Raw genomic sequence first — 54,501 nt, 5'->3', positions numbered from 1 at the left:
GAACAGGCGGAGGTTGCGCTCCAGCAGCCAGCGGTGGACCCCGGCGTCGTTCTCGTCGGGGTGCCGCACGACGAACGCGTTGAGGGAGAGGGAGTGCTTGCCGACGATCAGCGAGCAGGTGGTCGAGAGCTTGCGGGTGCCGGGGAGCGTCACGACGTAGTTGCCGGGCCCCGGGCTCTCCCATGCGAGCCCGGCGTCGTTCAGCGTCGCCTCGATGACCTGGGCCGCTGCGGTTTCGTCCGGTACGTCAGCCATGCCGCGAGCCTACGACAGCGCCGGGCGGGAGGCAGGAGGGGCCTCGGTCCGGGGGGCGGGGGCCTCAGCCGTGGCGGGTACAGGCCCGGCGGCGGTGGTCGGCGATCGCGGCCGTGTACACCTCGGCGGTGGCCGACGCGGCCGTGTCCCAGCCGAACGACTGGGCGTGCGCCGCCGCGGCCGCCCCCATCCGCCCGACCAGCTCCGGCGCGTCCGCGAACCGGCCGAGCGCGCGGGCGTACGCCTCCGGCTCGTGCCCCTGCACCAGGAAGCCGCTGACCCCGTCGCGCACCGCCACCGGCAGCCCGCCCACGGAGGCGGCGACGACCGGGGTGCCGGCCGCCTGGGCCTCTATGGCGACCAGCCCGAAGGACTCGCTGTACGACGGCATGACCAGCACCGACGCGGCCCGGAACCAGTCCGCCAGCCGGTCCTGGCCCACCGGCGGGTGGAACCGTACGACGTCGGCGATACCGAGCCGGGCGGCCAGCTTCTGCAGCCCCTCGGGCTTCGCGAGCCCGCTGCCGCTCGGGCCTCCGACCACCGGCACGACGATGCGGGAGCGCAGGGACGGGTTCCGGTCCAGCAGCACGGCCACCGCGCGCAGCAGCACGTCGGGGGCCTTCAGCGGCTGGATGCGGCCGGCGAAGAGCGGAATGAACGCGTCCTGGGGCAGGCCGAGCCGGGCCCGTGCGGCGGCGCGGGCGGACGGGGCGTCCGCTGGGCGGAGCCGACCGGAGCGCTCGGGGAAGGGACGGAACCGGTCCAGGTTGACGCCGGGGTGGACGACGGCGACGGCTGCGGGGTCCGCGTCGTAGAAGCGGACGAGTTCGTCGGCCTCCTCGGCGGTGTTGGCGATCAGCCGGTCGGAGGCGTTCACGATCTGGGTCTCGCCGATGACCCGGGCGGCCGGTTCGGGGGTGTCGCCCTCGGCCAGGGCGGCGTTCTTGACCTTGGCCATGGTGTGCATGGCGTGGACGAGGGGGACGCCCCAGCGCTGGGCGGCGAGCCAGCCGACCTGGCCGGAGAGCCAGTAGTGGGAGTGGACGAGGTCGTAGTAGCCGGGGCGCTGGCCGGCCCATGCCTGCATCACACCGTGGGTGAAGGCGCAGAGCTGGGCGGGCAGGTCCTCCTTGGCGAGACCTTCGTACGGTCCCGCGTCCACGTGCCGCACCAGGACGCCGGGGGCCAGGTCGACCGCGGGGGCCAGGGAGCCGGTGGTGGCCCGGGTGAATATCTCGACCTCGATGTCGATCGCGGCGAGGCGCTTGGCCAGCTCGACGATGTAGACGTTCATCCCGCCGGCGTCGCCCGTGCCGGGCTGGTGGAGCGGGGAGGTGTGCACGGAGAGCATCGCGACGCGGCGCGGTTTGCGGGAGGTCCCGGAGAATCCTCCGGGGAACCTGAGGCGCGCGGCCGTCCGGGTGGAGCCGAGCCGGGGGACGTACGGGCTCACCTCGTCGGTCCTCCTCGATCGGGGCGGGCTGCGGTGGAGGGCGCGGGTGTCCTCCGAGGGCGGGAACAGAGGAATGCCGCCTTTCATTTCCGTTTTGCCAAATCATTACGTGTCGGGCGGCGCGACGCTCGGCGGGGCCGGAGGGCCGCCGGGGTGTCCCTTCCGCCCCGTCGCCTACGCTCGACCCATGCGCCAGCGCCCCATCGGCACCGCCACCCGCGGGACCACCAACCCGAACCGGCTGCGCCGCATGGACCGCTGGATCGCCGACGTCCACGGGCCCGCCCTGCGCCGCGCCGGCTCTCCTACGGCCGTCGACCTGGGGTACGGGGCGGCCCCCTGGACCGCCGTGGAGCTGCTGGGCCGGCTGCGTACCGTCGAGCCGCGCACCGAGGTGGCGGGGATCGAGATCGACCCGGAGCGGGTCGCCGCCGCGCGGCCGTACGAGCGCGACGGGCTCACCTTCGTCCACGGCGGCTTCGAGATCCCGCTGGACGTCCGGCCGCTGCTGATCCGGGCGGCCAACGTGCTGCGCCAGTACGACGAGGACCAGGTCGCCGACGTCTGGGCCCGGCTGTGCGCCCGCCTCGCCCCGGACGGGCTGCTGGTGGAGGGGACCTGCGACGAGATCGGGCGGCGGCACGTGTGGGTGGCGCTGGGGCCGGAGGGGCCGCGCACGGTCACCTTCGCGACCCGGCTCGGTTCGCTGGAGCGCCCCTCCGACCTGGCGGAACGGCTGCCGAAAGCGCTGATCCACCGCAATGTGCCGGGCGAGCCGGTCCACGCGTTCCTGCGGGACTTCGACCGCGCCTGGGCGGCGGCCTCCCCGTACGCCTCGCTGGGCGCGCGGCAGCGCTGGATCGCGGCGGTGCGCGCGGTAGCGGCCGACTGGCCGGTGGCGGACGGGGCTCGGCGGTGGCGGCAGGGGGAGGTCACGGTGGAGTGGGACGCGCTGCGGCCCGGCGGCCCCTGACCGCCGGGGCCGCCGCCGGCCGTCTTCCGTGGTCCGGCACCGGCCGTCTTCCGTAGTCCGGCGCCGTCTTCCGTGGTCCGGAGGCCGGCCGGAGGCCGGTCGGAGGCCGGTCGAGGGGGGAACCTCTTCGTGCCGGGAACGGCGCGGGGGCCTCGTGCGTCCCTGGGGAGGGGGAAGATCCTTCGGTGCGGAGGGGCGAGGGAGCGGGGCGGACCGGATCGCCGCGCATCGGGGGGAATCGGGACGAAGTGGCCGGGCGGGGGCGGCGGGTGACGCGTCAGAGGGCGTCGGCCTCTGTTGCTTTGGGGGGCGGCATGGCACGATCGCGACGTTGCCGAAAAGTTACTGACGGTAAGCCAGAAAAGCCTTACCCGCCGTCTGTTGCTTTTCTCGCGTTCATCCCGCATTAGCCGCACTCATTCCTTGCATCACCTACATCGCTTATGTCGCTTGCATCGTTTTCGTCGCCTTCGCCCGGAGGCGGACCCGGAGTGACCACCCGGAGGGGGAGTTCGTGAACCGACGCCACTGCGCCACTGCCGCCATCACGCTGGTCTGTGCGCTGGCCCTGCTGACGTCCACCGGTCAGGCGGCCGCCGCCCCGGTGCCGGACCCCGTGCCCCCCGTCTCCGCCGCGCCGGCCCCTCTCCGCACCACCGCGGAGCTGGAGAAGGTCCGCGAGCAGATCGAGACGCTGTACCGGAAGGCGGGCGCGGCGACGGACGCGTACAACCTCGCCGAGGAGCAGACGAAGAAGCAGTCCGGCGAGCTCGTGAAGCTGGCCCAGGCGATCGTCGACGGTCAGACGCAGATCGCCGCGCTCAAGGACCGGGCCGGCGCCCAGGCCCGCGAGCAGTACCGCAACGGCGGTCTGCCGCCCGGCGCCCAGCTGGCCCTCAGCAACGATCCGAAGCTCTTCCTGGACGGGATCAACAAGGTCCGCCAGAGCCAGCAGGCGTCCAAGTCGCTGCTGGCCGAGCTGAAGCAGACGCAGCAGGACCTGGAGACGTACACCCAGGACGCCAGCGCCAACTGGGAGAAGCTGGAGACCGGCCGGGTCAAGCAGGCCAAGGCCAAGAAGAAGATCGACGCCCAGATCAAGGCGGCGAAGGAGCTCGAATCGCGGCTGGAGGAGAAGGAGCGCGAACAGCTCCGCCGGCTAGAGGCGGACGCCGCGGCCCAGGCGCAGAGCGCGTGGCTCTCCTCCGGCGCGCTCAAGGACGTCGGCGGCGAGGCGAGCGCGGCCGGAGCGACGGCGGTGGCCTTCGCTATGGCGCAGATCGGCAAACCGTACGTCTGGGGGGCCGAGGGCCCCGGCTCGTACGACTGCTCCGGGCTGACCTCGCAGGCGTGGCTGGCGGCGAAGCGTCCGATCCCGCGCACCTCGCAGGAGCAGTGGCGGCTGCTGCCGCGCATCGACGTCCAGGACATGCGCCCCGGTGACCTGATCATCTACCACGCCGACGCCAGCCATGTCGGGATGTACGTGGGCGACGGCACGATCGTCCACGCCCCCCGCCCCGGCCGCGACGTCACCCTGGCGGGCGCCGGCTCGATGAAGATCCTCGGCGTGGTCCGCCCGGACAGGTAGGACCGGCGGGCGGGGCGGGTGAGCGGACCGTCCGGACCGGCCGCCGGGAGCGGGGCCTGCTCTTCGCGAGCGGCCCTGCGGGGGGGGTCGCTCCCCCGGAGCGGACCCGGGCGGGCGGGGCGGTCCCTTCCCTGTGAGCGGGGCCACCCGGCCCCTTCCGGACGCGTGATGTTCGTCATGCACGCTTCCCGGCCATCCCGGCGGCCCGACGCGCCGGATCCGTGCCGGGACGCGGCTTATGGCGGCGCATATGCCGGGGGCCGGTCCCTCCGCGCCATTCCGTTCCCCCGCCACGGCCCGCTATCGTCCCCGACTGGCGGATCGTCGATCGGCGAACCGCCGCGCCCCCGGGGGGAGGGAAGGAAACCCGAACCGATGCCCGTACCCGCACCGCAGCAGCGGTCCGTTCCCGCTGCGGAGACCTCGCACGGCGACCTCACCCTGCTGGTGATCGAGGACGACCCGGCGGGCACCACCATCACCGTCCCCGAGCTCTCGGCCGCGGCCGGAACCCGGGTGCGCGTCCGTACCGCCCGCAACCTCACCGAGGCCGCGCGGCTGCTCACCGACGACGTCGACTGCATCCTGCTGGACCTCGCCCTGCCGGTCACCGGCACCGGCACGACCGTCAGCGGCGGTGCGGGGGCCGGCGGCCCCGGCCCGGAGCACGTCTCCGCGCGCGCCGACGAGCTGGCCGCCCTCACCCACGTCCTGCGCCTCGCGCCGCTCCACGCCGTCCTCGCGCTGACCGCGCAGGACGACGCGGAGCTGGCGGCCGAGGCCGTGCGGGTCGGGGCGCAGGACTACCTCTTCCGGGGCGAGCTGGACGCGCGCCTCCTGAGCCGCGCCGTCCGGTACGCCGTGGAGCGCAAGCGCGCCGACACCGCCCAGCACCAGCTCACCGAGTCCCGGCTGCGCGCCCAGGAGAACGCCCGCCTGGAGCGCGGTCTGCTCCCGACCCCGCTGCTGGAAGGCTCCGGTCTGAGCTTCGCCGCCCGCTACCGCCCCGGCCGCAGCCGCGCCCTGCTCGGCGGCGACTTCTACGACGTCGTCCGCACCCCGGACGGCACGGTGCACGCGATGATCGGCGACGTCTGCGGCCACGGCCCGGACGAGGCCGCGCTCGGCGTCGAGCTGCGGATCGCCTGGCGGGCGCTGACCCTGGCCGGGCTGTGCGGGGACGATCTGCTCGCCACACTCCAGCAGGTGCTGGAGCACGAGCGGCAGAGCGAGGAGATCTTCGCGACGCTCTGCACGGTCGACATCGCGGCGGACGGGCGACGGGCCGGGCTCTACCTCGCCGGGCACCCGGCGCCGCTGCTGGCCCGCCACGGACAGCCCGCCCGGCTGCTCCCGTACGAGGACGGCGGCCCGGCCCTGGGGCTGCTGCCGCGCGCCCGGTGGCCGCGCCGCCAGGTCGAGCTGGGCGGCGCCTGGAGCCTGATGCTGTACACCGACGGGCTCATCGAGGGGCGGGTGGGGGACGGCAGCAGCGAGCGGCTGGGCCAGGACGGCATGGCGGCCATGGTCAACAGCCGGCTGGAGCAGGGGCTGACGGGCGAGGAGCTGCTGGAGGCGGCGGTCGCCGAGGTGCGGGAGCTGAACGGCGGCGAGCTGACCGACGACGTGGCGGTCCTGCTGCTGGGCCGCGACCCGGAGCTGGTACGCCGACGGGGCGGCAGCGCACCGCGCTCCCGCCCCGCCTCCGTCGACCGGCCGCTCTCCTCCCCGCCCGCGAGGGCGGGGGCTCAGCGCCCGCCGTTGTAGGGCCCGTACGGGCCGTCGCTGCTGGAGCCGCCCCTGCGGCCCCCGCCGCCGCCCGAGACCGCCTTGAGCGCGGGCCGCACGTCGACCATGAACACGATCGACGCGACCACGCCCGCGAGCTGCAGGAAGAGCATCGGGATGAGCAGGTTCACCGCGACGGCGACGCCCAGGATCACCAGCCAGAAGGACTTCTGCTTCTTGTCGGCGGCCCGGTAGGCGTCCTCGCGCGCGGTCGCCGCGAAGACGAACGCGACCACGGCCAGCACCAGCATCGCCAGATAGAGCAGCTGGAGGAGCGAGCCGAACGCTGAGAGCAACATGGTGTGTACCGCCTAGTGAGTGGAGGAGCGCCCTGCGGCCGAGAGGGCCAAGGTACCGGGACAACGAGCCGGCCACCCGACATGGTGCCCGCCTCGCGTCCCGGTCACGCGTACCGCGCCCCGGACAGAACCCCCAGGGGCCCCGTAGGGGTGAGGGGTCACGCGTCGGCGTGCGGCGTGGTCTTCCGGGCCGCGGGCTTGCGCGGCGCGGGCGCCTTCTTCGCGGGCGCGGCCTTGGCCTCGGCGGCGGGCGCGGCCTTCGTCGCGGCCGGCTTCACCGGGGTGGCGGGCTTCGTCGCGGCGGGCTTCGCCGGGGTGGCGGGCTTCGTCGCGGCGGGCTTCACGGAGCCGCCGGTCGCGGGGGCGGACCCGGCCGCACCCTTGGGGGCGGCCTTGGGGGCGGCCTTCGGCTCGCTCTTCGGGTCGGCCTCGATGACGGCGGCGATCTCGACGATCTCGTCGGCCGTCTCGCCGCGCCAGGTCCGTACGGTCTGCTCGCCGTGCTCGGCGACCTTCTCGTACGCCTCCCGGGCCTTGACCGCGTACTCGGCGGCCACGCCCACACCGCGGAGCGCCAGGTCCTGGGCGGTCTCGCCCAGCTTCTTCAGGTCGGCGGCGTCGAACGAGCCGAACACCTCGGTGACCTTCGCCTGCACGGTGGCCTGGGCCTCCTTGGCCTGCGTGGCGACCTTCTCCTGCACGACCTTGGGGTCGGTGTTGCGCACGGCGTCGATCCGCTCGGGCGCGTCGGCCCGCAGCTGCTCGATCAGCGCCGGGATCTTGAGCGCCTGCTGCACGGCCAGGTCGGCCGTGCCGGCGGCGAAGTAGAGGGGGGTGGGGTCGGTGAGGGTCTTGCGCAGGTCATCGGTGATGGCCATGACTGTGGTCCTCCCGGATCATCGAACCAGCTGCTGTCAGCTGTGAGGGTCGTGGTCTTCCTTGGCGTCCGCGTCGGGCCCGGCCGGTGTGGGGGGCGCGGCGTGCGTCCCGGGCCCGGCTTCCGCCTCGGGACCGGTTTCCGCGTCGGGACCGGGGGCGTAGCCGTTCTCGCGGCGGAAGGAGTCGTAGATCTGCAGCAGAACGCTCTTCTGCCGCTCGTTGATCGACGGATCGGCCAGGATGACCGCCCGCGTCTCCAGCTCCTCCCGCTCCCGTTCGTCGAGGATCCCCGCACGCACGTACAGGGTCTCGGCCGAAATCCGCAGGGCCTTGGCGACCTGCTGGAGCACGTCCGCGCTGGGCTTGCGCAGACCGCGCTCGATCTGGCTGAGATACGGGTTCGACACCCCGGTGGCATCGGCGAGCTGCCGCAACGAGAGCTGCGCCGCACGACGCTGCTCCCGCAGGTACTCCCCGAGATTGCCGACGTTGAGTGATGCCATGACCCGATAGTGCACACCGTTGCTAACAATTGCAAGCAGGCGCTTGCAAAAGTGTCCCACGCCACGGCGCGCCCCGATGAGGCCGAGCACGGCTGTCCGTTCTCCGTAGCTGCGGCGAGCCCCAGCGGTTCTGGCGGTTCCGGCAAACGCCCCGGCGGTGGGGTGGAGCATCCGTCCGACGCATCGACACCCCCTGCCGCCGCGCCCCGCGAAGCCGTGTCCCGCCCGGAAGCGGCGCCGTGGTCCCCCCGTGATGGGATGGGCCGTATGGGCGAACCGACCTTGCGTGACCGCATCGAGCTGTACTACGCCACCGTGCCGTCCGCGTTCGCGGAGGCCGAGGAGTTCGGCCCCCTGCGGCTCTTCGTACGGAAGAAGGAGGGGGCCCCGTACTACGGCGGCCCGAACCACGCGTGTCCCGCCCCGGGAAGCCCCGCGAGCATCACGGCCGCCGATGTCGCCCGGGTGCGCGCCCGTCAGCGCGAGCTCGGCGTACCGGAGTCGTTCGAGTGGCTCGCCGAGGTGACGCCGTCCCTGCGCGCCCTCGTCGAGGCGGCCGGGCTCCCGGTGGCGGAACGCCCGCTGATGGTCCTCGACCCCCACCACGCCCTGCCCCCGCAGCCCCTGCCCGAGGGCGTCGTGATCCGGGTCCTGGAAGCCGGTGATCCGGCCCTGCCCGCCGTACTCGCGCTCCCCCGGCTGGCCTTCGCGGCAGAGGGCACGGCGGTGGGACCGGCGGGCCGGACCGAGTTGGCGGCAGTGGCCGAAAAGCTCGTGGCGGACGGCACCGTGGCGACGATCCGCCCCACGCTCCTCACCGGCCACAAAGTCCTCGCCGCCGCCTTCGCACCGGACGGCACGCCTCTCGCGTCGGGCCACTACCACCCGGCGCAGGGCATCACCGAGATCGGCGGGATCGGCACGCTTCCCGCAGCACGCCGACAGGGCCTCGGCGCCGCGGTCATGGCGGCCCTGGCCACCCACGCCCGCGACCACGGCGTGCACACCGTCTTCCTCGCCTATGCGGAGGCCGCCGTCGCCCGGATCTACGCCCGCCTGGGCTTCCGGCCGGCCGGCACCACCCTGCTGATCGCCGACCAGCCGGCCCGGGGGCAGTAGGCATCCGGACCGCCCCGGGCGGGGGAGTCACGGGCATCGGCGTCACGGGCGGCGCGCGACGAGGACGAACTCCCTGCCCGGCCGGTCGGGCGCGTCGCGTACGTCCTCCACCGCGAACCCCCGCGCGGTCAACTCCCCCTCGACCTCCTCCCGTTCGCGGAAGCGCACGGTGGAGTCCGAGGTCAGCACCTCCCCGTCGGCCGCGAACACGTACGTCCAGCGGAAGGAGACCAGCGGCCCGCTCACCCCCGTCACCTCCACCCAGCTCTCGACCGCGCCGACGCCCGGGATCTCCGTCACACGGAAGGACGCCTCCCGGTTCCACCCCTCCCAGGCCCGCGCGGCCGGGTTCCGGGTCTCGAAGACCAGACGGCCGCCGGGGCGCAGTGCCGCGTACGCCCCCCGCAGGGTGGCGCGCCACGCCCGCGGATCCACGATCTCCTGGGCGACGTTCGCCGTCATGGTCGCCAGGTCGGCACGCATCGGCGGAAGGGCCGTGGCATCACCGCGGATCCAGCGCACCTGCTCGCCGCCCGGTTTGGTCCGGGCCACCTCGATGGCCGCCCGGGCGGGATCGACGCCCACGACGTCGAGCCCGCGTCCGGCCAGCAGGAGGGCGAACACCCCTGTTCCGCAGCCGATGTCGAGCACGTGTCGTGCCCCGAACTCCTCCGCCATCGCGACGTACGCGTCGAGATCGCCGCGATCCGGGTCAAGGGGGTCGTAGATCGCGGCGAGCCGCGGATGGGCGTAGCATGCGTCGGCCATGCCGCCGAACGTAGGGCTGCCGGCCGGGAACGGCCACCCGTTTCCGGCCACTTCCACCCTGTTCCGGAACCTGTCGGGGCAGCCGGGCGAGGGCCGGCGCCCGGGCCGGGAGTGCGCCCTTCCCCCCACGTCCGCAAGGTCGTTGGGGTTGGTCGGAGACGCCCTCACCTCCTCGGGCCCCGGCCCTTGCCCGGATGATCTTTCTGTTGGGAGGGTGAGGCATGCAGAAACCGCCGACCTTCGTCCTCGTCCACGGAGCCTTCGCGAACTCCTTCTCCTTCGCCCCGCTGCAGGCCGAACTCGCCCTGCTGGGGCATCGTTCGGCCGCGGTGGACCTTCCCGGCCACGGGTTCGGAGCCACCTTCCCCGCCGCGTACCAGTCCCCTCAGGATCTCGTCGGCCTCGCCTCGGAACCGGGGGGCATCAAGGGGGTCACGCTCGCCGACAACGTCACCCGCGTGATCGAGGCCCTGGAACGGGCCAAGCGGAACGGGCCCACCGTCCTGGTCGCCCACAGCCGGGGCGGCGTCACGGTCACCGCCGTCGCCAACGCCAGGCCCGACCTGATCGACCGCATCGTGTACGTCTCCGCATGGTGCCCCGTCGAACTGGACGTGGCGGGCTACTACGCCGAACCGGAGATGGCCGGCGTCGACGCGGGGGCCTTCGCCACCGCGCTCCTCGGAAACCCCGGCGAACTGGGGCTACTGCGCGTCAACTTCCGTACCGCCGACGCGACGGCGCTCACCGCGTTCCGGCAGGCGTTCGCCGCCGACCTCACCGACGACGAGTTCCGCGCCTTCCTCAACACCTTCCAGCCCGACGAGAACCTCGACGCCGGTACGCCCGCCGACCGGGCACAGGCCGCGACCTGGGGCACGGTGCCCCGGAGCTATGTGCGCCTGGCCGCCGACGCCAGCCTGCCGCCCGCCGTGCAGGACCGCATGATCCGGGAGGCCGACGCGCTCACGCCCGACAACCCCTTCGACGTCCACACCCTCGACGGCAGCCATCTGCACTGGCTCGTCCACCCGAAGCCCGCCGCCGAACTGCTCGCCGCCCTCGCGGACCCCGCGGAGTCCTGAGCCCGGCGCCTGACGCCCCGGCCCGTCCGGGCCGCCGCCCACGTACGCGGCGGGACGGGCGGGGCCACGGGCCGGTGGGCGAGGGCCGGGAGACGCGGGCCGGGGCGCTCGACCCATCTGTCGCGTCACGGCAGTTCGGGACGGGCCGGCGCCTCCGCGTACGCGTTCCCCGCCCTCGCCGTACGGCGCGTTGGGCCCGCTCTGGGCCCTGCGGCTGGGCCCCCCGTGGGTCTGCGGGCCCCTGACAGACCCGTCTGCCGCGCCTAGCGTCTATGCGAGTAGACCCTCCGTACCCGCGCCGAATCGCCGACTCGCCAAGTCGCCGACTTGCCGATTCGCCGGCCTGCCCCCGCGTCCGACCGCTTCGAGGGAGTCACCATGTGCCGATCCTGTGCGACCACCGCCACGTCGAACGACCTGCCCGCTGACGCGACGGGCCCGTTTCCGGGGCTGTCCCGCCGCGGACTGCTGACCGGTCTCGGCCTCGCCGCGCTCACCGTGAACCTGTCGGCCGGAGCCTCCACGGCGGCGGAAGCGGGGACCCCGGCGGTGGCGGGGACGGCGGCAGCGGCGGCCACCGCCGCGAACGGGGCCTGGGCCTGTCCGGCCCTGGGGCGTTTCCCGGCCGGGGGCCACTACGGCGCGCCCCGCGGCGGCGCGTCCCACGCCGGGCAGGACGTCAGCAACTCCACCGGCACCGCCGTCTACGCGGCCGCCGCCGGTACGGTCGTCCGCCGGTCCTGGGGAGGCGGGCTGCCGGGCCGGACCGGCAACGCCCTGGTGATCGCGCACGGCGGCGGCCAGTACACCTACTACGGGCACCTCAGCGCCTACCGCGTCGGGCTGAACGCCACGGTCAGGGCCGGTCAGCGCATCGCCGACATGGGGGCCACCGGCAACGTCACCGGCCCCCACCTCCACTTCGAGACCCACGCCGGGGGCCTCGGCGCCACGGTCAACCCGGTCTCCTTCCTGGCGGCGCGGGGCGTGGACCTGGCCGGCGGCTGGTCGCGGATCGATCCGGGCGCGAAGGGCGCGACGGTCGTCGTGATCCAGCACCTGATGAACCAGCGCGGTTACGGGCTGGCCGCCGACGGGGCGTACGGTTCCGTCTCCGTCGACGCCGTCAAGCGGTTCCAGCGCTCCAAGGGGCTGGCGGCCGACGGGCAGGTCGGCCCGGCCACCTGGCCCAAGCTCGTGTACACGCTGCGGCAGGGCGGCAACGGCTCACACGTCCGGGCGCTCCAGGCCGCGCTGAACAAGCGCGGGGCCGGGCTGGCGGTCGACGGCGGGTTCGGGTCCGTCACCACGAGCGCCGTACGCGCCTACCAGAGCGTCAACCGCCTGGTGGTCGACGGCGAGGCGGGGCCGGTGACCTGGCGGGCGCTGACCGGCTGACCCGCCGACAGGTGTGGGGCCCACGGTGACGCGTGGCGCCTCGCGGGGCCGCCCGGCCGGGCGGCAGTGGTCGGCCCTGAACGGTCCGGCGGCCGTTTAGGGTCGGCCACGTCCCCCCGCACCACCGCCGCACCACGGCGACGGCCCCGCAGGAGTCCAGCCATGAGTACGCGTACGGACCACGCCCCCGGCGTCGCCCACCGCTCCCCGGCCGCCGCCGCCCCGGACGCCGTCGCCGCGCCCTTCTCCGGCCCCGGCCGCTCCGGCTCCGGAACCGCTCCCGGACCCACCACCTGCGCCTTCGACGCCGTGCTCTGCGATCTCGACAACGTCGTCCGCTTCTACGACACCGCCCCGCTGGCCGCCCTGGAGCGGGCCGCCGGACTGCCGGTGGGCACCACGGAGGAGGTCGCGTACGCGCCCGAGACCGATCTCCCCCTGCTCCTGGGCCGGATCACCCCGGACACCTGGGTGGAGTCCATCGCCGCCGCGCTCGCGGACCGGGTGGGCGAGGGCCGGGCGCGCGACCTGGCCCGGGCCCTCGCGGACGCGCCGTCCCGGGCCGACGAGGAGGTGGTCGCGCTGCTGCGCCGCGCCAGGACCCATGTGCCGCTGGTGCTCGTCACCAACGCGACCCTGCGACTGGACGACGACCTCGCCCTGTTGGGCCTGGACGGGCTGGCCGACGCGGTCGTGAGCAGCGCCGTGGAGCAGGTGGCCAAGCCCGACCCGGCCATCTACCGCATCGCGGCCGACCGGGCGGGCGTTCCGCTGGACCGCTGCCTGTTCGTGGACGACCGGCAGGAGAACGTCGACGCGGCGGAGGCCCTCGGCATGACCGGCGTCCTCTACCGCGAACCGGCCGACCTCCGAAGGGCGTTGGGCCCGTGCGCGCAGCCGGCCGCCCCGGACGCCGGACGCGTGGGCTGACCCCGTGGTCCGGGAGGAGCAGCCGGAGGTGCGGGGGCCGGCCGGGGACGAGCCGGAGGTGTGGGCGGGCGGGTCGGCCAACGCCGGGGCCGTCCTCCGGCGCGGCGAGACCGTCGAACGCCCCGCCCCGCCGCACGCCCCCCTCCTCCACGCCCACCTGCGGGGCCTCCGCGACCAGGGGTTCGCGGACCTGCCCGTACCGTCCGGCCTCTCCGCCTCCGGGCGTCGCGAGCGGCTCTCGTACGTCCCCGGTGAGGTCGCCGTCGCCCCGCACCCGCCCTGGGTGTGGACGGACGGGGCCCTGCACTCCGTGGGAGCGCTGCTCCGCCGGATGCACGACGCGGCGGCGGCCGTTCCGGTGGAGCGGACGGCGGGCCGGCCCACCGGTCTGGCCGACCCGGCGGGGGCCGCGGCTCCCGGCGCCCTGGTCTGCCACAACGACGTGTGCCTGGAGAACGTGGTGTTCCGGGGCGGTCGCGCCGCCGCCCTCATCGACTTCGACCTGGCCGCGCCCGGCCGTCCGGTGTGGGACGTGGCCATGACCGCCCGCTACTGGGTGCCGATGCGGGGGCGCGCCGGTCTCGACCGGGCCCACCGCCTGCGCGTGCCGGCCACCGGCTACGGGCTCGGGCGGGCCGACCGGGCCGCCCTGCCCGAGGTGATCGAGCAGGCCACCGCGGTGTGCCGGGCGTTCGTCGAGCAGCGGGTGGCGCGGGGGGACGCGGCGTACACGGCGGCGTACGAGGAGAACGGGCGGGCGGTGTGGGACCGGCACCAGACGTGGCCGGCCGCCCACCGCCGTACGCCGGCCGCCGCCCTGCTCGCCGACTGAACTGCGGCTCACCCGTGGTGCGGTGCCGGCTCCAGCCCCGTCCGCAGCTGGACGAACGCCTCGTCCGCCGCCCGTACCGCACCCGCGTGGAGCTGGTCCGCGCTCTCCCCCGCGTCGATCCGCCGCCAGTTCTCCAGGGCCAGGATGCGCAGGACGGCGACGATCTGCCCGGCCGCGAGCCGTTCGGGCAGTCCGCCGCCGAGGGCCCCGGCGAGGGCGGCCTCGGAGCGCCCCTGGTAGGCGTGCATCCGGGCGACCAGGGCGGGCGTTCCGTACAGCAGGCGGAGGAAGGCCAGCACGTCGGGGGCGTCGCAGAGGCCGGTGACCGGGTCGCGGCGGTCCAGGCCGTCGAGGAAGTGGCGGTGCAGGGCGTCCAGCGGGCTCTCACCGGCGGGCCGTGCGGCGACCACCCGGGCGGACTCGCCCTCGTGGTCGGCGAACCGGTGCAGGACCAGGTCCTCCTTGGCGGGGAAGTACCGGAACAGCGTCGGCTTGGAGATGTCCGCCGCCGCGGCCACCTCCGCCACGGACACCTTGTCGAAGCCGCGCTCCAGGAACAGCGTGATGGCGGCGTCGGAAACCGCCTGGTACGTCAGCTGCTTCTTGCGCTCCCGCAGGCCGACCGGCCCGGGCGAGCGCCCCCGGGCGCCGCCGGAACCCCGCCCGCCGGGGATCTGCCCCCCGGGGGCCTGGCCGCCGGGGGCCTGCCCGCCCGGGGCCCGCCGGTCGGAGCCCGGCCCGCTCCCGCCCCCGGTTCCGGTTCCGTCCGTGCTCCCGGCGTTCTCTCCGTCCATGACCATGAAGCGTACGCCCTTGGCCTCACACGGACTTGGCTCCGCCGCCCTGGTCCCCGGGGCCGCCCGGGCCGCCGGCCGCCCTCCGGATCAGGGCCTCCACCCCGTCCAGCAGCACCCCCATGCCGAAGGTGAACTCGTACTCCGGATCGTCCGGCCCGCTCATCACCCCGGTCTCCAGCTGCCGGGTGATCCCGGGGTGCCGTTCGGGATCGACGAGTCGCTTGAGGGTGCGTTCGTGGGAGGCCGCCAGCTCGTCGGGGGTCACCCCGCGCGTGACCACGGCCGTCGCCAGGTCGCTCGTCATCAGCGCCTCGCTGCGGACGAAGTTGGAGACCAGCAGGACCACCGAGGTCTTGTCGCCCTCGGCGAGGCCGCTGCCCTCCAGCGCCTGGAGCCCCTGCTCCCACCACGCGATCGAGTTCGGGGTGGCGGGCGGCCCGCCGATCGGGATGCGGAGCGCCCAGAGGTGGGCGTAGTAGCGGCTGCGCTGGGCGGCCGCCCACTCGGTGAGCGCCGCCCGCCAGCCCGCGCCGTTCTCCAGGGCGGCCAACGGCTCCGGCGCGCCGACCGCCGCTTCCTGCATCAGGACGTACAGCTCGTCCTTGGCGGAGACGTACCGGTACAGCGACATCGTGGAGACGCCGAGCTCCTGGGCGACCTTGCCCATGGACACGGCCGCGAGCCCGTCCGCCGCCGCGATGCCCACCGCCGCCGCCACGATCCGCTCCAGGCTCAAACCCGGTTTCGGACCCTTCGCCGGACGGTTCCGCAGCCCCCAGGCAGCCTCCAGGCTGGCCGGGAGGTCCCCGCCGGAGCCGTTCTTGTCCGTCACCGCACCGTCACCGCATCCCCTTCGCCCGGCGCCCCGGCCCATGCCCACGTCTTGCCCGCGCCCCCGTGCGCCTTGACCCCATCCTAGAGATGCGTAATGCTTACGCAGTAACGCGTATGCCATACGCAGAATGGGGTTCGAACATGACCGAGCCGATCCGGCCGGGCGGGCCCGCACCCGCCCCGACCGCCACCCCCACGGCGTCCACCACCGCCACCACCGCGACGTCCACCACTGCCACCACCGCCACCGCCATCGAGGCGTACGGCCTCACCAAGTCCTACGGAAAGCCCGCCGTCCGCGTGCTCGACGGCCTCGACCTCCGGGTCGAACGCGGCACCGTCTTCTCCCTCCTCGGGCCGAACGGGGCCGGCAAGACCACCACCGTGCGCATCCTCGCCACGCTGACCGAGGCCGACTCCGGCACCGCACGCGTGGCCGGCCGCGACGTCGTCGCCGAACGGAGCGCGGTACGCCGGTCGATCAGCCTCACCGGCCAGTTCGCCGCCGTCGACGAGACCCAGACCGGCGAGGAGAACCTGCGGATGATGGCCCGGCTCACCGGGCAGTCGCGCTCCGGGGCAAGGAGCCGGGCAGCGCACCTGCTGGAGCGCTTCGACCTCACCGCGGCCGCCCGCCGCCCCGTCCGGACCTACTCCGGAGGGATGCGCCGACGCCTCGACCTGGCCGCCGGGCTGGTCGGTTCGCCGGAGCCCGAGGTGTTCTTCCTGGACGAGCCGACCACCGGCCTCGACCCGCGCAGCCGCCAGGAGCTCTGGGAGGTCGTCCGCGAGCTGGCCGCACGCGGCGCGACCGTCTTCCTCACCACCCAGTACCTGGAGGAGGCCGACCGCCTCGCCGACCGGATCGCCCTGCTGAACCAGGGCCGGATCGCCGCCGAGGGCACCGCCGCCGACCTCAAGTCCCGCGTCGGCGGCCACCGTCTCGACCTCGTCCTCACCAGCCGCGACGCCTACCTGCGGCTCGCGACGCTGGCCGTCCACCACTCCCCCGAGACGCTGACGCTCGGCCTGCCCACCGACGGCACGGCGGCCCAGGTCCGCGCCCTGCTCGACGGGCTCGACCCCGACGGACGGGACATCGCCCGCTTCAGCCTGCACTCCGCCACCCTCGACGACGTCTTCCTGGCCCTGACCTCGGCCACCCCCATGAGCCCGGCCACGAGCCCGGCCACGAGCCCTGCCCTGAGCCCGGCCACGAGCCCTGCCCTGAGCCCGGCCACCAGCCCCACGGCGCACCCCGCCACCGGGGACGCGACCACACATCCGGAGGCATCCACCCGTGTCTGACACCGCAGTCCAGCCCCGGAACGCCCCACCCCGCCCCGCCGGAACGGCCGCCGCGCCCCGCCGGCGCACGGCCGGCCCCCTCACCCACACCGCCGTCATGACCGCCCGCGCCCTGCGCATCAGCAGCCGCAACGTCGACGCGCTGATCACGTCCCTGGCCCTGCCGATCATGCTGATGCTGATCTTCGTCTACTTCTTCGGCGGCGCGATCGACACCGGGACGGAGTACGACACGTACGTCATGTACGTCGTCCCGGGCGTCCTGCTCCTCTCCGCCGGGTTCGGCGCGGCGACCACCGCCACCGCCGTCAGCGAGGACATGAAGGGCGGCGTCATCGACCGCTTCCGGTCCCTGGACGTGGGCGGTACGCCGGTGCTCGCCGGGCATGTGGCGGCCAGCACGGTCCGCAACCTCTGCGCCACCGCCCTGGTCTTCGCCGTCGCACTGCTGATCGGCTTCCGCCCCGCCGCCTCCTGGAGCGGCTGGCTCCTCGTGGCCCTCGTGCTGATCGCCTACATCGTGGCCCTGTCCTGGCTCTCGGCGGCGATCGGCCTGCTGGCCCGGACCCCGGAGGCGGCGAGCGGCTTCACGTTCTTCATGTCGTTCCTGCCCTACCCGAGCAGCGCGTTCGTCCGCACCGAGTCGATGCCGGACTGGCTGCGCGGCTTCGCCGACCACCAGCCGATCACCCCGGCCATCGAGTCCCTGCGCGGACTGCTGCTCGGCGAGGAGACGGGCGGCACCCCGTGGATCGCGCTCGCCTGGGCGGCGGGGATGCTCACCGCGGCGGTCGCGGCGTCCGGGGCCCTGTTCCGCATCCGGACGCGCTGACCCCGGCGGGCGGACCAGGGCGGACCGCCCCGAAAGGCCGGGGCCGGGCAGGCAGGCTCAGAACACGTCCGGGCACCACGGCCGCCGCCCCGTACGGAACACGGCGTCCGCCGTCGTCGCCGCACCCGCCCGCAGCTCCTCCGCCCGGCCGAGGTCCACCAGCCGCCGCACGGACTCGTCGCCCAGGTACAGCGTGGCCAACTCCGCCACGCCCAGGGTGAGATCGGCGCTCCGGGTGGTGGGGACGCAGCGGGCGCCGCCGTCCGAGGCGTCCAGCAGGAAGCGGCCCCCCGCCGGCCCCGACTCGTCCCGGACGTCCAGGACGAGCGACGCCTCGACGGCGTAGGTCCGGGCCTCCAGGGCGCGCGGCACGTCCAGCATCCGCAGCCACAGCCAGTCCGCGTGGGTGACCGGGCGGGCGGCGCGGGGGTCGGGGAGCAGCTGCGGGAGCAGGTCGTCGGGGGCGCGGTATCCGGAGCGGACCGTGCTGACCCAGTCGACCGAGCAGAGGTAGAGCCACAGGGCCCGCTCCGCCGCCGGGTTCAGCGCGATCATGTCCCGTACGGAGGCGGTGTTCAGCGGCTGCTTGGCGTCGCCCCACTCGGCGTCCACGCCGTAGACCATCAGGCCGTCGACCTCGCCGTCGGCGGAGCGGTGCACCACGTAGAACGGCTCCTCCCACTTCTCGTGCGGCGCGCGGGGCGCGACGCCCGTGCACTGCCGCCACCAGCGCTCGCCGCGGGTGACGACGCCGGGCTGCCGGGCCGCCAGCGCCGCATGCACCCCGGGGCCGTACGTGCGGATGTCCGCGCCGTCCACCATCTCGATCCGCCCCCCGTCCGCCGGCTGCCCGGAGCGGCGCGGGTCGAGCCCGGCCCGGTGCACGGAGACCTCCCACTCGGCGGTCCAGGAGGCGGGGCCGAAGCCGTACCGTCCGTAGATCGGGTACTCGGCGGCGATCAGCGAGGCGACCACCTCGCCGCGCTCCTTGGCCGCCGCCAGGTCCGCGGCCATCATCCGGTTGAGCAGGCCGCGCCGGCGGTGCGTGGGCGACACGGTCACCCCGGTGATCCCGTCGGCCGCCACGGTGGCCCCGCCGACCACGGTCAGCCGCTGGGCGAACGAGCGGAACGTCGCCACGCACCGCCCGGCGTCGAAGACGCCCTGCGTGCGGGAGAGGTCGACATCGGTGAGACGGTCCGCGACGAGCTCCTCGCCCGGCCTCTCCAGGGGTGTCAGGAAGCCGGTCCGCACCGCCCTCAACCAGTCGGGGAACTCGGACGGAGCGACGGTGCGGGCAGCAAGGCTCATTCCTCCACGCTAGGCAGGCGCCGCTCAGAATGTCGCGCGAATTTCCCCGACCTCGGCGGCTCCGCCGAGCAGCGGCGCGCGCCCGATCCGGGCGACCACCGGGGCGTCGACGCCCAGCAGCTCCAGGGCGCGGGCGAGCACCGGGCCGAGCGCGCGGGCCGACCCGTCGTCGATCTTGAAGGCGAGGGCCCGGCCGTCCGCCAGGGCCACCGCCTGGACCGCCTCGGCGCCCATCTTGGACAGGGCCCCCGGCACCTCCCGCATCAGCCAGGTGTCCGGCCGCCGGGTGCCCGCGACGTACTCCGGGTGGGCACGCATCGCGTCCGCGACCCGGCGCTCGGCGCTCCCCGGCTCGGCCAGGACGAAGGACCGGAAGGCGCGGGCCAGACCGGTCAGCCCGATCGCCATCAGCGGGGCCCCGCAGCCGTCCGTGCCGAGCGCGGCGACGGGCTCTCCGGCCGCCTGCGCGACGACCTCGCCGACGAGCCGCTGGAGCGGGTGGCCGGGGTCGAGGTAGGTGGCGGTGTCCCAGCCGTTGCGGAGGCAGGCGGCGAGCATGGCGGCGTGCTTGCCGGAGCAGTTCATCGTGATCCGCTCGCGTACGTTCCCGCGCGCGAGGTAGCTCTCCGCCTCCACCGGGTCCAGCGGCAGGTCCGGCGGGGTCTGCAGGTCGGCGGTGCTCAGCCCGTGCTCGGCGAGCATCGTGCGCGCGAGGTCGAGGTGGAAGGGCTCCCCGGAATGGCTCGCCGCGGCCAGCGCCAGCCGCCGGCCCGACAGGTCGAGACCGGCCCGCAGGATCGCGGCGGCCTGCATCGGCTTGTTGGAGGAGCGGGGGAAGACCGGCGCGGCCGGATCGCCGATCGCCCGCTCCACACTGCCGTCGGCGGCGAGCAGGACCAGCGAACCCCGGTGGCGCCCCTCCGTGAAGCCGGAGCGCACGACCTCCGCCAGGACGGGCGGGGCCGGGTGCGGAGTGGTCGGTGCGGCGGTCGGGGCGTCGGTGGACGTCATGGGGGCCTTCCGGGGACGGGGGTGCCGGACCCGCGCCCGGAAGGGTCGCTTCAGGCGAGCAGGTCGTCTACTTGTGCTTCCCCGTCACGGTACCTGCGGGCGATCTCCGCACCGCAATCGTCGGCGGTGCGCTGGAGTTCGTGACGGCGGCGGGACACCTGCTGCTCGTAGCGGACGAGGCGGCCCATCGCCGTGCGCAGCTCCTCGTCCGTCCGGGCGTCCAGGTCGGACAGCTCGACCTCGGCCAGGGTCTCGGCGGCGAGCCGCCGGAACTCGTCGCCGCGCGGCGTCCTCAGGGTGACGTGCCGGGCGGAGGTGCGGTGCCGGGACGGGGCGTCGGTCAGGATCTCCGAGAGCCGCCTCACCACCGCCGCGTCCCCCACCGGGGCCTGCGGGCCCCGGCGGCGGGCCAGTTCGGCGCGCAGGATGTCGATCCGGCCCTGCACCAGGCGGCGTACGTAGCTGAGATCGGCCTCGTCGCGCTGGGCGTCCCGGCGCAGCGTCCGCAGCTCCGGCAGCCGCAGTCCGCCGAAGCCCGCGTCCCCGCCGGCCTGCTCGGGCACGGTGGCGGTTGCGGGCTTCGCGGGCGGCAGTACGGGAACCTGTCCCGGCACACCGCGCTGTACGGGCGACCGCAGGGTGCTGGCGCTGGTACGGGCCCCCGGTACGGCACCGGGAGATTGTCCGGCTCCATAGGTACTCATGCTGTTCCGTCCCCTCGACCGGTGCGTCGGCACACCGACATCGTGCATCGTGCCACCCATCACCGTGCCCCTACTGACGTCTTGTACCCGTTCAGCCCAAGATAGGTTGGTCTGTATGCGCGCAGTGGTACAGAGAGTGGACGGGGCGAGCGTCTCCGTGGGCGGCACGGCGGACGACCCGTCGGGGCCCGTCATCGTGGGGGAGATCGTCGGCGAGGGCCTGTGCGCACTGGTCGGGGTGGCCCATGACGACACCCCGGAGAAGGCGGCGCAGCTGGCCCGCAAGCTCTGGTCGCTGCGCATTCTGGAGGGCGAGAAGTCCTGTTCGGATGTGAACGCCCCCCTTCTGGTGATTTCTCAGTTCACTCTCTACGGGGACGCCCGCAAGGGCCGCCGTCCCACCTGGAACGCGGCGGCGCCGGGCGAGGTCGCCGAGCCGCTGGTGGACGAGGTGGTGGCGCGGCTGCGGGCGCTGGGGGCGCGGGTGGAGACGGGCCGGTTCGGAGCGGACATGCGGGTCTCGCTCACGAACCACGGCCCGTTCACGGTGATCGTCGAGGTGTAGGGCGCGGTCGGCCCGCCTACGGCTCGACGACCGTCTCCTGGGCGGCGGCGGTCTCCCCGGCGAGCAGTTCCGCGTCCACGGGGACGTTCCGCTTGACCAGGGCCAGGGCGATCGGGCCCAGCTCGTGGTGGCGGGCCGAGGTGGTGATGAAGCCGAGCTGGCGGCCCTCCTCACCGTCCGCGGCCAGCCGCACCGGGGTGCCGTGGCCGGGCAGGTGCACCTCGCTGCCGTCCAGGTGCAGGAAGACGAGCCGGCGCGGCGGCTTCCCCAGGTTGTGGACGCGGGCGACGGTCTCCTGGCCCCGGTAGCAGCCCTTCTGGAGGTGGACGGCGGTGCCGATCCAGCCCAGCTCGTGCGGGATGGTGCGGTGGTCGGTCTCGAAGCCGACGCGCGGCCGGTGCCCTTCGACGCGCAGCGCCTCGTACGCCAGGATTCCGGCGGCGGGCCCGTGGGCGGCGGCGAACTCCTCCAGGCCGGCGCGGGGCAGGAACAGGTCCCGGCCCTCCGGGGTCTCCCGGACGGTCGCCCCGTCCGGGGCCTCCGCGATGGACCCGGCCGGAAGGTGCACGAGGGCGATGTCAGCGGTGCGGTCGGCGACCTCGACCCGGTAGAAGAACTTCATCGACTCCAGGTAGGCGATCAGCGCCTCCTGGCTGTCCGGTTCGACGTGCATCCACACCGTCGTACCGTCGTCCACCAGGTACATCGCGTGCTCGATGTGCCCGTTGGCGGAGAGGATCAGGGACTCGGTGGCCCGGTGCGGGGGGAGGTCGCTGACGTGCTGGGTGAGCAGCAGGTGCAGCCAGCTCAGCCGGTCCTCGCCGGTGACGGTGACGACGCCCCGGTGGGAGAGGTCGACGAAGCCGTTGCCGTCGGCGAGGGCGCGTTGCTCGCGGAACAGGTCGCCGTAGTGCGCGGCGACACCTTCGTCGCGGCCTTCGGCGGGGACGGCGCCGGGCAGGGACAGCAAGGGGCTCTTCATGCGCCCAGCCTACGACTTGGCGGGGGCGTCCTCCGCGGCCGTGTGCGGGCCCGGCCCCGCGGCCGTGCCGGGAGCCGTCCGCGGAGCCGCCCGGGCCGCCGTGCACTGCGCGCACCGGCCGAAGATCGCGAAGTGCTTCATGTCGGTGTCGAAGCCGAAGTCGGCGCGCAGCTTCTCCGTGAAGTCGGCGACGACGGAGAGGTCCGCCTCGATGACCTCCTGGCAGTCCCGGCAGACCAGGTGGATGTGGTGGTGCCGGTCGGCCAGGTGGTAGGTGGGCGCGCCGTGGCCGAGGTGGGCGTGGCTGACCAGCCCGAGCTCCTCCAGCAGCTCCAGGGTCCGGTACACCGTGGAGATGTTCACGCCGGAGGCGGTCCTGCGCACCTCGCAGAGGATGTCGTCCGGGGTCGCGTGCTCCAGGGCGTCGACCGCCTCCAGGACGAGCTGCCGCTGGGGCGTCAGCCGGTAGCCGCGCCGGCGGAGGTCGGTCTTCCAGTCGGTGGTCACCACACGCCCAGTCTAGGGCGTGCGGTCGGACACCGGGCGGGCCCGCGGGCCGGGACTACTTGAAGAAGGCGATGCCGTCGTCGGGCATGTCCTCGAGGTTCCGCGCCATCTCGGCGACCTCCTCGGGGGTGACGACCTTCTTCAGGTGCGCGGACATGTACGGGCGCAGCTCGACCTCGGGGGTGGCCTTCTCGCCGACCCACATGAGGTCGCTGTTGACGTACCCGTAGAGCCGCTTGCCACCGCTGTACGGGCCGGAGGCCGCCGTGCGGGCCACCGCGTCGGTGACCAGGTCGATCTGCGGCTTCTGGTCGGCCAGCTCGCCGTACCAGATCTCGATGACGCCCTGGTCGCGGGCCATGACGACCTCGACCTTGCGGTCCTTGTCGACGCGCCAGTAACCGGTTTCGGTCTCCAGCGGTCGGACCTGGTTGCCCTCGTCGTCCAGGACCCAGGTGTGGGAGACGTACTCCAGGAAGTCCCGGCCGTCGTGGCTGAAGGTGACTTCCTGGCCGAAGTTGCACTTCTCGGCGCCGGGGAAGTCGGACACGCCCGCGCCCGCCCAGTTGCCGAGGAGGAAGGCCAGCGGGACGAGGTCCGGGTGGAGGTCTGACGGAATCTCGATCATGAGCGGCTCAGGCGATCTGTGAGGGTACGAGGGGGCGGGGAACCGGGGCGGCGAAGGTCAGCGCTGGCCCTGGTACAGCTTCTTCACGGTGATGACGGCGAAGGCGGTGACGCCCACGCAGACCAGGACCAGCAGGGCGGTGAAGAATGCCTCAAGCACAGGGGGCTCCTCGTGACGAGCGGGTGGCGGCGGTGACAGGGCCGGACCCCAGCCTAATGGGTGGGGGCCCCGCCTTCTCGTTCAGGTGGCGGCTCGGGCCGGGGCCGCGGGCCGCCCGGCGGCGGGGTTCCCCCGGGGGGGATCCGCCGGGCGGATTCCCCCCGTCCGCGCGGCCCGGCGCCCCGGGGCCGAGGAGAGGCCGCCCCCCGGCCGATTACAGTTCGGCGTATGGCGAAGAAGCTTGTGATCAAGGTGACTGCCGGGCCCGAGGCCGCCGAACGCTGCTCGCAGGCCTTCACCGTGGCGGCGGTGGGCGTCGCCAGCGGGGTCGAGGTCTCGCTCTGGCTGACCGGGGAGTCGTCGTGGTTCGCGCTGCCGGGCCGGGCCGCCGAGTTCGAGCTCCCGCACGCCGCACCCCTGCCCGACCTGCTGGACTCGCTCCTGGCGGGCGGCCGGGTCACCCTGTGCACCCAGTGCGCGGCGCGGCGCGACATCACGGAGAAGGACGTGCTGGAGGGCGTACGCATCGCGGGGGCGCAGGTCTTCGTGCAGGAGGCGATGGCGGACGACGCCCAGGCGCTCGTCTACTGATCCGCCCCCGGGCCGCCGGGCCGGCTCCGGGCCGGCTCCCGCGCCCGTGGCTCAGCGGCGCTTCTTGCCGTCCAGCTCGTCCCACCACGCGTCGGACGTCGGATCGCCGGAGGGGTCGTCCCACCAACGGTCCTCCGGGCCGCGCCGGTTGGCGAGCACCGCGGCGACCGGGGGGATGACCATGGCCACCACGCACATGCCGACGGCGACGGGCATGGACCACAGGCGCACGACGGCCCAGGCGGACACGAAGAGGACGACGCATCCGCCCATCGTCAGGAGGTAGTTCCGCCTGCGCCGGGCGTACATGTCTCCAGGGTAGGACTCAGGGCCGGGACGGGGCGAGCACCGGACGGGCTCCGGGCGGGCTCCGGGCGGCGCGCGGGGGCTCCGGGCGGCGCGAAGGGCCGCACCCCGCGTCAGGTGGCGTCCAACCCCCTGGGGTGCGGCCCTTCGGCCGGTCCGGGCGCCGTACGGGACGGCGCGTGCCGTGGTTCAGACGGCGATGGCGACCTCGGAGAGTCCGCCGGTCTGCGCGACGACCGTGCGGTCGGCGCTGCCGCCCGGCACCAGGGCGCGGAGCGTCCAGGTGCCCTCGGCGGCGTAGAACCGGAACTGACCGGTCGCGGAGGTCGGGACCTCGGCGGTGAACTCGCCGGTCGAGTCCAGGAGGCGCACGTAGCCGGTGACGGGCTCGCCGTCGCGGGTCACGCTGCCCTGGATGGTGGTCTCACCGGGCTTGATCGTCGAAGCGTCGGGGCCACCGGCCTGTGCTCCACACATGGTTCTGTCCTTCAGGTCGAAGCGGTGCTGGTCGGGCGGGTCGCCGGGCGGGCCGGGCCGCTCGGCGGGGCCGGGCTACTTGGCGGGGCCGAGCTCGATCGGCACGCCGACGAGGGAGCCGTACTCGGTCCAGGAGCCGTCGTAGTTCTTGACGTTCTCCTGGCCCAGCAGCTCGTGGAGCACGAACCAGGTGAGCGCGGACCGCTCACCGATGCGGCAGTAGGCGATGGTGTCCTTCGACAGGTCGACCTGCTCGGCCTCGTACAGGGCCTTCAGCTCGTCGTCGGACTTGAAGGTGCCGTCGTCGTTGGCGTTCTTCGACCACGGGATGTTGCGGGCGCTCGGCACGTGGCCGGGGCGCTGCGACTGCTCCTGCGGGAGGTGGGCCGGGGCGAGCAGCTTGCCGCTGAACTCGTCGGGCGAGCGCACGTCGACCAGGTTCTGGTTGCCGATGGCCTTGACGACGTCGTCGCGGTAGGCGCGGATCGACTCGTCCTGCGGCTTGGCCTGGTACTGGGTGGCCGGGCGCGTGGGGACGGCGTCGGTCAGGTCGCGGGAGTCCAGCTCCCACTTCTTGCGTCCGCCGTCGAGGAGCTTGACGTTCTCGTGGCCGTACAGCTTGAAGTACCAGTAGGCGTAGGAGGCGAACCAGTTGTTGTTGCCGCCGTAGAGGACGACCAGCGTGTCGTTGCCGATGCCCTTCTCGCTGAGCAGCTTCTCGAAGCCGGCCTGGTCGACGAAGTCCCGGCGGACCGGGTCCTGGAGGTCCTTCGTCCAGTCGATCCGGATCGCGTTCCTGATGTGGTTCTTCTCGTACGCCGAGGTGTCCTCGTCCACCTCGACGATGGCGACCTGCGGGTCGTCGAGGTGGGCCTCGACCCAATCGGCGTCTACCAGGACGTCGCTGCGGCTCATGCTGTTCTCCTCCGGGGCAGTCTGCGGCGGGGTGGTGCGCGATGCGGAGTTGCGGGGTGCGGGTGTACGCGCGGAGGCACGGAACGCGGCGCGTACGGGGCACGGGGCCGGCCCGGGTGACGGTCGGGGGCGACGGTCGGAGGGCCGGGAAGAACGGGACGGCTGCGGCGGTGCGAGCGTCCCGCTCAGAACGTGCGACAGAGCATGGCGGCGACGCGGCACAGGTCTACTGCCCGCCGCTTCGTGAGATCCGCCTGTCGCTTCATGCGTCCGATCGTAGGGAGGTACGGGCGGAGATGTCACCGCCGTGTCGCATGATGAGACACGATCATCCGCCATACGAGACAGGGAGGGGGCGCGGCACCCTCCCGGCCGGTGCCGGACTCCGGGAACCCTTCCCGCCATCTACGGAGCGGACACCCGCGTCTCACCATCCGGATCGATGGCGGCGCCCGTGCCCCTCCGGGGGCGGCGCCCGGGGAGGAGGCGGCGCGGGAGCGGCTCGGCGTCAGCCGGTCAGGGAGACGTCCGACCCGGCCACCGAGATCTCCAGCCCCTTCTCGGTCACCTGGACCTCCTGGAGCTCCAGCCCCTCGGGCAGCCCGTCGATGTCGCCCTCGAAGTCGGTCTTCGTACGGACCAGCTCCTCGACGCCGGGAATGCCCTCGCCCGGCACCTTGTCCGCGCGCACCTCGACCGTGTCGCCGTCGGCGCGGGTCACGGTGGACAGCACGCTGCGCGAGATCGGGCGGCCGAGGATCTCGACCGTGCCGGTCACCTTCGCCTTCCCCTTGCCGCCGTACTCCACGACGACGCCGTCGCTGGCCGCCGCCGTCAGGTCCTCGTAGGTGACGAGCGCGGTGCCGGTGGCGCGGGTGGCCGTGGCGCTGCGGTAGCCGGAGCCGAGCTTCACGTCGTGGAGCCGGGCCCGGACCTCGCCGACCCGTACCGTGCGGCCCCCGGCGCTGGTCTTCATCCCGGTGAGGGTGAGGTCGACCCGGTCGAGCCGCGATGCGGCGAGCTGGGTGAGGAAGGGGAAGCCCTTGATCGAGATCTCCGTCGACGCCGCGCCGTCCGCGCTCCTCGCGACCCGGTCCTCGGCCTCGGACTCGGCGAAGTGGACCGCCACGCGGTCCACGGCGAGAAAGAGGCCGCCGACCACCGCCACCAGGACCAGCAGTATTCGCAGTGCGCGCATGTGTGTCGTCTCCCCACCCTGAGCCGTCGGTCCCCCGGCGACCGTGAAGCCTACTGCGGCTGGAGTGGACGCCCCGGGTGATCGACGCGCGACGGCCCCCCGGTGGTTCCCGGGGGGCCGTCGGCGGCCGTTCCACTTCCCGCGGAGGTCAGAGGAGCGTGCGGCCGAGCAGGTGGAGCGCCGGGGCCGCCAGGGTCAGCGGCAGCGCCACCCCCGCCGTCATGTGCACGAACCGGGACGGGTAGTCGTAGCTCGCCACCCGCAGCCCGATGACCGCGCACCCGCCGGCCGCGAGGCCGAGCAGCGCGCCCTTGGCGCCGACGTCGGTCAGCGCGCCGACCGCCAGGCCGGCGCCCGCGCCCGCCAGGAGGGCCGCCGCGACGGAGGCCGCGCCGGGCAGCGGGAGCGCGCGGACGAGGGTGGCCGCCGCGACGGCCACCCCGCCGACCGCCACCGCCTCCGGGGCCGCGGCGAGATGGCCGCCGGCGAGCACCGCGAGGGCCGCGGAGACGACCGTGGCCGTCAGGCCGTACATCCGTTCGTCGGCCCCCGCACGGCTGCGGAGCTGGAGGACCACGGTGAGCAGCACCCAGACGCCCAGGACGCCCAGCAGCGCGGTGGGGCCGTGCTCCCGGCCCGCCGCGAGCAGGGCGACGTCGGCGGCCAGCCCTCCGGCGAAGGCGAGCGCGATGCCCTGGCGGGCGGGCCACATGCCGTTGAGCCGGAACCACCCGGCGGCCGTCACCGCCTGGAGCAGCACCACGGGGACGAGCAGGGCGTACGTCCCGAGCGCCGCGCCCCCCGCGAGCAGCAGGCCGAGGACGGCGGTGAGCGCGGCGGGCCGCATCCCCGGCGCGATGATCGGCGAGCGCCCTTCGGCACGGGCCCGCTGGGCGTCGGTGAGCCGGGCGCTGCCGAGCGTGGTGGGCGTGCTGTAGCCGGTGTCGCCCGGGCCGGGCTGCGCGGCGGCGCCCTCGGGAGCGGGGGTGGACGCGACCGGCGGGGCAGGGGCCACGGGCGCGGCGGGTGCGACCGGGACCTCGGGCGGCAACGGCAGGGAGCCCGTGCCCACCGGCGCCGGGTACGGCTGCTGGTGGTACTGAGGCCCCTGGTACGGCGGGGGCTGCTGCCCCTGGTGGTGGCGCTGCTGTTCCGGGGACTGGTACGCCTGCGACTCCTGGTGCGGAAGGTACTGCTGCCGCTCCTGCGGCTCCTCCTGGTAGGGCTGCTGGGGCCGGTACGCCTGCGGCTCCTGGTACTGGTGCTGGTGCTGGTGCTGCTCCGGGTACGGGAGGTGCGGCTCCGGCGTCGCATGCGGACCGGGCTGCGGCGGCGCGTACGGACCGGACTCCGGCATTCCGTACGGACCGGACTGCGCCGTCCCGTACCCCTCCGCCTGCTGCGGCCCCCCGTGCTCCGGTCCCCCGTGGGGGCCGTCGTCGCGGCGGATCGTCGGCTGGTACTGGGTGTCCCAGGTCGGGGCCTGCCACGTCTGCGTCGCGCCCTGGTCGAAGGCGTCCGGTTCGCCGTGGACCGCGGACCGCCCGGCCGTCCCGTCCGGCCAGTGCTGCGGCGGGGGCGGCCGCTCGGCCTCGTACGGCCGCTGCCCCGTCCCGTACGGCTGCTGCCCGGGATCGTACGGCCGCTGCCCGGGGTCGTACGGATAGGGGTACTGCTGATCGTTGCTGCTCATGGCCTGCGGTTCACCCTCCTGCGAACGGCGGGAGCACCTCGACCGTGCCGCCCTCGGCAAGGCGTACGGTCTCATGCCCGCGGGATCCCACGGGATTCCCGTCGATGAGGAACGAGCACCGCCGGAGCACCTGGCTCAGCTCGCCGGGGTGCCGTTCGCGCACCGCGTCGAGCGCCTCGGCGAGGGTCGCCGCCGCGTACGGTTCCTCCGCGGTGCCCGCGGCTGCCTTGGCCGCAGCCCAGTAGCGGATCGTCCCCGCTGCCATGGCGCCACTCCTTCGGTCGGTTCGTCGGACGCCTCGTGCGTCGGTTCCCCATGATGGGTCACGCGGGCGGCACGGCCGTCGCCCATGCGGCGATGCGGGCCAGGAGGGCGTCGTCCGCCGCGTTCTCCGCGTGCCCCATCCCCCGCTCCAGCCACAGCTCCGCGCCGCCCGGCCCGGCCGCCTCCGCCAGCATCCTCGGGTGGTCCAGCGGGAAGTACGGATCCCGGTCGCCGTGGACGAGGAGCAGCGGGGCCGGGGCGATGCGCGGGACCGCGGCGACCGGGGGGAGCGGGACGGGATCCCACTCCCCGGTGGCGATCCGGGTCCGGAATCCGTACCGCCCGACGAAGCGGCCCGAGGGGCGGGTGACCACCCAGTGCAGCCGGCGCATCGGGGCCGTCCCCCGGTAGTACCAGCGGGCCGGCGCGCTGACGGAGACCACCGCGTCCGCACGCGCCCCCGCGTGCGCACCGGCGTCCGGGTGGGCCGCCGCGCCGTACAGGGCGCCGTGCCGGAGCGCCACCGAGCCGCCCATCGAGAACCCGACCGTCACCACCCGCCGGTGTCCCAGCTCCCGCGCCCAGGCCACCGCCGCCGCCAGGTCCAGCACCTCGCGGTCGCCCACCGTGGAGCGTCCGCCGGACCGCCCGTGGCCCCGGAAGGAGAACGTGACCACCGCCGCACGCCGGGCGAACACCCGGGCGGCCCGGCGGACCGCGGGGCGGTCGACGGCCCCGGTGAAGCCGTGGGCGACGACGATCGCGGTGGTCTCCGCCGGAGCCGGCGCGGGGGTCCGGGCCGCGTCCTCGTCCGGCCTCCCGTGAAGCGCCGTACACGGCTCGTACACCGCCTCGACCGGTACGCCGTCATCCGTCAGCAACGTCGCGCGGCGCGTGGGCGGCGTGAGCAAGGGAACAGAAGAACGCGGGAATCGCCCCTCGGACACGGAACTCATGTGGGTTATTCTGCTGCGAAGAGGATCCGGGCAATGCAGCCCCCGGATCCTTTTGTGCTTTACCGGCGGTGTTACGGCGGCGTTTCCACAAGCTCAGCGGTTCCGGGACGCGGGACCTCACCGTGCTGCCGCAGGACGTTCGACGCAGGATGCCCGAAGCTTGACGCAGGACTCGTGACGCAGAACGCGATGACGCAGAACGCATGACGTACGAAGCAGTGCCGCATACTCCCCCGGGCCGGGCCCGGGAGTGCCCCTCTCGCAGGGAACGAGGAGGACCGACGTAATGGGCGAGCGAACCGTGCAACACGATCGACCGAACCGGGCAGGTGGGCGGCGATGAGTTCACTGCTGCTTCTGACGAACGCACTCCAGCCGTCGACGGAGGTGCTCCCCGCCCTCGGACTGCTGCTCCACAGCGTGCGGGTCGCCCCCGCCGAGGGCCCGGCCCTCGTGAACACGCCGGGCGCCGACGTGATCCTCGTGGACGGGCGCCGCGACCTGCCGCAGGTCCGCTCGCTCTGCCAGCTGCTGCGGTCCACGGGCCTCGGCTGTCCGCTGATCCTCGTCGTCACCGAGGGCGGCCTCGCGGCCGTCACCGCCGAGTGGGGCGTCGACGACGTCCTGCTGGACACGGCGGGGCCCGCGGAGGTCGAGGCGCGGCTGCGGCTGGCGACGGGCCGCCGCCAGATCACCTCCGACGACTCCCCGATGGAGATCCGCAACGGCGACCTCTCCGTCGACGAGGCGACGTACAGCGCGAAGCTCAAGGGCCGGGTCCTGGACCTGACCTTCAAGGAATTCGAACTGCTGAAGTACCTCGCCCAGCACCCGGGCCGGGTCTTCACCCGCGCCCAGCTCCTCCAGGAGGTCTGGGGGTACGACTATTTCGGCGGTACGCGGACGGTCGACGTCCATGTACGGCGACTGCGCGCCAAGCTCGGCCCCGAGCACGAGTCGCTGATCGGCACCGTGCGCAACGTCGGCTACCGCTTCGTCACCCCCGAGAAGCCGGAGAAGTCCGAGCGCCTGGCCGAGGAGGCGAAGGAGCGGGCCGCCGGGCGGCGGAAGCCGGCCGATCCCGTCACCCGTCCGGAGCAGTCCTCTCCGGCCACGCCTGCGGAAGAAGCCCCGGTGGAGGCTGCCAAGAGATAGGTCCATCCGCGTAGACTGCGGCGCGTGGCCAAGGTGACGCGGGACGATGTGGCGAGACTGGCGGGGACGTCGACCGCGGTCGTCAGCTACGTCATCAACAACGGACCCCGGCCGGTCGCCCCGGCCACGCGCGAGCGGGTGCTCGCCGCGATCAAGCAGCTGGGGTACCGGCCCGACCGGGTCGCCCAGGCCATGGCCTCGCGCCGTACGGACCTCATAGGCATGATCGTGCCGGACGCCCGGCAGCCGTTCTTCGCGGAGATGGCGCACGCGGTCGAACAGGCCGCCGCCGAGCGCGGGAAGATGGTCCTCGTCGGCAACTCCGACTACCGCGACGAGCGCGAGGTCCACTACCTGCGGGCCTTCCTCGGCATGCGGGTCTCCGGGCTGATCCTGGTCAGCCAGGGCCCCAGCGAGCGCGCCGCCGCCGAGATCGAGGCCTGGGACGCCCGGGTCGTCCTGCTGCACGAGCGCCCCGAGGCGATCGACGACGTCGCCGTCGTCACCGACGACGTGGGCGGCGCCCAGCTCGCCACCCGGCACCTGCTGGAGCACGGCCATCCGTACGTGGCCTGCCTCGGCGGTACGGAGGAGACCCCGGTGGTCGGCGACCCGGTGGCCGACCACGTCGAGGGGTGGCGGCGGGCGATGCACGAGTCGGGCCGCTCCACGGAGGGCCGGCTCTTCCAGGCCCCGTACAACCGCTACGACGCCTACCAGGTGGCGCTCGGCCTGCTGTCCGGCCCGGACCGGCCGCCGGCGATCTTCTGCGCCACCGACGACCAGGCGTTCGGCGTCCTGCGGGCCGCCCGTGAGCTGCGGATCGACGTGCCGGGCGAGCTGGCGGTGGCGGGCTTCGACGACGTGAAGGAGGCGGGCCTCACCGATCCGCCGCTGACCACCGTCCACTCCGACCGCCCGGCGATGGCGCGGGCGGCGGTGGACCTGGTGCTGGACGACGCGCTGCGGGTCGCCGGGTCGCGGCGGGAGCGGCTGAAGCAGTTCCCCTCCGCGCTGGTGGTCCGGCGCTCCTGCGGCTGCGGGGAGCCCCCGGCCCCGAGGCCCTGACCCGCCCGGCCCGGCTCGGTCCGCCCGGCGCGGTCCGTCCGGTGCGGCTCGGTCCGCCCGGTGCGGCTCGGTCCGCCCGGCGCGGCGCAGCCCTCACGCCGGGCATACGCGGTTCTTCCGGGCTTCTCAGGACGTACTCAGGCCCTTCTCATCTTCGCCGCCCAGCCTGGTGGACATGACGGAGAACCTTCGCCCCAGCGGCGCGCACTCGACGGACCAGGACCCGGCCCCGTACGCCTCCCCGTACCCGTACGCCGGCGCCGCGCACACCGGTACGACGCACTCCGGTACGACGCCCAGCGGCACCGCGTACGCCGGTACGGCCGGGGGGTACCCGCCTCCGCCCGCGTACGCCCCCGCCTCCCGGCGCAGGGCCAAGCGGCCGGTGGCGCTGCTGGCGGCGGTGGCGATCGCGGCGGGCGTGATCGGCGGCGGCACCGCGACCCTGGTGGGCCGGCCGACCGACGGGAGCCCCACCGCCACCGGCTCCGGCGGCGCGGTCGACGGCACCACCGTCTCGCAGAGCAGCAAGGGCACCGTCGCGGGCGTCGCGAAAGCGGTCTCGCCCGCGATCGTGGAGATCGGCGCGGCCTCGTCGGCCGGCCGGTCCACCGGGTCGGGCGTGGTGATCACCGAGGACGGCGAGATCGTCACCAACAACCACGTCATCGCGGGCGCACGGCAGCTCCAGGTCACCCTCTCGACCGGGAAGACCTACCCGGCCGACGTGGTGGGCGCCGCCCCCGACAAGGACCTCGCGCTCATCAAGCTGCGCGGTGCGAGCGGGCTGAAGACGGCCGCGCTCGGCGACTCCTCGCAGGTCGAGGTCGGCGATCAGGTCGTGGCGATCGGTTCGCCCGAGGGGCTGACCGGCACCGTCACCAGCGGTATCGTCTCCGCCCTCGACCGGGACGTCACGGTCGCCAAGGACGACTCCGGCAGCTCCGGCCAGGATCAGGGCGGGCAGGGCGGCGGTCAGTGGCCGTTCGAGTTCGGCGGGCAGCGGTTCAACGGCGACACCGGCGAGGAGACCACCACGTACAAGGCGATCCAGACCGACGCCTCCCTCAACCCCGGCAACTCCGGTGGCGCGCTGATCAACATGGACGGCGAGATCGTCGGCATCAACTCCGCCATGTACTCCCCCAGTTCGTCGGCGGCCGGCAGCGGCTCCGCAGCGGGCAGCGTGGGGCTCGGCTTCGCGATCCCGGTGAACACGCTCAAGGCCGACCTGGACGCCCTGCGCGCGGGCGACGGCGCCTGATCCCGCACGGACCCCCGGTCGTGCGAGGCTGGGAACGCCCCCGCAGACCGGGTCGAGACGAGAAGAGGACAGAGAGCGATGAGCCCCGCCGATGACGGTCCCCAGCGCATCCTGATCGTCGACGACGAGCCGGCCGTACGCGAGGCGCTGCGGCGCAGCCTCGCCTTCGAGGGGTACGGGACGCAGGTCGCGGTCGACGGGTACGACGCCCTGGCGGCGGCGGAGGCGTACGCCCCCGACCTCATCGTCCTGGACATCCAGATGCCCCGCATGGACGGCCTCACCGCCGCCCGCCGCATCCGGGCCACCGGTTCGACCACCCCCATCCTGATGCTCACCGCCCGCGACACCGTCGGGGACCGGGTCACCGGCCTCGACGCGGGGGCGGACGACTACCTGGTCAAGCCGTTCGAGCTGGACGAGCTGTTCGCCCGCATCCGGGCCCTGCTGCGGCGCAGCTCCTACGCGGCGTCGGCGGCGGACGCGGACGCCCCGGACGAGGACGTGCTCTCCTTCGCGGACCTGCGGATGGACCTGGCGACCCGCGAGGTCACCCGGGGCGAGCGGCGGGTGGAGCTGACCCGCACCGAGTTCACGCTGCTGGAGATGTTCCTGTCGCACCCCCGCCAGGTGCTGACCCGGGAGCAGATCCTCAAGGCCGTGTGGGGGTTCGACTTCGAACCGAGCTCCAACTCCCTGGACGTGTACGTGATGTACCTGCGCCGCAAGACGGAGGCGGGCGGCGAGCCGCGCCTCGTCCATACCGTGCGCGGGGTGGGCTACGCGCTGCGTGCGGACGGGAGCGGCGAGGCGTGAGCACGGCGCGGCCCCCCGCGGGCGGGCCCGGACCCGGCGTGAACCGTTTCGTCCGCCGCTTCCGGGCGCTGCCGCTGCGTTCCCGGCTGGCACTGCTGGTGGCCACCGCGGTCGCGATGGCGGTCGCGGCGGTGGCGGTGGCGTGCTGGTTCGTGACCCGGGAGCAGTTGGAGGACCAGCTCGACGACTCGCTGCGCAACGCGAAGATGGACGACGCGGCGATGCGCGACCTGCTGACCTCGTGCCTGAGCGGCGGCCAGCTGCCCGCGCAGGAGTTCCCCGGCCAGTACACCGTGCAGATCGTCGCGGCCAACGGCGACTACTGCACGGCCCCGAACACCACGCCCGTCCCGGCCCGGTCGAGCGACGTCGCGGTGGCGGCGGGGCGGCGGGCCGACACCCTGCACACGACGGAGAACGCCGCCGGGAAGGAGGTGCGGGTCTACACCCGCAAGCTGCCGCCGGTGGTCGACTCCGGCCGGGCCAACGACGAGCTCGCGGTCTCGGTGGCCCGCCCGCTCGGCGAGATCAACGCACCGCTGTCCACCCTCGCCTGGGTGCTGGTCCTGGTCGGCGGCATCGGCGTCATCGGCGCGGGCGCGGCCGGGCTGTGGGTGGCGCGGGCCGGGCTGCGGCCGGTGGACGACCTCACCGAGGCGGTCGAGCACGTGGCGCGCACCGAGGACCTGACCGTGCGCATCCCGGTGGACGGGGAGGACGAGATCGCCCGCCTCTCGAACTCCTTCAACTCGATGGCGGCCCGGCTCGCCTCCTCCCGCGACCGGCAGGCGCAGCTGATCGCGGACGCGGGCCACGAGTTGCGCACCCCCCTGACCTCGTTGCGGACCAACGTGGAGCTGCTGGCCCGCAGCGACGACACGGGGCGGCAGATCCCGGCGGAGGACCGCAAGGCGCTGATGGCCTCGGTGAAGGCCCAGATGACGGAGTTGGCCGCGCTGATCGGGGACCTCCAGGAGCTGGCCCGACCGGACGCGGCGGAGCCGGGCCCGCTCCAGGTGGTGGCCCTGCACGAGGTCGCCCGCACCGCCCTGCGCCGCGCCCGGCTGCGCGGACCGGAGCTGACGATCACGGAGGAGCTGGCCCCCTGGTACGTACGGGCGGAGCCGGCGGCCCTGGAGCGGGCGATCGTCAACGTCCTGGACAACGCGGTGAAGTTCAGCCCGCCGCGCGCCACGATCGACGTGGCTCTGCACCGGGGCGAGCTGACGGTACGGGACCGGGGCCCCGGCATCCCCGCCGAGGAGCTCCCCCACGTCTTCGAACGCTTCTGGCGCTCCCCCTCCGCCCGCCAGCTCCCCGGCTCGGGCCTGGGCCTGTCCATCGTGGCCCGTACGGTGCACCAGGCGGGCGGCACGATCACCCTGCGCCCGGCCCCGGACGGCGGCCCGGGCACGGTGGCCGCCCTCGCCCTGCCGGGGGCGCCCACGCCGCCGCCGGGGATGTGAGGCGGCGGCCCGGGAAAGGCCCCTCAGAGGTGGTTCGGGGACAGGACACGGGTGTCCAGGACGACGCGCTGCCCATCGCTCCAGTCAGCTCGGCGGAATCGGGGGGTCAGCCACCGTGGAGACCGGAGTCCTCGGTCAGCCTGGTCAACTCGTCGAGGCCCTGACGACGCTGCGAGCGCCGCCGCTCCTTGTACGCCAGAACGTCGGCCAGGAGCACTCTGCGATGTCTTCCCGGCCTGGTGAACGGCAGGCCGCCGTCGTCGAGGATCTTGACGAAGGTCGGTCTGCTGACACCCAGCAGATCCGCGGCCTCCTGCGTGGTCAACGTCGTGTTCACCGGCGCGACGGTCACGGCCTTGCCCTCCGCCAGGGCCCGGACCACGACCAGGAGCGCTTCGTAGACCTCCGGGGGAGGCTGTGGGTGTCGCCGTCGGGGCCCCGGAGCAGAGCGGGCTCGACAGCGGCCGGCGTCCGGTCGAGGAAGGAACGGAGCTCGGCGATCTCCGCACGGTGCTCGGGCAGGAGCGTGCGGTCTTCCGCAGTGCTGTGCATAGCTCTGTCTCCTGTGAGAGTGCACCCGGCATCGCAGAATTCGAAAGAAACGCAAGCCGTTGCGTCCGCCCCCGGACGCAGAACCCGGCACGGTGGCCGCGACGCTCACGCCGTACGTACGACGGGAGGGGTGACGGGCTGATGAGCCCGTCACCCCTCCCGTGCGTCAACTCCCGTGCGTCAGCCGACCGCCACGCTCTCGATCATCACGTGATGGTCCGAGTACACCGAGTCCGCGACGGTGCACCAGCGCCGGGTCTCGCTGCTGAAGATGTAGTCGATCTTCACGCCGGAACCGTGCGTCGGGCGGCCGGTGCGGGACGTCCCCGTCTGGTCGCACTCCTGGTAGCCGTCGGTGCCGGGGCCCTGGGAGTAGAGGCCCTGCGGCCACACCCAGGCGTGGGCGTTGTTCGGCGCGTCCGGCGGCTGTGCGTTGAAGTCCCCGCCGAAGACGGTACGGGGGAACTGGTCCACGACCGCCTTGATCTCCGCGAACTGGTCGTCCCGGTAGTCCCAGGTGGGGTGGTCCGGGTTGCTGCCGAGCCCGGAGGCGTGGACGGTGCAGAGCCGGATGTCGTCCCAGTAAGGCGCCGTCGCGCAGTGGAAGGGGGGCTGGAGCCCCGTCCACGGCTGCGTGGTCGGGTAGGTGCGGGCGTCCGCGATCCCGCCCTTGACGACGATGGCGGTGCCCACCCGCTCGGCCTTCCCCACCTCGCACGGGCTGTCCTGCTTCACACCGTTCTGCGACCACCGGTACGGGTGGAACGCCTTCCCCCACCCCGGGCCCAGCTCGGCCATCAGCGTGGCGAGCGTGTTCTCGCAGACCTCCTGGAGGAGGACGGCGTGCACCCAGGTGTTGTCGACGTGCATCTTGACCACGCCCGCCTTCTCGGCGCTCGTCCCCGTGCCCGTGCAGCCCCAGCGCGGGACATCGCACATGTTCCAGGACATGACCTGGAGGTTCTTCGGCTCCGTCGCGGCCGGGGCGTCCGCGGCAACGGCCCTGGCGGGCGGCACGGCGGTCACGGCGGCAAGCAGCAGCGCCAGGACGATCAGCGCCCCGGCGGGTCTTCTCAGCGTTCCGGCCGGACCCATGGCATCCCCACCCCTGACGAGTTGATCACGCAAAGGGGCGAGTCTACGTTCCGCCCGCACTCACCCCGTCGGGTTGTGCCGGATCAGCGACTCCACCAGGCCGCCCCGCTGGTTCGGGTAGTCCAGCGGGACGATGCCCAGCCCCGTCCACCCGGCGGTCTCGGCGCGCTCCAGGAAGGAGTGCACCTGCGGGTTGAGCCGGTCGGCGTTCCAGCGGGGCGGCATCAGGGCGGCGGTGGAGACGTAGTTCATGAAGAACTTCCCCGGCTGGGCGGCCGCCTTGCGGAACTGCGCTTCGATCTTCGGGTACTTGGCGAACGGCTCCGCCATGTAGTCGTCCTGGATGTCGAAGACCGCCGCGTCCCCGTAACGGACGCCGGGCAGGCCGCCGTTGTCGGCCAGCAGCACCACCTTGCCCCGGGCCCCGCCGAGGTCGGGGAGGACGGGGTCGAGGCGGAACAGGGACCGCCAGCCCCGCCTGTCCAGGTAGTCGTCGAAGACCGTCCGGAACGCGGCGTCGCTCTCGGCGGAGTACTCCTGCTTGACCCGCATCAGCACGGTCTCGGTCGGGTGCGTGGTGAGGAAGTCCCGGCAGGCGACGAGGACATCGCCGAACATCAGGTTCTGGAACGCGGCCCCGTGGTGGATCGCGAACGAGCCGTCGATGAGCCGGCACCGCACGTCGAGGAAGCGGATGCCGCTCGTCAGCTGCTGGGCGATCGTGGTGTTCTGGCACTCCGACCAGGGCCCGCCGAACCGGGCCCCCGAGTCGTGCGTCCCCGGGATCGTCAGCCGCCGGAGCGCGGTCCCGTCGGGCAGGCCGCCCATCCAGTCCTGTGTCCCCCGGACCGCCCGGCGCCCTTCCCGCGTGGCGGCGACGGCGGGCGCCGCACCGATGACCGCGGTGGCGGACACGGCGAGGGCCCCGGCCAGGAAGCCTCTGCGGGAGGGCCGGGTCAGGGGCCCGGGGGTGCGGGCCAGGGGCTCGCGGTTGGGCGACAGGGGCTCGGGGGTGCGCGCGGGGCCGGGCATGCGGGTGCCTCCAAGGACCGGGGGAAGCCTGGCCCCATCGGGCCGAGCACCCCGATTCTGTCGCGTTCACGTCACCCAAGAAAGGGGGCGGGCGGCACCCGGCACGCGCGCCGCTGATACCCGGTTCGCGAGCGTCCATGAACGTCGGTGACAGGCCCTCACACGATGGTCACCTTGGGCAACCAACGTTCACGGGAACTCCACCCGCCCCCACGCAACCGTGTTCATGATCATGCGGAATCTTCGATTCCGCACACAGGTCCCCCACAGATTCCCTCTAGGTTCCCCTGGTGATCTTGTCGAACGGCAGGATCGGAAGGGAGGACACCTCCGTGTCCGAGCACACCACCGGGCGCCCACGCGCCACACGCCGAAGAGGGCGCATCGCCCTCGCGTCGGTACTGGTTCTGGCGGTCGAAGCCGCCTTGATATCCGGTCAGACGGCCGCCGCCGCACCGGACGAACCGGCCGCCCCCACCGCGAAGGCATCCGCCGAACCCCCCTCCGAGAAGGAGGTCCGGGCGTCGGACCTGGCCTGGGCGGCGCAGCACGCCAAGGGCTCGATCGCCTGGGCGATCTCTCAGGCGAAGAAGACCGGGAAGAAGGTCGTCGCCACCGACGAGACGACCCCCACCACCCACACCGTCGCCAACCCGGACGGCACCCTCACCACCGAACTGACCGCCGGACCCGAGCGGGTCTGGAAGAACGGGGCGTGGCAGAAGGTCGACGCCACCCTCACCCGGCGCGCCGACGGCGCCGTCGTCCCGAAGGCGCACCCGAACGGGCTGCGTCTGGGCGGCAAGGGCGGCACGCCGGCGAAGTCGCTGCGCGCCGCGCAGGACGGCTCCGCCCGTGACCTCGTCACCCTCAGCACCGGCGACGACCAGGTGACGCTCCAGTGGAAGGGCGGCCTGCCCGACCCCGTGCTGGACGGCACCCGAGCCCGCTACCCGGACGCCGTCCCCGGCGCCGACGTCATCGTCGAAGCCACCCGCAGCGGCTTCGAGCAGTTCGTCGAGATCGGGGAGAAGCCGGCCGCCGGCTCCTACACCTACACCCTCCCGGTGAAGGCCAAGGGGTTGAAGGCCGAGGCGAACAAGGACGGGTCGGTCACCTTCACCGATGCCGGGACCGGCGTGGAGAAGGCCACCATGCCCGCCCCGGTCATGTGGGACGCGGCCGTCGACAAGGCGTCCGGTGAGCACACCAACCGCGCCCGCGTCTCCATGAAGGTCGTCGAGAAGGGCCCGGGCGAGATCGACCTGGTCGTCACCCCGGACGCCGGCTTCCTCGCCGACCCGGAGACGAAGTACCCGGTCACCGTCGATCCGTCCACCTCGGCGCTGTCGAACACCTTCGACACGTACGTGCAGCAGGGCGAGACCGTCGACTGGTCCGCCGACACCGAGCTCGACTTCGGCAACCCGGGCACGAAGAACGCCGACGGCACCCCGCGCACCGCGCGCTCCTTCATCACCTGGAACACCACCCCGATCCAGGACGCGCTGATCCTCGACACCAACCTGGCGCTGTGGAACTTCCACGCGGGCAACACCGACTGCAGCGCGCAGAAGTGGACGGTCTGGGACACCTCGGCCTCCTCCACCGCGTCGCGCTGGTCCTCCCAACCCACCTGGAAGCAGGAGTACCACTCCTCCACCCAGACGCGGGGCAACCCGGACTGCGCCGCCACCCAGCCCGACGGCTGGATCAACGCCGACGTCGACACCCTCGTCCAGTCCTGGGCGTCCGCGAAGGCCACCCGCGGCCACATGGGCCTGCGCGCCGCGACCGACGACGTGAAGGCATGGAAGCGGGTCAACTCCGCGAACAACGCGGCCAACCAGCCCAAGCTGTCCGTCACCTACAACTACCGGCCCTCGGACGGAACGAACCGGCAGGCCGGCGCCCCGTTCAAGTCGTACGCCGGGGTGTGGGCGGTCAACTCCACCACCCCGACCCTGCGGGACACCTTCACCGACGCGGACGGCGACAAGGTCAACGGCTCCTTCCAGGTCTACGACGCCGCCACCAACACCCCGATCACGACCCCGGCCGGTGAGGGCCTGATCGTCTCCGACTTCGTGGACTCCGGGAAGCCGGCCTCCGTCACCGTCCCGGCCGGGCAGTTGAAGGACGGCAGGACGTACAAGTTCCGCACCAACGCCTACGACGGCACCCACTACAACCTCAACTGGTCGCCGTGGACCCAGTTCGTCGTGGACACCACCGCGCCGGGCGAACCGCAGTCCATCGTGTCGTCCACCTACCCGGAGAACTGGGGCGGCCCCTCGGGCGTCGCGGGCGGCTTCGACGTCATCACGGGCGCCCCCGACGCCGCCGAGGTGCGGTTCCGTGTCGACCCGTACGAGGACGACGCCGCGGACTTCGGCTGGAAGACGGTCCGTACCACCACCGGCGCCTTCAGGGCGCTCGCTCCCGACGCCGCGTACACGGTGACGCCGACCGCCGACGGCAACCACGCCGTGCAGACGCAGACCGTCGACCGGGCCGGCAACGTCGGCCCGATCAAGGACTACGGGTTCACGTCCGGGACGCGCGACTACAACCGCGCGCAGAAGATCGACATCGCGATCCCGCCGCTCGACAAGGACGCGCCCGACCCGAACCAGCCCAACAGCCCGCAGGAGGCCGGGATTCCCGGCTTCAAGCCGCTGCCCGGCGCCCGCACCTTCAAGAGCGGCGGCGCCGATGTGACGCTGGCTCCGAAGAAGGAGCGGTCCCTGGAGGGCACCCGCAAGGCGGCGCGCGCCCGGATGACGCGCGCCGGCTCCTACCCGGACCCGGTCATCACGGACCCCTGGTGCCAGCCGACCCTGTCCGGAGCCGCGCAGAAGTCGCTGATGAGCCGCACCGAGGCGTGTCTCTTCTTCGACCTGTTCTACCGCGCGGAGGCCAAGTTCACCGACGGCACGCTGCCGGTGCAGTACAACGCGCACTTCGAGGTCGCCTACCAGGTCAAGGTCGACGCCCAGGGCAGCGGCATCAAGACGTGGATCGAACTGAACCCGATCTCGAACGACTTCCCGGCGGAGGACCGGGCGGTGCTCTTCGGCGACGGCAACCCCGTCGGCATGATCGACTCCCTGTGCGCCAGCGACGGCTGCGGTGACGCCGACGGCCGGCAGCAGAACTTCGACTTCTACAACGACCTGTCCTGGGACGGGGGCATGGACGGCAACCAGCCCCGCGACGGCCACATGGCCACCGGCACCGCCTCCCACACGTGGAACGGCACGGTCCAGAACTCCTCCGGCACGCGCGATGTCGACCTGTCGAAGTCGATGCCCGTGGGCTTCGTGTTCAATCCGGAGACCGAGGTCACGCCTCCCCTGGGGCTGAACGGCAAGCGCGGCGAGTGGGTGGACGGCGGCCCCGGGTTCTCCCCCACCGTCACCGTCCGCTGCGACAAGGTCTCGGCGAACGGGGCCAACAGCGGTTGCGTGATGCCGCAGTACTACCCCACGTACACGTTCAACACGGCGAAGTACCCCTCCGCCGCCGCGCACGTGTGGCTGATCCAGAACAAGTCCAAGACCAAGGGGACCGGCAGGTCGCTCGCCGACCCGCTGCAGTACCTGCCGGCCAAGCCGCGCAACGAGTCGGGCTACGAGCGGGAGAACAACCGCGAGAAGGTGATGTGCCCGAAGTACACCGGCCCCCGGTCGGACGGCTGGGTTCCGCAGAAGCGGTTCGCGAAGCACGCGTGGACGTTCCTGCACCCGGAGCTCGACGGCGCACCGGAGACCATCTCGTGCGACGAGTTCCCGTTCTCCGCCACCTACCAGTCGCCCGGCGTCCCCGTGGCGAACGGCGGGGTGAACACGGCGGGCAAGAACGGCGGCGCCGAGTGCATCCAGACCGTGGCGGCCAAGGTGGACGACGGCAGTGAGCACCTGCTCGACGACACCCGCTACGACGCCCCCACGTTCGACGAGAAGTGCGGGCGGTCCTCGATGTCCCTGAAGGTCAACTCCGGTTCGATGAAGGCGGAACTCTTCTACGAGGGCTTCCTGAAGAAGTTCCGGATCCTCGACCAGGACCGCTACACCGTGGACCCGGGCAACAGCTGGTTCAAGGCGTGCGACCCGACGAAGGCGACGCTCGTCTGCGCGATGACGAAGCCCTGACCGGCCTGTGACGCCCAGCCCCCCGTCCCGCGTCCGCGGGGCGGGGGGCCTGTTTGCTCAGTGGACCGGCGTCCAGTGCTCGAACGCCTCGTCCATGCCCGGGCTCTCCGGGTCGTCCCAGACCAGGCACCCCCATACGAGGCCGGGCACATCGGACCCCATCAGGCCGGCCGGGCCGTCGGTCAGGGTGCGGTGGACGGCTTCGAGATAGGCGGTGGCCGACGCGTAGGCGGGCTTCGACACCGGCTCGTCCACCAGGTTCCACCGTCCGACGCCGTCGTCGCCGACGTAGTGGCCCTGCAAGGGCCCCGCTTCGTCCCGGGTCAGCCACGGGACCACCCGGGCGCCGCCCCACCCGTCGTGCCCGCCCTCCGCGGGGAGGCGCAGGCCCAGCGCCTCGGAAGGGGAGAAGAGCACGCCGCCGGGCAGGAACGCCCCGGACCCGACCTCCCCCTCCTCGTCCGCCTCGATGACCTGGTGCCGCACACCGCCGCACAGCCGCCACAACGCGGCGAGCTCGACGGGCAGCCCGTAGCCGAGCCGGTGCTTCAGCCGGGCGTCGGCGGCGGCTATCTCCTCCTCCGCTACCGGCGGCAGGAGGGAGGCGTGGGAGACGGGGGCGTGCGCGGCGAGCCAGTCGGTCAGGGCACGCCAGACCGCGGTGACCGACTCGGCCGTACCGTTCTGATGATCAGCCATGCGGATACATTAACGAGCGCGTGCGTGTCCGGCGTTCGGGCTTCACGGCACGTGGCCGGCGCATCGGCCCCGCGCCCCGCGCCGGAGCAGCCGCCTCCCCTCCCGGCTCAGGCGGCGGCCCCCGCGAACACCGCGACCCCCGGCCCGTCGAGGTCGTCGAGCGCCGCCCGGCGGCCCGACACGGCCAGGAGCAGGGACAGGGCGGGGCCCGCCGCCTCCGGGCCCTCCCCGATCGACAGGTCGGCGTCCGTGGCCGTCAGCCGGACGGACGCCGCCTGCTCCTTCGCCCCGCCGAACGCCGCCGGAGTACGCACCTGGAGGCGCAACGCCCGGGCCACCGCCTCCTGCGGGTAGGCCCGGACCAGGCCCACGACCCGCCGGATGTCCTCGCCGTGGACGACCTCCTCGACCAGCCGGGTGTCGAGCGGGGCCGGCGGGGTCGACGTCCGCGGCACCACCCGGCGCAGCCGCTCCAGCGTCTCCTCGGGCGAGGCGCCGCGCCACCGCTCCACCCCCCGCGCGTTCTGCAGGTCGAAGTCGAACCGCGCGCGGACGAGTCCGGCCAGGAACCCCAGGCGGGTCGTCAGGGCGGTGTCCACCAGATGGGCGGCCACCTCGTGCACCGTCCACCCCGTGCAGAGCGACGGCGTGTCCCACCGCCCCGCCTCCAGCCGCGCGAGGTCGGCGACCAGCGCCGCGCGCTCGGCGTGCACCATCCGCCAGGTCCCGCGCTTCGCGTCCCTCTTCACGGCTGCCTCCACTCGTACCGGTGACCACGTCCGCCGTACGAGACTCCGGGCCCCGCCGGAACTCATCGCGCGGTCGCCCACTCGGAGCACTTCGTTCCAGCCCACGAGGACGGGTCATAAAAGGTGATCTTGCCCATCTGTGTCATGAATTCGTAACAGCGCGCAGACGGTACAACTCCTCCGCGTCACGATCTGTCCGACAAGGTGTGACTCACACCACTGCGGTGGGTGGGGAGCCGGGCGCCCGACCAGGCGTCGCGCCGTGACCGAAAAGAGAAACCGGGGAACGACATGATCAACATCCGACGTGCGTCAGCCATCGGAGCCACCGTCACCGCCGCCGCCTGCGCGGCGGTCGCCCTCGCACCGGCCGCCGTCGCGGCGGAGCCGGCCGCCCACCGGGCGGGTACGGCGAGCAGGGCCGCCGCCGCGCAGTACAACGGAGCCTGCGGCAGCGGCTACTCCGTGGTGAACTCCGCCCAGATCGGCACCAAGGGCACGGTGTTCCTGACCTACAGCTCCGCCACCGGCAAGAACTGCGTGGTGACCGTCCGCAACGCCCCCGGCAAGGCCGTGCACATGACGGCCTCGCTCGGCTTCGCCTCGCCCACCACGACCGTCACCGACGCGGGGTACTACACCACGTACGCGGGACCGGTCTACCTCGACGCGCGCGGCCTGTGCGTGACGTGGCGCGGGGAGATCGCCGGTGAGGTGGCCGGCAAGAACGGCACCAACTGCGGCTCCCTGGCCGCGAAGCGGTGACCTAGCCGTACGGAACGGAAGCGGCCCGCAGCGTGGTGTGCGCACACCACGCTGCGGGCCGCGGCACGTGGTGCGCGCCGGGTCACCGGGGCGCGGCCTCGCAGAAGCAGCACCCCGGAGGCAGCACGGGAAGCAGGTGCCGGGCCGGTACGGCGAACGCGAGGTAGGGGCGCATCGTCCACTCCGTCCACCGGTCCCCGTGCCCGAGCGAGAACCCGCAGATGCGCCCCCGGTGCAGAGCGGCGATCGATCGGGCCCGACCGCCCCCGTCGATCCGCTCCAGAGCCTCGCGGCGCGCGTCGGGGGCCATGGCCTCCGCGGCGGCACGCGCATCGGCCTGGAACCACCGGACGGCCTCGGTCGCGGTGGGCACGGAGCGCCGCTCAAAGGTGTCGGGGGGCCCGCTGCGCAACAAGGTGTACGTGGACCGCTCGCACCAGTACGCGTACAGGGCGGAACCTTCGGGGCGCGTCGGATCGGGATCGGGATCGCACCAGGCACGGCCTCCTGACGTGGCACCGGGAACGCCCCTGCCCGCCGCCGGCGTGAGGAGCTGCGGGCAGGGGCGGCCCTGGCTCGCGACTCCTCCAACGGGCGCAGTCGCCAGGGGAGTCGGCCGCGCGCAGGTGCGGCGGCATGCCAGGAAGCCAGCGCGTGGCGCGAGCGGGTATCAAGTGTTTGACGTCTAACGAGTGAATCTAGCTGGATAAACAAGTGATACAAACAGCGCGGCCCCCATCCGCGCCGATGGGGGCCGCTCGCTCCTGGGCCACGAAGACTCAGGCGAAGTCGTCGAACTCGCCCTCCTTCGCACCGCCCAGGAACGCCCGGAGCTTGGTGCGCGTCGTACGGATGACGACATCGGGGTTGTCGCTCTCACGCAGCAGGATCTCGCCACCGTGCTCGGCCAGCTCCAGGCAGTTGTTGCCTTCGGCCCCCGACGACTTCGAGGACTTGCGCCACTGAATTTCCACGTACCTCACGCCTTCACACTTGTTGCGCGACCTCACGAATGAAGTCTCTCGACTTCCGCGGGTCGAGAGACAGCTCCTCGACCCGATCCATCGCCGCCCGGTAGTTCCTCAGAGGCGTCTCGGCGTCCAGGAACGCGGGGCCGGTTGCCGTGTCCGTCTGCACGGTATCCAGCTGCGGAACAGGACCGTAGACATAATGCGTCGAGCTTCCCGTCTCCGGAAAACCGCCGGCGGCGAACGGGACCACCCGGACGGTGACGTTGTCGCGCTCCGACTCGCGCAACAGGTGCTCCAACTGCCCGCGCGCGACGCCCGAGTCGCCGTACGTCATCCGCAGCGCGGCCTCGTGGATGAGGAACGTACAGGTCGGTGGGTTCTCCCGGTCGAGGACGTCCCGGCGCTTGAGCCGATGGGACAGCAGCCGCCGCCTGCGGGCCGCCGGCAGCTTGGGTACCGCCTCGGCGAAGACGGTGCGGGCGTAGTCCTCGTTCTGCAGCAGCCCCGGCATATACATGATCAGCACCGCTCGGATGCCGACGGCGTGGTGCTCCAGCTCGGCCAGGTCGAGCGTCCCGCTGGTCAGGTCGTTGCGGTAGTCCTCCCACCAGCCGCGCCCCCGCTCCTCGGCCATCGCCGCGAGCGCCTCCACGTACGCCTCGTCGGGGCACGCGTATCCGGCCGCCCAGGCCCGCACCCGCTCGCCGCTCACCCCGAAGCGTCCGGATTCCGTGTTGCTGATGGCCGTGCGGTCCGTACTGAGCAGGGCGGCGGCCTCGGCGAGTGCGAGCCCCGCGCTCTGCCGCATCTTGCGCAGCTCGGCGCCCACCCGGCACTGCCGCGCCGTGGGCGCCTTCCTCGGTGGCATCGACGATCTCCTCCGGTCGGCTCACAGCCTGGCTGGCACGCCCACGGTAATCCATTCGGTCACTTAATTTTCCGAATGAGTCACATAAGTGAGACTCACAGTAAAGGTCGCTCTCACAGCACAGCGCTTCCCGGAGGAGCCCCGAAGTGCGGTCGTTTCGCCACGCGTTGATGCGGCGGTACAGCAGCCGTCGCCACGGGCCGGGCACGGCGCACCCGTTCACCGAACCGGACCACCGGGGGAGACCGACATGACCGCTGCAACGCCAACTCCCGTACCTCACCACTCGATCGACGGCGAGGTCTACCGCCTCATCCTGCCGAACACGGCCGCCGCCCCACGTCTCGCGCGGGACTTCGTGGCCTCGCTCCTGGTGGTCGGCCGACACACCGGGCTGGTCGACGGCGCCCGGATCTGCGTGACCGAGGTGGTCACCAACGCGCACCGCCACACGCGTACGCCACTGATCCGGGTCGACGCGACCGTCAACCGGAAGCGGGTCACTATCACCGTCACGGATGAAGGCGGTCCGCTCGCGGGCACGCTCACCGGCGCGCTCGGCTCACTGCGGGCGAGCCCGGAGGAGGAGCACGGCCGGGGGCTCGCCCTCATCGAGAATCTGGCGCTGGCCTGGGGGACGGACAGCGGCGGTCCGCACCACCCCAGGCGTACGCTCGTCTGGTTCACGCTGGGGCGGCCCGGACCGGCGCGACGCGATGACGACGACGGCCTGCGACGCGCCTCCGCCCTCCGGTCCGCACGCGCCTCCGCCCTCCGGTCCGCACGCGGGTCCGCCCTCCGGTCCGCGCGCCGGGTGACCCACGGCGGGTGGCATCCCCGCATGGTCTTCGTCACAGCGAAAACTCGGAAATCGAGGGCAACTGCGCCCTTTGGCGACGTCTGTCCGCTCCGCCCGACGCCGTCGCGCCCCCGGGCCCGGAATATTCACCCGGCCCCGTCACACGTTCCCCCTACCATCGGCACAGGCAGCCCGCGTGATCCGTTCCGCCGTGGCAGCCGCCCCTCCGTACGTGCGTCCCGACCCGGTGACCGCACCGTAAGGACCGATACACCGCCGACCACGACGCACCGCCCGGAAGTCGCACCGCCGGGACGACGTATCGCCCGGGAAGACGCACCGCCGCTCCGCCTCCTTCGGAGCCGACGCAAGGAACCATGTGAAGATTCGCCGCGCACTCGCCACCGCCGTCGCACTCGCCGTGACCACCCCCGCCGTGCTGCTCTCCGTCTCCCCCGCGTACGCCGACGCCAAGCCGGCGGCGCAGACGCAGGAGAAGAAGAGCAAGCCGACCATCAAGGAGCTGGAGGCGGCCGCCGCCGAGGCGAAGAAGGCGTACGAGAAGGCCGCCCAGGCGAAGGCCGACGGCATCGTCGAGCTGAGGAAGACGCTCGAAGAGCTCGACAGCACCCACCCCCTCGCCGTGGCCGCTGCCGCCGCCAAGCAGGCCGCCAAGGAGGCCGCCGCCGCGAAGACCGCCGCCGATCAGGCCGTGACCGACGCGAAGGCCGACCTCGACGCCCTGCCCGAGGACGCCACGGAGGAGGAGAAGGCCACCGCCGAGGCCGCCGTCGCCGAGGCCGAGGCGTCCGCGGCGACCGCCGCCACCGCCAAGACCGCCGCCGACACCAAGGCGACCGAGGCCGTGACGGCGGTCGACGACGCACGGGTCGCGGCGGCCCGCGCCTACAGCGTGGTCGACAAGGCGGCGGACGACGCGCTCGCGGCAAAGATCGCGGCCGACGCCGCGCTGGCCGCGGCCATCAAGGAGGCGGAGGAGGACGGCGAGGCGTGCGAGCTCGTGGACGAGCTCACCGCCGAGGTGACCGGGCTGCCGAACAAGCTCGTCGCCGGGACGACCACGAACTTCACCGTCCGCGTGACCAACGGTTCCGACCGGCACATGGACGAGGTCATCGCGTACGCCGGGGTCCACGCGACCGACAAGTCCGGTATCAAGGAGACCGGTAAGTTCTTCCGCCTCCAGTGGTCCACGAAGTCCTCCCCGAAGTGGCAGAACGCGGACGAGGACAACTACATCGACGGCGTCGGCGCGTTGAAGCCGGGCAAGCACGCCGATGTGAAGCTGCGCCTCACCCTCGACAAGGCCACTCCGGCGGGGAACGGCGTCGCGTTCATCGCCGCCGACTTCTACAACAAGGACGGCTCCTGCGGCGGGACGCCCGCCGTGGACATGTACGAGTTCGACGTCAAGGCGGCCGGCAGCAAGCCCGGCAAGACGGAGGACGCCAAGCCGTCGAAGACCACCAAGCCCGGCGCCGGCAACACCGGTACCACGCCGCAGGGTTCGACCTCGGGCACCCCGGCGAAGACCGGCACGAACGGCGCCCTCGCCGCCACGGGCTCGTCCTCCGCCACCACCTCCATCGCCCTCGCGGGCGGCGCGGCCGTGCTGCTCGGCGCGGCGGCGGTGTTCGTCGTCCGCCGCCGGAAGGCCGGTTCGGACGCCTGACGGTGATGCGGTGAACGGTGGGGGGCGGGGCCGGCTACGGCCCCGCCCCCTCAGCCGTTCCGGGGGCCTTCACCCGGACCGGGGACTCCAGCCGTTCCGGGGACCTTCACCCGGACCGGGGACTCCGGCCGACCGGGACCTCACCCGGCCCGGGCGTCGGCCCGAGGTGTACGGAACCGGTTGCGGTACTCCGTCGGCGTCGTGTTCAGCCGCCGCCGGAACGCCCGTACCAGCGTGTCCACCGTGCCGAACCCGCAGACCGTCGCGATGCGTTCGAGGGTGGCGTCGGAGGACTCCAGCTCGTGGCGCGCCTTCTCCACCCGTACGGACTCGACGTAGGCGTACGGGGTCATGCCCAGCTCGGTCTTGAAGAGGCGGGTGAGGTGACGGTCGCTGACGTGCGCGTACGCGGCGAGGTCGGCGACCGTGAGCCTGCTGCCGATGGTGCGCAGGATGTGGTGGCGCAGGTCCTCGATGCGCCGCGTCGCCGAGACCTGTTCCAGCGGGACGCTGAACTGGCTCTGGCCGCTCTGCCGCTTCACGTACATCACGAGCTGCCGGGCGACCCGGAGCGCGGTCTCCTCCCCGAGGTCGTCGGCGACCAGGGCGAGCGAGAGGTCGAGGCAGGCGCTGATCCCGGCCCCGGTCCAGACGTCTCCCTCGCGGATGAAGATCGGGTCGGCGTCGACCTCGACCTCCGGGTGTTCGGCGGCGAGCTGGTGCGCGGTGGACCAGTGGGTGGTGGCGCGCTTGCCGTCGAGGAGCCCGGCGGCGGCCAGCAGGTGCGCGCCCACGCAGACGGAGGTGACGCGCCGGGTCCGGGCGGCGAGCGCCTTCACCCGCTCCACCAGCTCGGGATCGACCAGGGCGTGCACCCTGCGCTCGCCGTCCAGCTCCACCGATCCGGGGACGACGAGCGTGTCGATGCTCCGCCCGGCGGCCTGGTCGAAGGTGACGTCCGGGAGGATGCGGACCCCGGCCGCTGTTCTGACCGGCTCCAGCGAGGCCGCCGCCAGCAGGACCTCGTACGCGGCGGCGTCTCCCGCCTCGCGCCGGGCGAGCGAGAACACCTCCGGCGGGCCGGTGACGTCGAGCAGGTCGACGCCCTCGAAGAGCACGATGACGACGAGTCGCCCGGTGTCGGGCACGATCCGGCCTCCTGACTCCGACGAGAACGCGATGCGCGTCTCCGCCGTGTGTGCGACGCGGTGCGCCGGGGCGGCGGCACGGCATGTCGGTATCTGCATGTTAGACGTCATTGCCGACATGCGCAGCTGCTCCTAGCGTGGTCCTCGGCACGCCGCCCGCCCCGGGCGGATGCCCCCCTGCACCCGACCCCCAAGGCGGTACACCCATGTCCAGCACCACGCTGCGCGAGGTCATCGGCCTCGACCAGACCCCCGCCACCCTGGCCGACGCGGTTCTGCTCCTCGTCGACTACCAGAACACCTACACCGAGGGCGTGATGGAGCTGGAAGGCTGGCGGCCCGCCGTGGACAACGCCGCGGCCCTGCTGGAGCGCGCCCGCGCGGCCGGAACCCCGGTCCTCCACATCGTCGACCGGGGCTACGACCTCACCTCGGAGGCGGGACAGATCATCCCCGCACTGAAGCCCGCCCCGGGCGAGACGGTCGTCGAGAAGAGCTTCCCGAACGGCTTCCAGGACACGACCCTCGCCGAGGAGGTGGAGAAGACCGGCCGGAAGAACGTGGTCATCGCCGGGTTCATGACCCACATGTGCACCCTGGCCACCGCGCAGGGCGCGTTCGTCAACGGCAACCGCGCGACCGTCGTCGCCGACGCCTCGGCCACCCGACCGCTCCCGCTGAACGGCCACCCGAGCGGCGTGTCGGCCCAGCAGCTCCACGCGTCGGCCCTCGCCACGATCCAGGACCTGTACGGAGTGGTCGTCCCGACCCAGAAGTCCCTGGGCTAGGGCCTGCCGTCCGGGCCGCCGGCGTTCCGGCTTCTGCCGGGGGGCCCGCCCCCCTGTCCGCCTCGTGTCTGTCGGCCGGCCACCAGACGCCGAGAAGGAGCCTCGCCGCCTCAGCGCTGCGGGGCTCCGATGACCTTCTGCCCGATCTGCTCGGCAAGCCACTCCGCGAAGCGGTCCTCGTAGCCGTCGCCGTTGCAGCGCCGAACGTGGACGAGCACCAGGTGCGTGTCGGCTCGGACGTCGAGTTCCCGGGAGTCGCAGTTCAGCAGGAGGGTGACCTCGGCGTGGTTGTTCTCGCCGTACAGGTCACGCTCGGGCGCCTCGGGCCACGCCAGGGAGGACCAGCGGATCTCAGCCGGGTGAGGACCGATCACCGCGGCGAAATGATCCTCGATGCTCCCAGGAGGCTGGTAGAGCATCGAACCGGTCAACGGAAGGTACGCCCGTGCGTCAGCCAGGTCGTCGGGAAGCCCACGGGCGGGAACCGCGCAGGTCAGGTCCGGGATGCCGGGCGGCGGAACGACCGGCGCGTCCATGCTCTGGCTCTCGAACCACGCGTCCGGCAGAGCGTCACGCAGCCGCCGCGCCTCGGCCACGGTAGGCGCCTCGGCCATCACCGACACCTCGGAGCAGGGCTGGGCGCCGAAGGCCACCATCCGGCGCGCCACCCGCAGGGCCAGATCGAGGTCGGGTGTCCGGAAGACGGGGTAGGCAACGCTGATGGACATGCGCGGACCCTGCCACAACCCCAGGCGAAGAGACCTCCCCTTTTCTGCCGCGAGCCCGGCAGGAGCCGGACGGCACCCCCTGACCCTCCGCACGACCGGACGGTCGCTCCAGCAGTCCCAACCCGGAACTCGACCGCGTCCCCGGCCGCGTCGTTCGTCCTCCTCATCACTTTCGTCGGCGGACCTGCCGGCTAATGCCGCCACCGCGAGGGGCGTTCACATCTTCGTGCGTGGATGAGCCAGGAGACCTGCTCGACCAGCTCATGCGGGACGCCCACCGTGGTACGAGACGGGACAGAACGAGTTCGCGGTCCCGCCCGATGACCTGTCGGAGCTCATGGCGTCGTTGTCCGTACGGCCGAGTTCGTCGCCCATCCGGCCCGTATCGCTCGCGTCCGAGCCACGCCGCACCGTGTCACCGCCGCCGCGTGCGCCTGCTCCGGCCAACGCCGGCTCGTTCCCGTTCTCGTCCTCATCCACCGAGTAGTTGGCATCGTGCAGCCGGGGGGCGAGCTCGATCGACCCTTACATGCCGTAGGAAATACAGGACGTGCTCAACGGTTCCGCTGTTGCGCGAAATCAATATCCTTGGGATATATCCGCGTCACATACCATGACCCATCGACGTTCAATTTCACCACCCCGCCGTAAGGCCATCGTGAACCTTCTGGGCAATCTCCCTCAACTCGAGATCATTTTCGGCAGGCATGACATATTTATTCTCTCTCATGCGTGCAAGAAATTCGCCAGGCAGTTGCACGTGATGTTTCCGCACATAGAAAAAGAGGTCACCTCGCCAGACCCACTCACCGTCACTGTAGATCGAGTCTCCGCCGAGCACGGTCTCGCCTGTCCCCAGCGCATCCTCGGAAGAACCCATCACGCTGAACATTTCATATCCCGACAGGAGGTATTCTGTGATTCCTTTGACGTCGCCATAGGGATTCGGCGCAACGAAATCCTTAACGCTTCCCGCCGAAACACCGAAGGAGGGGGGCCAAAACTCTTCGAAGAAGTCTGCTATCTTCATGATTCCACTCCTCGCTAATGCGCCATCGGCAGGAATATGCGCCAATACCCGCCGCCGAATATTACAGGAACCTGCCCGGGACCCAGCCTCGAGCTGACGCCGACCTTATTGGTGGGAGCGGATACGGGAACCCCTAGTTCATTGGCGATGGCCTGAGCGGCAGGAATGTCCAGAGCGCCCTTGGAAGCGTTGCCTGTATGGCAGGAAACGAGGCGAACTGGACCACCATGGTAGCTCGGGTTGGCACGAATAGCTTCGGCTATATGGGTCGGATGCGTATCACCGGCGGAAAATCCTTGGCCGGCCGCGTTCACTCGTCCGGGTTCGAAGAATCCCTGGGCATTTCCATGCACGACGACATCATGATAGCCGTCGAGGGGACGCACGAGGTCGAAGTTCACCATAGTGCTCGTATCGTACCCAATACCGGTTCTTCCTTCTCGAAAATACACGTGATCGCCTGTACTCAAAACGAGGTCGCCGGGCTCGCTGGGCGGGTGTGGAATCCTGGACTCAGGAGCGGTCCGTGCTTCGTAGTCCCGTCGGGTCCCCATATCGCTCGTATCGCGGGATGGGAAATTTTCCGATTGTGAGCCGGGGGGCGCATCAGCGTTCCCTCCGTGGCCATCCGGGCCGCCGCCCTCGCGGCTTCCCACCGGGGTGTTGGAGCCCTCCGGCCTGTAAGGCGACGGCGCCGGGTCCAATGAGCCGTAGCTGTGGGGGATGGTGTCCTTGCTGCCGTTCAGATCGTTGGGCAGAGTCTTGAGGCCAACTCCCCCGACGGGGGTCTCCCCCCGTCTGTGGCCTACAGGCGCCAACTGTTCGGCGGCGGCGGAACCACCGTCTGCCCGGGGGCCGCGGTGTGCGCTTGTGTGGTGTTGTTTGAGGGTGCCGTCCTCGCTGAGGATGTTGCCTTGGCGGTCGAGGTGGATGACGTTGCCGTGGTCGTCGATGCCTCTGGCGGTGCCTTCGGGGAGGGCTGTGGTGCCTTCGGGGAGTTTGAGGGCGCCTTCCTGGATCGGCAGGGAGCCCGCGGGTGGGGTCATGCCTTCGGGGAGGTGGACGATGCCGTCGCCCAGATCCACCGCTCCGGTGGGGATCTCCGCGCCGGCCGGGAGTTTGACCGAGCCCCTGGGGATCTCGAACGCGCTTTCCGGGACGGTTGCGCCCGGGGGCAGGTGAAGGGTGCCGTCACCGAACTTGAACCCGCCCTCCGGCAGGGTCACCACGCCCGGCGGCAGGGGCGGGATCTCGATGTGGCCCGTGTTCTTCAGGCCGGTCATGACGTCGCTGATCCTGGTGAGGCCCGCCCCTGCGCCCGTGAAGAGGTAGGTGGTGGGGTCCACGACGCGGCCCGCCTTGTTGGCGAAGGAGAGGGCCTTCGCCGCGGCGGCCGCTTTGCCGGCGCCGGAGACGCCGCCCCCGGCGCCGCCGGTGAAGACCGTCGTCAGGACGTTGAAGGTGACCGCGCCCCCCGCGCGGGCCGGGTTCTCACCCCACTGGTCGTAGGCGATCAGCGCCTTCCCGGTCTCCTTCATCGCGTTGCGCGCATCCCTGACGAAGCCCGGCAGGTGCTTCTCCGGTGTCAGCCACAGCACATGCGGTGCGGTGACGGTGAGGACGACACCCGTGGCGAGGTTGCCCAGGCCGCCCCACGCCTGCTTCATGCTCTCCCAGCCGTCGACACCCACCAGGGTGCCCAGCCCCTTGACCGTGCCCCAGACACCGTCGACGACGAAGCCCTTGC

54 protein-coding genes and 2 pseudogenes (1 of these 56 only partly in view) are annotated in these 54,501 nt (G+C 72.8%); 22 read left to right on the top strand and 34 right to left on the bottom strand.

The window, feature by feature from the left end:
• Positions 1-255, bottom strand: partial view of a YbjN domain-containing protein gene (locus ACH4K1_RS19570; RefSeq protein WP_398090551.1) — the start only. Its footprint begins 258 nt before the window's first position; only the first 255 of its 513 coding nucleotides appear in the window; its start codon is at positions 253-255; its stop codon lies off the left edge, out of view.
• 64 nt (positions 256-319) lie between these two features.
• On the bottom strand, positions 320-1,711 hold the full coding sequence (gene mshA, locus ACH4K1_RS19565) for a D-inositol-3-phosphate glycosyltransferase (protein WP_398090550.1): 1,392 nt from the start codon (positions 1,709-1,711) through the stop codon (positions 320-322).
• A 187-nt stretch (positions 1,712-1,898) separates the two neighbouring features.
• Here mshA and ACH4K1_RS19560 point away from each other — a divergent pair, with 187 nt between their 5' ends.
• From ACH4K1_RS19560 to ACH4K1_RS19550, 3 genes are all read left to right on the top strand, one after another.
• Positions 1,899-2,684, top strand: coding sequence for a class I SAM-dependent methyltransferase (locus ACH4K1_RS19560; RefSeq protein WP_398090549.1), 786 nt, complete (start codon positions 1,899-1,901; stop codon positions 2,682-2,684).
• 514 nt (positions 2,685-3,198) lie between these two features.
• On the top strand, positions 3,199-4,275 hold the full coding sequence (locus tag ACH4K1_RS19555) for an NlpC/P60 family protein (protein ID WP_398090548.1): 1,077 nt from the start codon (positions 3,199-3,201) through the stop codon (positions 4,273-4,275).
• A gap of 375 nt (positions 4,276-4,650) precedes the next feature.
• Positions 4,651-6,042 (top strand): PP2C family protein-serine/threonine phosphatase, encoded by a 1,392-nt coding sequence (locus tag ACH4K1_RS19550; RefSeq protein WP_398090547.1) that lies wholly within the window; start codon positions 4,651-4,653, stop codon positions 6,040-6,042.
• Here ACH4K1_RS19550 and ACH4K1_RS19545 read toward each other — a convergent pair.
• The 3 genes from ACH4K1_RS19545 to ACH4K1_RS19535 all read right to left on the bottom strand — a co-directional run bounded on the left by ACH4K1_RS19545 (position 6,024) and on the right by ACH4K1_RS19535 (position 7,744).
• On the bottom strand, positions 6,024-6,362 hold the full coding sequence (locus ACH4K1_RS19545; RefSeq protein WP_228994811.1) for a DUF2516 family protein: 339 nt from the start codon (positions 6,360-6,362) through the stop codon (positions 6,024-6,026). The genes ACH4K1_RS19550 and ACH4K1_RS19545 overlap by 19 nt on opposite strands.
• Before the next feature lie 158 nt (positions 6,363-6,520).
• Positions 6,521-7,240: a hypothetical protein gene (locus tag ACH4K1_RS19540; protein ID WP_398090546.1), complete on the bottom strand. Its 720-nt coding sequence runs from the start codon at positions 7,238-7,240 to the stop codon at positions 6,521-6,523.
• 36 nt (positions 7,241-7,276) lie between these two features.
• Positions 7,277-7,744 carry a helix-turn-helix domain-containing protein gene (locus tag ACH4K1_RS19535; RefSeq protein WP_398090545.1) on the bottom strand — a complete coding sequence of 156 codons (468 nt, stop codon included), beginning with the start codon at positions 7,742-7,744 and terminating at the stop codon, positions 7,277-7,279.
• Between the two features lie 267 nt (positions 7,745-8,011).
• On the opposite strand from ACH4K1_RS19535, the gene ACH4K1_RS19530 reads away from it, so the two are divergent.
• Entirely contained in the window at positions 8,012-8,863 is an 852-nt protein-coding gene (locus ACH4K1_RS19530) for a GNAT family N-acetyltransferase (protein ID WP_398090544.1), read from the top strand.
• A 42-nt stretch (positions 8,864-8,905) separates the two neighbouring features.
• Here ACH4K1_RS19530 and ACH4K1_RS19525 read toward each other — a convergent pair whose 3' ends face one another.
• Entirely contained in the window at positions 8,906-9,631 is a 726-nt protein-coding gene (locus ACH4K1_RS19525; protein WP_398090543.1) for a class I SAM-dependent methyltransferase, read from the bottom strand.
• 221 nt (positions 9,632-9,852) lie between these two features.
• Between ACH4K1_RS19525 and ACH4K1_RS19520 the strand changes: the two genes are divergently transcribed.
• From ACH4K1_RS19520 to ACH4K1_RS19505, 4 genes are all read left to right on the top strand, one after another.
• Complete coding sequence (locus ACH4K1_RS19520) at positions 9,853-10,716, top strand: alpha/beta fold hydrolase (protein WP_398090542.1); 864 nt, start codon at positions 9,853-9,855, stop codon at positions 10,714-10,716.
• A 378-nt stretch (positions 10,717-11,094) separates the two neighbouring features.
• On the top strand, positions 11,095-12,114 hold the full coding sequence (locus tag ACH4K1_RS19515) for a peptidoglycan-binding protein (RefSeq protein WP_398090541.1): 1,020 nt from the start codon (positions 11,095-11,097) through the stop codon (positions 12,112-12,114).
• A gap of 309 nt (positions 12,115-12,423) precedes the next feature.
• Positions 12,424-13,044: an HAD-IA family hydrolase gene (locus ACH4K1_RS19510; protein ID WP_398090677.1), complete on the top strand. Its 621-nt coding sequence runs from the start codon at positions 12,424-12,426 to the stop codon at positions 13,042-13,044.
• 4 nt (positions 13,045-13,048) lie between these two features.
• Positions 13,049-13,876 carry a phosphotransferase gene (locus ACH4K1_RS19505; protein WP_398090540.1) on the top strand — a complete coding sequence of 276 codons (828 nt, stop codon included), beginning with the start codon at positions 13,049-13,051 and terminating at the stop codon, positions 13,874-13,876.
• 8 nt (positions 13,877-13,884) lie between these two features.
• On the opposite strand, the gene ACH4K1_RS19500 is transcribed toward ACH4K1_RS19505, so the two are convergent.
• On the bottom strand, positions 13,885-14,676 hold the full coding sequence (locus ACH4K1_RS19500; RefSeq protein ID WP_398090539.1) for a TetR family transcriptional regulator: 792 nt from the start codon (positions 14,674-14,676) through the stop codon (positions 13,885-13,887).
• A gap of 19 nt (positions 14,677-14,695) precedes the next feature.
• The gene (locus ACH4K1_RS19495; protein ID WP_398090538.1) at positions 14,696-15,505 is read right to left on the bottom strand and encodes a TetR/AcrR family transcriptional regulator; all 810 of its coding nucleotides are present in this window, start codon (positions 15,503-15,505) and stop codon (positions 14,696-14,698) included.
• 143 nt (positions 15,506-15,648) lie between these two features.
• Between ACH4K1_RS19495 and ACH4K1_RS19490 the strand changes: the two genes are divergently transcribed.
• Together ACH4K1_RS19490 and ACH4K1_RS19485 are read left to right on the top strand one after the other, a co-directional pair.
• Entirely contained in the window at positions 15,649-16,815 is a 1,167-nt protein-coding gene (locus tag ACH4K1_RS19490) for an ATP-binding cassette domain-containing protein (protein WP_398090537.1), read from the top strand.
• Positions 16,808-17,647, top strand: a complete 840-nt coding sequence (locus ACH4K1_RS19485; RefSeq protein ID WP_398090536.1) for an ABC transporter permease — start codon at positions 16,808-16,810, stop codon at positions 17,645-17,647. The genes ACH4K1_RS19490 and ACH4K1_RS19485 overlap by 8 nt, the downstream gene beginning before the upstream one ends.
• Before the next feature lie 57 nt (positions 17,648-17,704).
• Here the strand turns inward: ACH4K1_RS19485 and ACH4K1_RS19480 are convergent, their stop codons facing one another.
• Genes ACH4K1_RS19480 through ACH4K1_RS19470 form a run of 3 tightly spaced genes read right to left on the bottom strand, consistent with a single transcriptional unit; the run spans position 17,705 to position 20,673 of the window.
• Complete coding sequence (locus ACH4K1_RS19480) at positions 17,705-18,958, bottom strand: GNAT family N-acetyltransferase (RefSeq protein WP_398090535.1); 1,254 nt, start codon at positions 18,956-18,958, stop codon at positions 17,705-17,707.
• Between the two features lie 24 nt (positions 18,959-18,982).
• Positions 18,983-19,969, bottom strand: a complete 987-nt coding sequence (locus ACH4K1_RS19475) for an asparaginase (protein ID WP_398090534.1) — start codon at positions 19,967-19,969, stop codon at positions 18,983-18,985.
• Positions 19,970-20,019: 50 nt separating this feature from the next.
• Positions 20,020-20,673, bottom strand: coding sequence for an ABC transporter substrate-binding protein (locus ACH4K1_RS19470; protein ID WP_398090533.1), 654 nt, complete (start codon positions 20,671-20,673; stop codon positions 20,020-20,022).
• Between the two features lie 115 nt (positions 20,674-20,788).
• Between ACH4K1_RS19470 and dtd the strand changes: the two genes are divergently transcribed.
• The gene (gene dtd / locus ACH4K1_RS19465) at positions 20,789-21,238 is read left to right on the top strand and encodes a D-aminoacyl-tRNA deacylase (protein WP_398090532.1); all 450 of its coding nucleotides are present in this window, start codon (positions 20,789-20,791) and stop codon (positions 21,236-21,238) included.
• A 16-nt stretch (positions 21,239-21,254) separates the two neighbouring features.
• Here the strand turns inward: dtd and ACH4K1_RS19460 are convergent, their stop codons facing one another.
• The 3 genes from ACH4K1_RS19460 to ACH4K1_RS19450 are packed head-to-tail and all read right to left on the bottom strand — an operon-like array spanning position 21,255 to position 23,355.
• Entirely contained in the window at positions 21,255-22,220 is a 966-nt protein-coding gene (locus ACH4K1_RS19460) for a YgfZ/GcvT domain-containing protein (RefSeq protein WP_398090531.1), read from the bottom strand.
• 9 nt (positions 22,221-22,229) lie between these two features.
• Positions 22,230-22,730, bottom strand: a complete 501-nt coding sequence (locus ACH4K1_RS19455) for a Fur family transcriptional regulator (RefSeq protein ID WP_398090530.1) — start codon at positions 22,728-22,730, stop codon at positions 22,230-22,232.
• Between the two features lie 52 nt (positions 22,731-22,782).
• Entirely contained in the window at positions 22,783-23,355 is a 573-nt protein-coding gene (locus tag ACH4K1_RS19450) for an FABP family protein (protein WP_228994794.1), read from the bottom strand.
• Between the two features lie 387 nt (positions 23,356-23,742).
• Here ACH4K1_RS19450 and ACH4K1_RS19445 point away from each other — a divergent pair, with 387 nt between their 5' ends.
• On the top strand, positions 23,743-24,105 hold the full coding sequence (locus tag ACH4K1_RS19445; RefSeq protein ID WP_030297192.1) for a DsrE family protein: 363 nt from the start codon (positions 23,743-23,745) through the stop codon (positions 24,103-24,105).
• Between the two features lie 51 nt (positions 24,106-24,156).
• Here ACH4K1_RS19445 and ACH4K1_RS19440 read toward each other — a convergent pair whose 3' ends face one another.
• From ACH4K1_RS19440 to ACH4K1_RS19405, 8 genes are all read right to left on the bottom strand, one after another.
• On the bottom strand, positions 24,157-24,414 hold the full coding sequence (locus ACH4K1_RS19440; protein ID WP_398090529.1) for a DUF3099 domain-containing protein: 258 nt from the start codon (positions 24,412-24,414) through the stop codon (positions 24,157-24,159).
• 186 nt (positions 24,415-24,600) lie between these two features.
• Positions 24,601-24,888: a DUF1416 domain-containing protein gene (locus ACH4K1_RS19435; RefSeq protein ID WP_003968135.1), complete on the bottom strand. Its 288-nt coding sequence runs from the start codon at positions 24,886-24,888 to the stop codon at positions 24,601-24,603.
• A gap of 75 nt (positions 24,889-24,963) precedes the next feature.
• Positions 24,964-25,803 carry a sulfurtransferase gene (locus tag ACH4K1_RS19430; protein ID WP_398090528.1) on the bottom strand — a complete coding sequence of 280 codons (840 nt, stop codon included), beginning with the start codon at positions 25,801-25,803 and terminating at the stop codon, positions 24,964-24,966.
• A gap of 185 nt (positions 25,804-25,988) precedes the next feature.
• On the bottom strand, positions 25,989-26,069 hold the full coding sequence (locus tag ACH4K1_RS19425; protein ID WP_350310325.1) for a putative leader peptide: 81 nt from the start codon (positions 26,067-26,069) through the stop codon (positions 25,989-25,991).
• 242 nt (positions 26,070-26,311) lie between these two features.
• On the bottom strand, positions 26,312-27,001 hold the full coding sequence (locus ACH4K1_RS19420; RefSeq protein WP_398090527.1) for a DUF2993 domain-containing protein: 690 nt from the start codon (positions 26,999-27,001) through the stop codon (positions 26,312-26,314).
• A gap of 148 nt (positions 27,002-27,149) precedes the next feature.
• A complete protein-coding gene (locus ACH4K1_RS19415; RefSeq protein ID WP_398090526.1) occupies positions 27,150-28,694 on the bottom strand; it encodes a hypothetical protein in 1,545 nt (514 codons plus the stop codon).
• Positions 28,695-28,704: 10 nt separating this feature from the next.
• On the bottom strand, positions 28,705-28,959 hold the full coding sequence (locus ACH4K1_RS19410; protein WP_103510957.1) for a MoaD/ThiS family protein: 255 nt from the start codon (positions 28,957-28,959) through the stop codon (positions 28,705-28,707).
• A 58-nt stretch (positions 28,960-29,017) separates the two neighbouring features.
• The gene (locus ACH4K1_RS19405; protein WP_398090525.1) at positions 29,018-29,914 is read right to left on the bottom strand and encodes an alpha/beta hydrolase; all 897 of its coding nucleotides are present in this window, start codon (positions 29,912-29,914) and stop codon (positions 29,018-29,020) included.
• A 339-nt stretch (positions 29,915-30,253) separates the two neighbouring features.
• On the opposite strand from ACH4K1_RS19405, the gene ACH4K1_RS19400 reads away from it, so the two are divergent.
• The 5 genes from ACH4K1_RS19400 (at position 30,254) to ACH4K1_RS19380 (ending at position 35,683) form a co-directional block, all read left to right on the top strand.
• Positions 30,254-31,069 (top strand): response regulator transcription factor, encoded by an 816-nt coding sequence (locus ACH4K1_RS19400; RefSeq protein WP_398090524.1) that lies wholly within the window; start codon positions 30,254-30,256, stop codon positions 31,067-31,069.
• A gap of 24 nt (positions 31,070-31,093) precedes the next feature.
• Positions 31,094-32,137, top strand: a complete 1,044-nt coding sequence (locus ACH4K1_RS19395) for a LacI family DNA-binding transcriptional regulator (RefSeq protein ID WP_398090523.1) — start codon at positions 31,094-31,096, stop codon at positions 32,135-32,137.
• Positions 32,138-32,312: 175 nt separating this feature from the next.
• Positions 32,313-33,401 carry a S1C family serine protease gene (locus tag ACH4K1_RS19390; protein WP_398090522.1) on the top strand — a complete coding sequence of 363 codons (1,089 nt, stop codon included), beginning with the start codon at positions 32,313-32,315 and terminating at the stop codon, positions 33,399-33,401.
• A gap of 78 nt (positions 33,402-33,479) precedes the next feature.
• Positions 33,480-34,217, top strand: a complete 738-nt coding sequence (locus tag ACH4K1_RS19385; protein WP_398090521.1) for a response regulator transcription factor — start codon at positions 33,480-33,482, stop codon at positions 34,215-34,217.
• Positions 34,214-35,683 carry an ATP-binding protein gene (locus tag ACH4K1_RS19380; protein ID WP_398090520.1) on the top strand — a complete coding sequence of 490 codons (1,470 nt, stop codon included), beginning with the start codon at positions 34,214-34,216 and terminating at the stop codon, positions 35,681-35,683. Before ACH4K1_RS19385 ends, ACH4K1_RS19380 begins: the two co-directional genes overlap by 4 nt.
• A 106-nt stretch (positions 35,684-35,789) precedes the next feature.
• On the opposite strand, the gene ACH4K1_RS19375 is transcribed toward ACH4K1_RS19380, so the two are convergent.
• The 3 genes from ACH4K1_RS19375 to ACH4K1_RS19365 form a co-directional block, all read right to left on the bottom strand.
• Entirely contained in the window at positions 35,790-36,020 is a 231-nt protein-coding gene (locus tag ACH4K1_RS19375) for a helix-turn-helix domain-containing protein (RefSeq protein WP_398090519.1), read from the bottom strand.
• A gap of 395 nt (positions 36,021-36,415) precedes the next feature.
• On the bottom strand, positions 36,416-37,330 hold the full coding sequence (locus ACH4K1_RS19370; protein WP_398090518.1) for an endonuclease/exonuclease/phosphatase family protein: 915 nt from the start codon (positions 37,328-37,330) through the stop codon (positions 36,416-36,418).
• Positions 37,331-37,390: 60 nt separating this feature from the next.
• Entirely contained in the window at positions 37,391-38,362 is a 972-nt protein-coding gene (locus ACH4K1_RS19365; protein ID WP_398090517.1) for a phosphatidylinositol-specific phospholipase C, read from the bottom strand.
• A gap of 332 nt (positions 38,363-38,694) precedes the next feature.
• Between ACH4K1_RS19365 and ACH4K1_RS19360 the strand changes: the two genes are divergently transcribed.
• Positions 38,695-42,516 (top strand): DNRLRE domain-containing protein, encoded by a 3,822-nt coding sequence (locus ACH4K1_RS19360; protein ID WP_398090516.1) that lies wholly within the window; start codon positions 38,695-38,697, stop codon positions 42,514-42,516.
• 57 nt (positions 42,517-42,573) lie between these two features.
• On the opposite strand, the gene ACH4K1_RS19355 is transcribed toward ACH4K1_RS19360, so the two are convergent.
• Positions 42,574-43,215 carry a hypothetical protein gene (locus ACH4K1_RS19355; protein WP_398090515.1) on the bottom strand — a complete coding sequence of 214 codons (642 nt, stop codon included), beginning with the start codon at positions 43,213-43,215 and terminating at the stop codon, positions 42,574-42,576.
• Positions 43,216-43,322: 107 nt separating this feature from the next.
• Complete coding sequence (locus tag ACH4K1_RS19350; protein ID WP_398090514.1) at positions 43,323-43,964, bottom strand: maleylpyruvate isomerase family mycothiol-dependent enzyme; 642 nt, start codon at positions 43,962-43,964, stop codon at positions 43,323-43,325.
• A gap of 291 nt (positions 43,965-44,255) precedes the next feature.
• Between ACH4K1_RS19350 and ACH4K1_RS19345 the strand changes: the two genes are divergently transcribed.
• Positions 44,256-44,729 (top strand): spore-associated protein A, encoded by a 474-nt coding sequence (locus ACH4K1_RS19345; protein ID WP_398090513.1) that lies wholly within the window; start codon positions 44,256-44,258, stop codon positions 44,727-44,729.
• Between the two features lie 82 nt (positions 44,730-44,811).
• Here ACH4K1_RS19345 and ACH4K1_RS19340 read toward each other — a convergent pair whose 3' ends face one another.
• From ACH4K1_RS19340 to ACH4K1_RS19330, 3 genes are all read right to left on the bottom strand, one after another.
• Entirely contained in the window at positions 44,812-45,102 is a 291-nt protein-coding gene (locus ACH4K1_RS19340; protein WP_398090512.1) for a hypothetical protein, read from the bottom strand.
• Between the two features lie 406 nt (positions 45,103-45,508).
• Positions 45,509-45,703: a DUF397 domain-containing protein gene (locus ACH4K1_RS19335; RefSeq protein ID WP_398090511.1), complete on the bottom strand. Its 195-nt coding sequence runs from the start codon at positions 45,701-45,703 to the stop codon at positions 45,509-45,511.
• Positions 45,704-45,716: 13 nt separating this feature from the next.
• Positions 45,717-46,568 carry a DUF5753 domain-containing protein gene (locus tag ACH4K1_RS19330; RefSeq protein ID WP_398090510.1) on the bottom strand — a complete coding sequence of 284 codons (852 nt, stop codon included), beginning with the start codon at positions 46,566-46,568 and terminating at the stop codon, positions 45,717-45,719.
• 250 nt (positions 46,569-46,818) lie between these two features.
• On the opposite strand from ACH4K1_RS19330, the pseudogene ACH4K1_RS19325 reads away from it, so the two are divergent.
• Positions 46,819-47,181: pseudogene (locus ACH4K1_RS19325) on the top strand (ATP-binding protein); the annotation flags it as partial.
• Between the two features lie 565 nt (positions 47,182-47,746).
• Positions 47,747-49,060, top strand: coding sequence for an LPXTG cell wall anchor domain-containing protein (locus ACH4K1_RS19320; protein WP_398090509.1), 1,314 nt, complete (start codon positions 47,747-47,749; stop codon positions 49,058-49,060).
• Positions 49,061-49,200: 140 nt separating this feature from the next.
• Here the strand turns inward: ACH4K1_RS19320 and ACH4K1_RS19315 are convergent, their stop codons facing one another.
• The gene (locus tag ACH4K1_RS19315; protein ID WP_398090508.1) at positions 49,201-50,208 is read right to left on the bottom strand and encodes a GlxA family transcriptional regulator; all 1,008 of its coding nucleotides are present in this window, start codon (positions 50,206-50,208) and stop codon (positions 49,201-49,203) included.
• A gap of 206 nt (positions 50,209-50,414) precedes the next feature.
• Here ACH4K1_RS19315 and ACH4K1_RS19310 point away from each other — a divergent pair, with 206 nt between their 5' ends.
• Positions 50,415-50,996, top strand: coding sequence for an isochorismatase family protein (locus ACH4K1_RS19310; RefSeq protein ID WP_398090507.1), 582 nt, complete (start codon positions 50,415-50,417; stop codon positions 50,994-50,996).
• Between the two features lie 110 nt (positions 50,997-51,106).
• Here the strand turns inward: ACH4K1_RS19310 and ACH4K1_RS19305 are convergent, their stop codons facing one another.
• The 3 genes and pseudogenes from ACH4K1_RS19305 to ACH4K1_RS19295 form a co-directional block, all read right to left on the bottom strand.
• Entirely contained in the window at positions 51,107-51,724 is a 618-nt protein-coding gene (locus tag ACH4K1_RS19305) for a hypothetical protein (RefSeq protein WP_398090506.1), read from the bottom strand.
• Between the two features lie 634 nt (positions 51,725-52,358).
• On the bottom strand, positions 52,359-52,754 hold the full coding sequence (locus ACH4K1_RS19300) for a hypothetical protein (RefSeq protein ID WP_398090505.1): 396 nt from the start codon (positions 52,752-52,754) through the stop codon (positions 52,359-52,361).
• Between the two features lie 14 nt (positions 52,755-52,768).
• A pseudogene (locus ACH4K1_RS19295) lies at positions 52,769-54,501 on the bottom strand (hypothetical protein); the annotation flags it as partial.

Source organism: Streptomyces sp. NPDC017448 (assembly GCF_044330565.1).
In the GTDB taxonomy this organism is placed as follows: Bacteria; Actinomycetota; Actinomycetes; order Streptomycetales; family Streptomycetaceae; genus Streptomyces.
Note: the sequence above shows the minus strand (reverse complement) of the source record. Positions and strands in the feature narration are given on the sequence as shown.

Bases quoted from the DNA above. Each gene is read 5' to 3' on its own strand.
- ACH4K1_RS19560 (WP_398090549.1), top strand. From the start codon at position 1,899: ATGCGCCAGCGCCCCATCGGCACCGCCACCCGCGGGACCACCAACCCG.
- ACH4K1_RS19550 (WP_398090547.1), top strand. From the start codon at position 4,651: ATGCCCGTACCCGCACCGCAGCAGCGGTCCGTTCCCGCTGCGGAGACC.
- ACH4K1_RS19545 (WP_228994811.1), bottom strand. From the start codon at position 6,362: ATGTTGCTCTCAGCGTTCGGCTCGCTCCTCCAGCTGCTCTATCTGGCG.
- ACH4K1_RS19540 (WP_398090546.1), bottom strand. From the start codon at position 7,240: ATGGCCATCACCGATGACCTGCGCAAGACCCTCACCGACCCCACCCCC.
- ACH4K1_RS19535 (WP_398090545.1), bottom strand. From the start codon at position 7,744: ATGGCATCACTCAACGTCGGCAATCTCGGGGAGTACCTGCGGGAGCAG.
- ACH4K1_RS19530 (WP_398090544.1), top strand. From the start codon at position 8,012: ATGGGCGAACCGACCTTGCGTGACCGCATCGAGCTGTACTACGCCACC.
- ACH4K1_RS19525 (WP_398090543.1), bottom strand. From the start codon at position 9,631: ATGGCCGACGCATGCTACGCCCATCCGCGGCTCGCCGCGATCTACGAC.
- ACH4K1_RS19520 (WP_398090542.1), top strand. From the start codon at position 9,853: ATGCAGAAACCGCCGACCTTCGTCCTCGTCCACGGAGCCTTCGCGAAC.
- ACH4K1_RS19515 (WP_398090541.1), top strand. From the start codon at position 11,095: ATGTGCCGATCCTGTGCGACCACCGCCACGTCGAACGACCTGCCCGCT.
- ACH4K1_RS19500 (WP_398090539.1), bottom strand. From the start codon at position 14,676: ATGGTCATGGACGGAGAGAACGCCGGGAGCACGGACGGAACCGGAACC.
- ACH4K1_RS19490 (WP_398090537.1), top strand. From the start codon at position 15,649: ATGACCGAGCCGATCCGGCCGGGCGGGCCCGCACCCGCCCCGACCGCC.
- ACH4K1_RS19480 (WP_398090535.1), bottom strand. From the start codon at position 18,958: ATGAGCCTTGCTGCCCGCACCGTCGCTCCGTCCGAGTTCCCCGACTGG.
- ACH4K1_RS19475 (WP_398090534.1), bottom strand. From the start codon at position 19,969: ATGACGTCCACCGACGCCCCGACCGCCGCACCGACCACTCCGCACCCG.
- ACH4K1_RS19470 (WP_398090533.1), bottom strand. From the start codon at position 20,673: ATGAGTACCTATGGAGCCGGACAATCTCCCGGTGCCGTACCGGGGGCC.
- dtd (WP_398090532.1), top strand. From the start codon at position 20,789: ATGCGCGCAGTGGTACAGAGAGTGGACGGGGCGAGCGTCTCCGTGGGC.
- ACH4K1_RS19460 (WP_398090531.1), bottom strand. From the start codon at position 22,220: ATGAAGAGCCCCTTGCTGTCCCTGCCCGGCGCCGTCCCCGCCGAAGGC.
- ACH4K1_RS19450 (WP_228994794.1), bottom strand. From the start codon at position 23,355: ATGATCGAGATTCCGTCAGACCTCCACCCGGACCTCGTCCCGCTGGCC.
- ACH4K1_RS19445 (WP_030297192.1), top strand. From the start codon at position 23,743: ATGGCGAAGAAGCTTGTGATCAAGGTGACTGCCGGGCCCGAGGCCGCC.
- ACH4K1_RS19440 (WP_398090529.1), bottom strand. From the start codon at position 24,414: ATGTACGCCCGGCGCAGGCGGAACTACCTCCTGACGATGGGCGGATGC.
- ACH4K1_RS19435 (WP_003968135.1), bottom strand. From the start codon at position 24,888: ATGTGTGGAGCACAGGCCGGTGGCCCCGACGCTTCGACGATCAAGCCC.
- ACH4K1_RS19430 (WP_398090528.1), bottom strand. From the start codon at position 25,803: ATGAGCCGCAGCGACGTCCTGGTAGACGCCGATTGGGTCGAGGCCCAC.
- ACH4K1_RS19425 (WP_350310325.1), bottom strand. From the start codon at position 26,069: ATGAAGCGACAGGCGGATCTCACGAAGCGGCGGGCAGTAGACCTGTGC.
- ACH4K1_RS19420 (WP_398090527.1), bottom strand. From the start codon at position 27,001: ATGCGCGCACTGCGAATACTGCTGGTCCTGGTGGCGGTGGTCGGCGGC.
- ACH4K1_RS19415 (WP_398090526.1), bottom strand. From the start codon at position 28,694: ATGAGCAGCAACGATCAGCAGTACCCCTATCCGTACGACCCCGGGCAG.
- ACH4K1_RS19410 (WP_103510957.1), bottom strand. From the start codon at position 28,959: ATGGCAGCGGGGACGATCCGCTACTGGGCTGCGGCCAAGGCAGCCGCG.
- ACH4K1_RS19405 (WP_398090525.1), bottom strand. From the start codon at position 29,914: ATGAGTTCCGTGTCCGAGGGGCGATTCCCGCGTTCTTCTGTTCCCTTG.
- ACH4K1_RS19400 (WP_398090524.1), top strand. From the start codon at position 30,254: ATGAGTTCACTGCTGCTTCTGACGAACGCACTCCAGCCGTCGACGGAG.
- ACH4K1_RS19390 (WP_398090522.1), top strand. From the start codon at position 32,313: ATGACGGAGAACCTTCGCCCCAGCGGCGCGCACTCGACGGACCAGGAC.
- ACH4K1_RS19385 (WP_398090521.1), top strand. From the start codon at position 33,480: ATGAGCCCCGCCGATGACGGTCCCCAGCGCATCCTGATCGTCGACGAC.
- ACH4K1_RS19370 (WP_398090518.1), bottom strand. From the start codon at position 37,330: ATGGGTCCGGCCGGAACGCTGAGAAGACCCGCCGGGGCGCTGATCGTC.
- ACH4K1_RS19365 (WP_398090517.1), bottom strand. From the start codon at position 38,362: ATGCCCGGCCCCGCGCGCACCCCCGAGCCCCTGTCGCCCAACCGCGAG.
- ACH4K1_RS19355 (WP_398090515.1), bottom strand. From the start codon at position 43,215: ATGGCTGATCATCAGAACGGTACGGCCGAGTCGGTCACCGCGGTCTGG.
- ACH4K1_RS19345 (WP_398090513.1), top strand. From the start codon at position 44,256: ATGATCAACATCCGACGTGCGTCAGCCATCGGAGCCACCGTCACCGCC.
- ACH4K1_RS19330 (WP_398090510.1), bottom strand. From the start codon at position 46,568: ATGCCACCGAGGAAGGCGCCCACGGCGCGGCAGTGCCGGGTGGGCGCC.
- ACH4K1_RS19310 (WP_398090507.1), top strand. From the start codon at position 50,415: ATGTCCAGCACCACGCTGCGCGAGGTCATCGGCCTCGACCAGACCCCC.
- ACH4K1_RS19305 (WP_398090506.1), bottom strand. From the start codon at position 51,724: ATGTCCATCAGCGTTGCCTACCCCGTCTTCCGGACACCCGACCTCGAT.
- ACH4K1_RS19300 (WP_398090505.1), bottom strand. From the start codon at position 52,754: ATGAAGATAGCAGACTTCTTCGAAGAGTTTTGGCCCCCCTCCTTCGGT.